42 protein-coding genes and 2 pseudogenes are annotated in these 49,432 nt (G+C 42.9%); 26 read left to right on the top strand and 18 right to left on the bottom strand.

The annotated features are described in order from the left end of the window. From ED652_RS14725 to ED652_RS14690, 8 genes are all read left to right on the top strand, one after another. Positions 1-200: hypothetical protein (locus ED652_RS14725; RefSeq protein ID WP_162929945.1), on the top strand; the 200-nt coding region annotated here is incomplete at its 5' end. A 758-nt stretch (positions 201-958) separates the two neighbouring features. Then, a complete protein-coding gene (locus ED652_RS14720; protein ID WP_122055303.1) occupies positions 959-2,164 on the top strand; it encodes an acetate/propionate family kinase in 1,206 nt (401 codons plus the stop codon). A 308-nt stretch (positions 2,165-2,472) separates the two neighbouring features. Then, positions 2,473-4,344 carry a recombinase family protein gene (locus tag ED652_RS14715; protein ID WP_122055302.1) on the top strand — a complete coding sequence of 624 codons (1,872 nt, stop codon included), beginning with the start codon at positions 2,473-2,475 and terminating at the stop codon, positions 4,342-4,344. A gap of 205 nt (positions 4,345-4,549) precedes the next feature. Further along, positions 4,550-4,753 (top strand): MbcA/ParS/Xre antitoxin family protein, encoded by a 204-nt coding sequence (locus ED652_RS14710; protein ID WP_122055301.1) that lies wholly within the window; start codon positions 4,550-4,552, stop codon positions 4,751-4,753. Between the two features lie 28 nt (positions 4,754-4,781). Further along, positions 4,782-5,264 carry a hypothetical protein gene (locus ED652_RS14705; protein ID WP_122055300.1) on the top strand — a complete coding sequence of 161 codons (483 nt, stop codon included), beginning with the start codon at positions 4,782-4,784 and terminating at the stop codon, positions 5,262-5,264. A 204-nt stretch (positions 5,265-5,468) separates the two neighbouring features. After that, the gene (locus tag ED652_RS14700) at positions 5,469-6,131 is read left to right on the top strand and encodes a hypothetical protein (RefSeq protein ID WP_016784237.1); all 663 of its coding nucleotides are present in this window, start codon (positions 5,469-5,471) and stop codon (positions 6,129-6,131) included. Then, on the top strand, positions 6,132-6,674 hold the full coding sequence (locus ED652_RS14695) for an ImmA/IrrE family metallo-endopeptidase (RefSeq protein WP_016784236.1): 543 nt from the start codon (positions 6,132-6,134) through the stop codon (positions 6,672-6,674). Continuing rightward, positions 6,671-7,747 carry a beta family protein gene (locus ED652_RS14690; protein WP_122055299.1) on the top strand — a complete coding sequence of 359 codons (1,077 nt, stop codon included), beginning with the start codon at positions 6,671-6,673 and terminating at the stop codon, positions 7,745-7,747. Before ED652_RS14695 ends, ED652_RS14690 begins: the two co-directional genes overlap by 4 nt. Here ED652_RS14690 and ED652_RS14685 read toward each other — a convergent pair. Continuing rightward, positions 7,724-8,347, bottom strand: a complete 624-nt coding sequence (locus ED652_RS14685) for a sce7726 family protein (RefSeq protein WP_122055298.1) — start codon at positions 8,345-8,347, stop codon at positions 7,724-7,726. The two genes, ED652_RS14690 and ED652_RS14685, sit on opposite strands and share 24 nt — an antisense overlap. 636 nt (positions 8,348-8,983) lie before the next feature. Here ED652_RS14685 and ED652_RS23995 point away from each other — a divergent pair. From ED652_RS23995 to ED652_RS14665, 4 genes are all read left to right on the top strand, one after another. Next, positions 8,984-9,757 carry a hypothetical protein gene (locus ED652_RS23995; protein ID WP_225998408.1) on the top strand — a complete coding sequence of 258 codons (774 nt, stop codon included), beginning with the start codon at positions 8,984-8,986 and terminating at the stop codon, positions 9,755-9,757. Positions 9,758-9,818: 61 nt separating this feature from the next. Beyond that, positions 9,819-10,658: a hypothetical protein gene (locus ED652_RS14675; RefSeq protein ID WP_122055297.1), complete on the top strand. Its 840-nt coding sequence runs from the start codon at positions 9,819-9,821 to the stop codon at positions 10,656-10,658. Positions 10,659-10,803: 145 nt separating this feature from the next. Continuing rightward, positions 10,804-11,391, top strand: coding sequence for a hypothetical protein (locus ED652_RS14670; RefSeq protein ID WP_122055296.1), 588 nt, complete (start codon positions 10,804-10,806; stop codon positions 11,389-11,391). Next, positions 11,382-13,184, top strand: a complete 1,803-nt coding sequence (locus ED652_RS14665; RefSeq protein ID WP_122055295.1) for a hypothetical protein — start codon at positions 11,382-11,384, stop codon at positions 13,182-13,184. Before ED652_RS14670 ends, ED652_RS14665 begins: the two co-directional genes overlap by 10 nt. A gap of 219 nt (positions 13,185-13,403) precedes the next feature. On the opposite strand, the gene ED652_RS14660 is transcribed toward ED652_RS14665, so the two are convergent. The 4 genes and pseudogenes from ED652_RS14660 to ED652_RS14645 form a co-directional block, all read right to left on the bottom strand. Beyond that, a complete protein-coding gene (locus ED652_RS14660) occupies positions 13,404-14,270 on the bottom strand; it encodes an HNH endonuclease (RefSeq protein ID WP_122055294.1) in 867 nt (288 codons plus the stop codon). Next, positions 14,267-15,874 (bottom strand): AAA family ATPase, encoded by a 1,608-nt coding sequence (locus tag ED652_RS14655; RefSeq protein ID WP_122055293.1) that lies wholly within the window; start codon positions 15,872-15,874, stop codon positions 14,267-14,269. Before ED652_RS14655 ends, ED652_RS14660 begins: the two co-directional genes overlap by 4 nt. 277 nt (positions 15,875-16,151) lie before the next feature. Beyond that, positions 16,152-16,817, bottom strand: coding sequence for a hypothetical protein (locus ED652_RS14650; protein WP_122055292.1), 666 nt, complete (start codon positions 16,815-16,817; stop codon positions 16,152-16,154). Positions 16,818-17,014: 197 nt separating this feature from the next. Beyond that, a pseudogene (locus tag ED652_RS14645) lies at positions 17,015-17,930 on the bottom strand (IS3 family transposase). Positions 17,931-18,354: 424 nt separating this feature from the next. Here ED652_RS14645 and ED652_RS14640 point away from each other — a divergent pair. Next, the gene (locus ED652_RS14640) at positions 18,355-19,323 is read left to right on the top strand and encodes a P63C domain-containing protein (protein WP_122055291.1); all 969 of its coding nucleotides are present in this window, start codon (positions 18,355-18,357) and stop codon (positions 19,321-19,323) included. A 654-nt stretch (positions 19,324-19,977) separates the two neighbouring features. Here ED652_RS14640 and ED652_RS14635 read toward each other — a convergent pair. Further along, entirely contained in the window at positions 19,978-20,193 is a 216-nt protein-coding gene (locus tag ED652_RS14635) for a hypothetical protein (RefSeq protein ID WP_004731730.1), read from the bottom strand. Positions 20,194-20,363: 170 nt separating this feature from the next. On the opposite strand from ED652_RS14635, the gene ED652_RS14630 reads away from it, so the two are divergent. Continuing rightward, on the top strand, positions 20,364-21,413 hold the full coding sequence (locus tag ED652_RS14630; protein ID WP_122055290.1) for a cysteine synthase A: 1,050 nt from the start codon (positions 20,364-20,366) through the stop codon (positions 21,411-21,413). 95 nt (positions 21,414-21,508) lie between these two features. Here the strand turns inward: ED652_RS14630 and ED652_RS14625 are convergent, their stop codons facing one another. Continuing rightward, the gene (locus tag ED652_RS14625) at positions 21,509-22,075 is read right to left on the bottom strand and encodes a helix-turn-helix domain-containing protein (RefSeq protein ID WP_122055289.1); all 567 of its coding nucleotides are present in this window, start codon (positions 22,073-22,075) and stop codon (positions 21,509-21,511) included. Positions 22,076-22,176: 101 nt separating this feature from the next. Between ED652_RS14625 and ED652_RS14620 the strand changes: the two genes are divergently transcribed. Then, complete coding sequence (locus ED652_RS14620; protein ID WP_122055288.1) at positions 22,177-23,370, top strand: benzoate/H(+) symporter BenE family transporter; 1,194 nt, start codon at positions 22,177-22,179, stop codon at positions 23,368-23,370. A 170-nt stretch (positions 23,371-23,540) separates the two neighbouring features. Next, positions 23,541-23,930, top strand: a complete 390-nt coding sequence (locus tag ED652_RS14615; protein WP_017107843.1) for a hypothetical protein — start codon at positions 23,541-23,543, stop codon at positions 23,928-23,930. A 156-nt stretch (positions 23,931-24,086) separates the two neighbouring features. Here ED652_RS14615 and ED652_RS14610 read toward each other — a convergent pair whose 3' ends face one another. Beyond that, positions 24,087-25,019, bottom strand: coding sequence for a LysR family transcriptional regulator (locus ED652_RS14610; protein ID WP_122055287.1), 933 nt, complete (start codon positions 25,017-25,019; stop codon positions 24,087-24,089). Between the two features lie 269 nt (positions 25,020-25,288). Here ED652_RS14610 and ED652_RS14605 point away from each other — a divergent pair, with 269 nt between their 5' ends. Together ED652_RS14605 and ED652_RS14600 are read left to right on the top strand one after the other, a co-directional pair. Continuing rightward, positions 25,289-26,056, top strand: a complete 768-nt coding sequence (locus ED652_RS14605) for a glycine betaine ABC transporter substrate-binding protein (RefSeq protein WP_122055286.1) — start codon at positions 25,289-25,291, stop codon at positions 26,054-26,056. A gap of 156 nt (positions 26,057-26,212) precedes the next feature. After that, complete coding sequence (locus tag ED652_RS14600; protein WP_122055285.1) at positions 26,213-27,238, top strand: zinc-binding alcohol dehydrogenase family protein; 1,026 nt, start codon at positions 26,213-26,215, stop codon at positions 27,236-27,238. 121 nt (positions 27,239-27,359) lie between these two features. Here ED652_RS14600 and ED652_RS14595 read toward each other — a convergent pair whose 3' ends face one another. From ED652_RS14595 to ED652_RS14565, 7 genes are all read right to left on the bottom strand, one after another. Further along, a complete protein-coding gene (locus tag ED652_RS14595; protein ID WP_122055284.1) occupies positions 27,360-27,995 on the bottom strand; it encodes a CIA30 family protein in 636 nt (211 codons plus the stop codon). 46 nt (positions 27,996-28,041) lie between these two features. Next, positions 28,042-28,308 carry a DUF3081 domain-containing protein gene (locus tag ED652_RS14590; protein ID WP_122055283.1) on the bottom strand — a complete coding sequence of 89 codons (267 nt, stop codon included), beginning with the start codon at positions 28,306-28,308 and terminating at the stop codon, positions 28,042-28,044. Positions 28,309-28,599: 291 nt separating this feature from the next. After that, positions 28,600-29,802 (bottom strand): type III PLP-dependent enzyme, encoded by a 1,203-nt coding sequence (locus tag ED652_RS14585; RefSeq protein WP_122055282.1) that lies wholly within the window; start codon positions 29,800-29,802, stop codon positions 28,600-28,602. Further along, positions 29,795-31,660, bottom strand: coding sequence for an IucA/IucC family siderophore biosynthesis protein (locus ED652_RS14580; RefSeq protein WP_122055281.1), 1,866 nt, complete (start codon positions 31,658-31,660; stop codon positions 29,795-29,797). Before ED652_RS14580 ends, ED652_RS14585 begins: the two co-directional genes overlap by 8 nt. After that, positions 31,632-32,849, bottom strand: coding sequence for an MFS transporter (locus ED652_RS14575; RefSeq protein ID WP_122055280.1), 1,218 nt, complete (start codon positions 32,847-32,849; stop codon positions 31,632-31,634). The genes ED652_RS14580 and ED652_RS14575 overlap by 29 nt, the downstream gene beginning before the upstream one ends. A gap of 6 nt (positions 32,850-32,855) precedes the next feature. Continuing rightward, entirely contained in the window at positions 32,856-34,667 is a 1,812-nt protein-coding gene (locus ED652_RS14570) for an IucA/IucC family protein (protein WP_122055279.1), read from the bottom strand. Continuing rightward, entirely contained in the window at positions 34,664-35,875 is a 1,212-nt protein-coding gene (locus tag ED652_RS14565) for an acetyl-CoA carboxylase biotin carboxylase subunit family protein (protein ID WP_122055278.1), read from the bottom strand. The genes ED652_RS14570 and ED652_RS14565 overlap by 4 nt, the downstream gene beginning before the upstream one ends. A 240-nt stretch (positions 35,876-36,115) precedes the next feature. Between ED652_RS14565 and ED652_RS14560 the strand changes: the two genes are divergently transcribed. The 6 genes from ED652_RS14560 (at position 36,116) to fecE (ending at position 44,309) form a co-directional block, all read left to right on the top strand. Then, positions 36,116-38,158, top strand: coding sequence for a TonB-dependent siderophore receptor (locus ED652_RS14560; protein WP_122055277.1), 2,043 nt, complete (start codon positions 36,116-36,118; stop codon positions 38,156-38,158). A 184-nt stretch (positions 38,159-38,342) separates the two neighbouring features. After that, the gene (locus ED652_RS14555) at positions 38,343-40,475 is read left to right on the top strand and encodes a TonB-dependent siderophore receptor (RefSeq protein ID WP_122055276.1); all 2,133 of its coding nucleotides are present in this window, start codon (positions 38,343-38,345) and stop codon (positions 40,473-40,475) included. Positions 40,476-40,562: 87 nt separating this feature from the next. Further along, positions 40,563-41,540, top strand: a complete 978-nt coding sequence (locus ED652_RS14550) for a Fe(3+) dicitrate ABC transporter substrate-binding protein FecB (RefSeq protein ID WP_122055275.1) — start codon at positions 40,563-40,565, stop codon at positions 41,538-41,540. Beyond that, complete coding sequence (locus tag ED652_RS14545) at positions 41,537-42,571, top strand: iron ABC transporter permease (protein WP_122055274.1); 1,035 nt, start codon at positions 41,537-41,539, stop codon at positions 42,569-42,571. The genes ED652_RS14550 and ED652_RS14545 overlap by 4 nt, the downstream gene beginning before the upstream one ends. Further along, positions 42,571-43,542: an iron ABC transporter permease gene (locus ED652_RS14540; RefSeq protein ID WP_122055273.1), complete on the top strand. Its 972-nt coding sequence runs from the start codon at positions 42,571-42,573 to the stop codon at positions 43,540-43,542. Before ED652_RS14545 ends, ED652_RS14540 begins: the two co-directional genes overlap by 1 nt. A 2-nt stretch (positions 43,543-43,544) precedes the next feature. Next, positions 43,545-44,309 carry a Fe(3+) dicitrate ABC transporter ATP-binding protein FecE gene (gene fecE, locus ED652_RS14535; protein ID WP_102277062.1) on the top strand — a complete coding sequence of 255 codons (765 nt, stop codon included), beginning with the start codon at positions 43,545-43,547 and terminating at the stop codon, positions 44,307-44,309. 120 nt (positions 44,310-44,429) lie between these two features. Here fecE and ED652_RS14530 read toward each other — a convergent pair whose 3' ends face one another. Further along, positions 44,430-45,050 carry a heme-binding beta-barrel domain-containing protein gene (locus ED652_RS14530; RefSeq protein WP_122055272.1) on the bottom strand — a complete coding sequence of 207 codons (621 nt, stop codon included), beginning with the start codon at positions 45,048-45,050 and terminating at the stop codon, positions 44,430-44,432. A gap of 401 nt (positions 45,051-45,451) precedes the next feature. Here ED652_RS14530 and ED652_RS14525 point away from each other — a divergent pair, with 401 nt between their 5' ends. Then, positions 45,452-45,868, top strand: a complete 417-nt coding sequence (locus tag ED652_RS14525) for a VOC family protein (protein ID WP_017109090.1) — start codon at positions 45,452-45,454, stop codon at positions 45,866-45,868. Positions 45,869-46,036: 168 nt separating this feature from the next. Here the strand turns inward: ED652_RS14525 and ED652_RS14520 are convergent, their stop codons facing one another. Beyond that, positions 46,037-46,936: a DMT family transporter gene (locus tag ED652_RS14520; RefSeq protein WP_065111370.1), complete on the bottom strand. Its 900-nt coding sequence runs from the start codon at positions 46,934-46,936 to the stop codon at positions 46,037-46,039. A gap of 267 nt (positions 46,937-47,203) precedes the next feature. Here ED652_RS14520 and ED652_RS14515 point away from each other — a divergent pair. Continuing rightward, positions 47,204-47,782, top strand: a pseudogene (locus ED652_RS14515) (alpha-amylase family glycosyl hydrolase); the annotation flags it as partial. 53 nt (positions 47,783-47,835) lie between these two features. On the opposite strand, the gene ED652_RS14510 reads toward ED652_RS14515, so the two are convergent. After that, positions 47,836-49,385 (bottom strand): IS3 family transposase gene (locus tag ED652_RS14510; protein ID WP_254051703.1). Its coding sequence is split into 2 segments (ribosomal slippage): positions 47,836-48,905 and positions 48,905-49,385, totalling 1,551 coding nucleotides; the frame shifts between segments, so codons are not numbered across the junction. Positions 49,386-49,432 lie beyond the last annotated feature (47 nt).

The following is a 49,432-nucleotide window of genomic DNA, read 5'->3' as shown; positions in this document are numbered from 1 at the left end:
GTGGTAATGGCGGTCGTGGTGGCTACCGTGGCAACCGTGACGGCGCACGTGATGGTAACTCAGCTGGCGGCCGTGATGGCGAACGTCGTTTCGACCGTAACCGTGGTGGCGATCACCGTGGTAACCACCGTGGCGAACGTGGCCATGGCAACGCAGCAGGCGGCAACCGTGGTCGTCGTCCAGAGCGCAGCGAAGGTTAATCAACCTTTAGTTTTAAGCTGAAGCTTACAAGCCAAGTGCTTATAGACGAATAGCTTAAACAGTGAATTTAAAAGCCGAGCATAATGCTCGGCTTTTTTGTGCCTGTTATTTTATTTTTCGCGCCTGTAGCACGTTTTAAGCCCAGGTTTAGCTAATGCCTCGTATCACATGGCAATCACACTCACATGCGCTTAAGGCTTTGTTTAGGATACTTAGTTAGGGGATACGGGAGTCGTTCGCTGTCTAGCAAAAGAAATGCACAGCTATAATGAAAAATGAATTTTGAAGTAAGAGCAGCTCAACCTTTCGAGCTGAATAAGTGATCTCTTTAAATTATGAGGCAAAGAGAAACGCCTTAATGTCTATTCGCGGGTATTGGTAACCAACCGCTCTATATCTAAGTGTCGTACTGTATTTTTTAAGTCGTAGCGTAGAACGCTAGCTTGTTTTGGGCTTTATGGGCTTAGTTTATGAATTGGATTTATGGATAAGATTTCAATACAAGATGACTTTGCTCTCAATGTAGTTTGTATGAACCTATCAGTTTCATAAGTGCATTTACTTCATCTAATTCAACTATTTTTTAATTTTCGTTCTCGAAAGAAATGAATTGATGACTAAGATCAACTTAATTGTGTTCATTTGGTGGTTTTTGCAAAACAAAAGTTGAAAGATTCAAAAATTATTGAATAATAGACTTAACTAAAATTGAAGCGCAAACTTCACTAAATTCGTACTGAAACAGGATCCATATCCAATGTCTAATTCGTTTGTTCTGGTTATTAACTCGGGTAGTTCTTCCCTTAAATTTGCTGTCATCGATTCTGTTTCTGGTGACGCAGTATTAAGTGGCTTAGGGGAGTGTTTTGGTCTTGAAGATGCTCGCATGAGCTGGAAGTATCAAGGTCAGAAAACAGAAATTGCTATTCAAGGTGAGGGTAACCACCACAAAATTGCCATTGGCAAGTTGGTAGGCTTGATGGAAGACCTAGGCTTTACGGCAGATATCGTAGCTATCGGTCACCGTATCGTTCATGGTGGCGAAAAGTTCACTCAGACTGTTCGTATTACTGAAGAAGTAACGAATGAAATTGAAAGCCTGTCTGATCTCGCTCCACTTCATAACCCAGCTGGTGCTATTGGTATCCGTGCTGCGATTGAAGCGTTCCCTTCTCTACCTCAGTTCGCTGTGTTTGATACTGCTTTCCACCAAACAATGCCACAACGTGCATTTACGGGTGCAATCGCAAAAGAGCTATACACAGACTTTGGCGTTCGTCGTTACGGTTTCCACGGTACTAGCCACTACTTCGTTAGCCGTGAAGCAGCGAAAATGGTCAACAAGCCAGTTGAAGAATCTAGCTTCATCTCTGTTCACCTAGGTAACGGCGCTTCAGTATGTGCTATCAAAGATGGTAACAGTGTTGATACCTCAATGGGCTTCACACCGCTTTCTGGCCTTATGATGGGCACACGTTGTGGTGACTTAGACCCAGGTATCATCGAGTACCTACTTAAGAAAGGTTGGTCACAAGAGCAAGTATTCAACTCTCTAAACAAGGAGTCTGGCTTCCTAGGCGTGTCTGGTCTTACGAGCGATGCTCGTGGCATTTTAGAAGCAATGGAAGAGGGCCACGAAGGCGCGAAACTGGCTTTCGAGGTGTTTACTTACCGTGTAGCGAAATACGTTGCTTCTTACCTAGCTACACTAGACTCTCTAGACGGCATCATCTTCACTGGTGGAATTGGTGAGAACTCACTACCAATTCGCCGTGAGATCCTAAGCAACCTTAAGATTCTTGGTTTTGTTGAAGATGTAGCTGGCAACGAAGCAGCTCGCTTTGGCGCTGAAGGCATCATCGCTAAGTCTGAAATGCTTGGTGCGGTAGCAATGGTTATTCCAACCAATGAAGAATTCGTTATCGTACAGCAATCAGTAGCTTTGCTAAACAGTACTAAATAGTTCTTATTAAATTGTAGATTAAGCCGCTGATTTTCAGCGGCTTTTTTTTATCTAAAAGAAAGTGAGGTAAGTGATATTTATAGAGTTAAAGGGTAGTTATCTCTTCTTAGTAGGTTTTCGTTTGCATGAATATTCACTTTTAAAATATTCAAAGATTCATGCCTTATAATATTCTATTTTATTATATATATGATTTTATTGGACTTTTTCTTAATTTTTTTACGATTTTCACTTGTTTGTTTATTGACGGTGCATGTGTTAATTGTTGAAATGTATTCAAATTGACGCAGAGCAATGTGAGGAATGAAATGGATAATATAAATCAACGTATACATAAATCAGCCAGACTAGCTTATATCTACTCACGAGTAAGTAAGTTAACCCAAGCTCAGCAGGGTGGTGGGATTGGTCGACAGATAGATCGAGGCATGAAGTTTGTTGAAGACTTGAACACAAAAGCTGGCCAACAAGAAAAATTTCATAGGTATGAAATTGCTAACGAAATGATAGTAGACAAAGGCTTGTCTGCATATTTGGGTCGAAACACATGTGAAAATGCAGGGTTAGGAGCATTTTTACAAGCTGCACGTGAGGGAAAAATCCCACCTCATTCGCTTTTAGTTGTTGAAGCTGTGGACAGAATTAGCCGTCTAGATCCTAGTCAGGCTCGTATGATTTTCCTCGAGTTAGCACGGTATAAAATCGATATTGCGATACAAAAATTCAATCTTGTTGTTTATCATGATGAAAAAACAGACATGGGAAGTGACTTACTGCTTACTGCTGCATTCCATCTAGCTCACATGGAAAGTCAGCAAAAATCAGATCGAATATGTGCGACTTTTGACAAAAAGAGAGAGCTGGAACGTCAAGGTGGTGTAAAACGAACTACTATTTGTCCCGCCTGGATGAAGATTTCTCCATGTAAAACAAAGTTTGAACTAATTCCTGAGAGTGTAGGTGTATTGAAACGTATTTTTAAGATGCGAATAGATCACGGCATGGGAGCAATATCTGTTGCTAAGAAACTCAATAGTGAGGGTGTTTCGAACTTCAATGGTCGGCCGTGGAGCACTAAACTAATTGAAAAGTACTGGAAAATGCCGCAATGCATTGGTGCTTTTCAGCCAAAGACTGATGATTATAAATCAGGAAAACGCAGAAAAGTCCCACTTGGCGATTTGATTTCAGATTACTATCCAGCGGCTATAAGCAAGACAGATTTTGCTATTGTCCAGGATAGTTTCTCAAAATATGAGAAAGGAGCTAAATCTCATAACTGTAAAAACTTGTATGCAGGACTACTAAAGTGTGCCACGTGCGGCGGAACATTGAGTTTTGCAAAGCCAAATAGAGGTCAGCCAAAACTACGTTGTAGAAACTATTTGGACAATAGAGGGTGTACTCAAGGTCGCAATGGTTCACTAAACTACCTTCCAGTCGAAAAACTGCTTGTTGATAGCCTTTCATCTATAGAGTACTCGCAGTTGCATCGGCGTACTAACTTAACAACTGACACGAATCAGCTATCAGATATAGAGCTTGAGCTGAATAATGAGCATATGAAAGTAGCTGAGTTAAAAAACGAGCTAGAAAATGTAAGTAGCTCTAGTGCGATATCGACTCTAGCTAGAGAGCTAGATAGGGCGTGTATTAGAGTAGAAAAGCTTAAGCAGCAGCAAGCTATGTTATTAAGAACACAATCAACCCCAGATCTAAGCATCTTTGAAGAAGCAGACTTTACTAAAATGGAAGAAAGGTGTCGGTATAATAATTTTATCAGCAGCTTTGTTGACTATGTTGTCGTGTCAGGTAGCGATTGTATTGTGTGCTTCAAAGGTGACCTAGGTTTCGTGCAGTTGTTATTAGGTAACTGCTCAGAGAGGCTTAGAGAGCGTGGTTATATGCTTGGTAAAGATGTAATCGAAGGTAAATTTAAAAATGATAAAATTCTTGATGACGACAAGGTGATTCAAATTGATCTTGGTAAGTATGTGGAGAAGCAAAATCAATTTTTCGCAAAGCTCACAGATTTACCGATCCCTAGCTCTAGTGATTACTTAATGAGCATCAAATTTGCTTTTAATATTCAGATCAAGCTAGGTTTGTGTCCAAGCTTGAAGAGCGTGACGACAAACATATTAAACAGCAATGATATTCAAAATAATCTATTGAAATAGGTCTCTCCTATTGTGATGAATAACGAAAAGCTTAGAGGATCATCTGTGAGTTTTTTTTACGTTAGTAGGGTATGTGTTATCGACGATATAACATCCAAATAGGAATACTTAAATTACGCGATTTCGATCTTCTGCAAGATTTATCAGTTAATTAAGGATTATTGAATTGGCGAGGCTAGCCTCGCCTAAACCAAAGGAGCAACACATGAAAATTGAACATATTGATGAGAACATAAGAGTAAGGTTGCTCAAGCTATTTGATGGTAACAGACAAATGGTAGAAGAATGGCTCACAACATCGAAAGTTGTCTTCAATAATGAAACACCGCTATATGTTCTAGACACACCGCAGGGATACCACAAAGTACTGGAAGTCATTAATAGAATTGAGCTTGGTGATTTATCTTAACTAATGTTATAGAAATTAGGGCAATTCAATGCAAGCACCAACCTTAGATAGCATAGAGTTCAACTTCAATGATTACGATCTAGGCTTAGAGCGTTACGTCAGAGGTATCTGGGAGCTACAGATACTAAGGCTTCATGTTCTTGATGAACAACTCGATTCTTCCGTAGTCGATGAAATCAATCGAATTAACGAGTCACTTGGTATTACGGTTATCAGTATTGATTTAGTTGAACTTACCGACTTATATGCTGAGTCTGAAGATCTTAAAGAAGCGATAGAGCAAAGTGAACACCCTAAATGGCTTTGGCTTCATGGCGTCGATGCTTTGAAAGATACTCATTTTGCAGGATGGTTACGGTCATTGTTGACCGTTCGCTCGGTAGAGAATGTGCGAGTTGTCTTTGTTGCACGGTCTCAAGAGGAGCTGAGGGTAGTGTTTAGAGACATAAAGACTCCATTATATCAATCGACAATTGCACTTGATGCTAGCTTTGAACAGTCTAAGCAATAAAATGCCCAGAGAGACACTCAGTTGGGGCGGTTATTAACCGAGTTCTATTTAATGATATCTTTAGCAATATAACTATTTGTGATGCAAGGCATATTTCTTTCATAAAAAGCATACTGGATTCTATAATGCCAAACCACGGCTAATTATTCCTTATTAAACAGTTATATAGTATGATAAACCTACTTTAACTAATGAATTTGAAGCATGCCAGACGCGCCTTCCTCAAGCCCTAACATCTATAAAACAATATTTTTTGTAAGCCTGATCACGTGCTTACTTTTTTGCATTGTGCTTTTAGCACTGCTTGTATGTTTGCCGTCACCATCATTGCTCTCTTATCTTGGGTATGCAGACTCTGTTGCACTTGCTAATGCCAACAATATCAACGACCCGTTCACATCTCACATTGTTGGTGAGCTAGTAAAAAACGGAACATTGATAAGCCTCAAGGATGTGTGGTCATTTCAAACGGGCTTTTATCAAACGATTATCACTTTCCTTATAGCCATTAACGGTTTGATTGCTGCAATATCAGTAATTTACATCAAAAGTACATCTGAAGAAAAAGCCGAAGAAATCACAAAAAAATATATGCATAGTGATACATTTAATCACGTACTTAACACAAAGGTTGAGAATGAAGCGGAATCACGCCTTCGAGTCGTGCAAAGCGATCTGAATGCTACTGCTGGTGATTTTGAGAGGTCATTAGGAACTGTGGATGAAGCTCTAGAACGATTACAACTTTTAGAAACAGAAAACCAAACCCTACGCCAACAAATAAAGGTCATTTCGGAACGTGTTGCTAAATTAGACACAGCCGAATCAGAAGGCAAAGAAACTCTACTTGTCAAAAAGGAACAATAGATGGCATTCGTTAGAAAATCTGGTAGAAAAACTCAGGCGACTACAGAATTTGAAGATTTGTCTACACCTGAACATCTAATAGCACTTGCTGAAGATAAAGGGTTGGAGACTGATCCTGTCAATGTATCTGAATTGGCCAGACATCTAGGGATTGCCGTTAGATATGAACCAATGCAAGATGAAGAATCAGGTTCACTTAAGAAAGAGAAAAAGTCAGGTAGTTGGGTAATGACCGTTAATTCACTACACCATCCGCATAGACAAAGATTTACGATAGCTCACGAAATTGCACACCGCATACGGCATGCCGCTAACAGTGACTGTTTCGAAGATACAACTTTTTTTAGAAATGGGGAAACAAACTGGATGGAAGCCGAGGCAAATGATTTTGCAGCGTCACTATTGATGCCTAAAGATGCTTTCAATAAATTCATAGCCAACGTATCGTCAAAGGTTGAAGATGTTGCTATGCACTTCCAAGTGTCTTCTCATGCTGTTCGAATTAGAGCCAAAGTTCTTGGTTATGATGGACATAATCTATGAGTGAATTTGTCTATTTCCCTATCATAAAGACTAGAGATGGCGAACTTCGCTGTTTTGAGCACATCAATGATGATGACTTTTCGAAGATTTTGCCAATTTACGAACTAACTAAATCGAGAAAAACGAAAAAAGCACCTGATGGCGATATCTATCGTCGTATGAAGCAAATTGCAGAAATTCAAAACAAGCGGCCATTTATACTTGACTTGAGTACAAATGAAAAATATATCAATCCTCAAATTGAGCAATTGTTATCAGAACACAATGGTTTTAAAGAGTGGCAGTATTTTCTTTTTGACCTTCATTGTGACTTGAACATCGTCCCTATGGTTCACTTGTATGAAGATGATGATGGCAGGTTCGAAGACGTTGAAGAGTTCGTAAGAAGTGCTTCTGCTAGGACTGACTTCCTTGCAGTTAGATTGCCATATGATTTAAGTGACGAAGAAGTTGAATATTACCTAACTCCTATAGCAAGTAACCTAAACGAAAGCTGTAAACTCTATGTAATCCTAGATGCTGAATTCGTACGAAAGAAAGACATTAATGATGTTGTTGATACTTTCATTGAAGCGTGCTCAGGTACGGAGTTATTTGCAGACAAAATAGAGGCCGTTGTGATGCTCTGCACTAGTTTCCCATCGAATGTTGCACAAACTGGTGGCGAAGATATTGCTGGTGAATTTAGGGTCTGGGAAGAAGATATCTATCAGGGTATCAGTGAAGAGTTCCCAATCAAATATGGGGACTACGTTTCAATTAACACCGAGCAAATTGAAATGAAAGGCGGCACTTTTGTACCTAGAGTTGATATTGCTTCTCTAGACGGAAAATCATTCACTTATAAAAGATACCGTCGAAACAATGGTGGATATGTAAGAGCCGCAAAGCATACCGTTAGAGACTCTGCATCATATAAGCCACTTGGTGTTTGGGCTGATGAAGAGATCCAAGCAGCAGCAAGCGATAATCCATCAGGTATCAGCCCTGCATTTTGGATATCGGTTCGCATGAACTATTATATTAAAAGTCGAATTTTACTTAGAGAATTAGATGATTCTCCGCTTCAGTAAAGATGGGGCTTTCTTCGTAATCGTATATATATCATCCGAAGTCAAATGCAAAGTGGTTTCTTGTTTCAACAATCTTGAGACCACTCCATATCTTTCATTAAACTCGTTTCTTGATAACAGTCTTAATGACTTCAATGAATTGTTTTTCGATACGTACTCACATAATTCATGCTTCGATCTTAAATTGCTTCCTTTCGATAGAGTACTCAACTTTTGAACACTTAGCGCACTGGATAACACCATTTTATCGTGTCTTTTGAAATGTTTTGATTGACGAATATGTGTAATACCATCACTTACGGCCAGTAGGATACCTACATCTCTTGAAATTGTTGCTCGTACTTCAGCCAAATTACTTGGTTCACACACGACAAAACAAAAATCAAAAAATTTTTTATAACTTTCAATTTGATAACTTAATCTAGATACAGTGTCACGAGCCCCTTTTATTTCAAAGGCAGTTAAATAGCCAGCATTCAACAATGCTAAATCCGCTCGTCTTTCGCCAAATTGAAATGAAAATTCAGAACCAGCTACAAAATTTTCATACTTTTCTAGAAAGTACCGTACTAACAATTTTTTAATTTCTAGTTCTGTCATTCGCTCAACTTTGGGCTGTATGTATATACAGCATTATCATGTATTAATTGCTTATCAGCAAGAAGATTAATGCTTCCTTAACTTGTATATCTTCCAAAGGCAACAAGGTACTTGTCTAAAGTCGTTTATGCAAATAATATCAATTGATACAGTTTCCAAATGGGCTTTGCTACATTTCTAATGGGTAAAGTCATTAAGTACGGTTTTCATGAAGAGCTCCTGGGATAAAAATTTGATTAATGCGAAATAGGGCTTAGTCTGCTCACCAAAACTTCCTCTCTTACCGTAATCATCTCATAAGTCCCATCCCGCCTACGATTAGCATTTCTTACAGCCAAAATATTCACAAGTTGAATATTTAAATCGTTATATTTCAGTTGCTTAAAGTCATGTTTAGGTGAAATTATTTTCAATTTTTTTTTGCCTCTTTTAGAAAGTCGATTATGAGAAAAAAGCCTGTGAAAACATCAAGATAGCCATTTGAATTATATTCCACTTTCGAATATTTATCCTTATTATACAATAACTTAAGTTAAGTCAATTTTGACAGGTCGTAAAAGGCGTGGTTAGATATATGAACATTCATTATCCATTGAAAAAACACAGAGAAATTGCTCCACAAGAAGAGCACCATTTTTGAAATGGCCAAAAACACTGGTCAGAAAAATGACAATAAAAACTAAAGTGCGCGGCACTAAAAAACTGCTAAAAATAAAAATACAAAAGAAACGCGTTCTCAAACGTAACCCTTCAATATCACTAGTTAAGCGTGACTACCCACTGAATTCTGTAGCTCAAAGTGTCTGCCACTTCATCCGTACGCGCACTGTGGCGGAAACCACTCTTCTTGCAAAGAAATCTCATGCCCGACACGTCATCAGGCATATAGGGGATATCGACATTTCTAAACTCACAAAACAACGGATTGAGGAGTTTAAAATGGAATTGTTAGAACCTGGCGTCAAAGGCAAAGATGAGACTGGTCAGGTCTGGCTACACCCTAAGCAGTTTTTCGATGATTTTTTAGGCTCAGATGGAGTCGAGCATCGAGGGCCGAGTCATACCTGTGCAAGCCTCCACTATAACAACGGTGTTGCGGTTGCATGGATTGCAAAACTTCTAGGGCATAGAAATGTCAGCATTGTTGAAAAGCACTATGCAAAGTTCAACACGAAGAGTTTAAAACGAGAGCAAATCAAAGCTGATAACAACATTAAGCAGCTTTTTACTCAGACTGATGAAAACAGCATCGTCGTAGAAAGAGAAAAACTAAAGCCCAAGCCAAAGTCTACCTCTACCCCGTCATTAGAAAGCTTGATGTCGCTGCTTAAGATGGCCAAAACAGACGAACAACGTGAAACCATCTTCGCTGTTATAGATATTGCTATCGCTGAAGGAGGGTATCAATAATGGTTCACTTATTACTGGCTTCCTTCCTGCCTTTCTTTTCCAGTAAGAAAGGAAGGTAAGTATGGATATGAACAAACTTGAAATCGAATTTTCTGCGCGGTTAACCGAGCGCGGTCTTTCTGTCGACAAAGGCACTCCTCTTCACAAATATGCGGCATATTTTCCACCGCATTCTGAGGGGGTTCCATCAAGTGCTAAGAATTTGCAAAATCTGGCTAAAGGCTCGTTTCCACGGTCAAGAGTCGCTTTTGAGCTGTTGATTGAGGCGCTCAAACCAGCGCCTGCCATTAGACAAAAAGCAACTTGGTTTAGTGATATCGAGCAGATGTTTGTAAAGCAGCTTCATGACCGTTTTGACTCCGTTTGGGATAGGTTTGATTTAGAAGTTCAGCAACTAGCTCAATCAAGAGCTAGCATTGCAGAAGCCAAAACAGACAAGCTGATGACTGAGTTATTTGAAATAGATAGCTACGTTGATGAGTTGCATTCAACCAATGCACAGCAGTTGGAAACGATATCAAATCTAAGCGCAGAAGTTGAGTTAGTACGACAGCATGAAGGAACGATTACTCAGTTAAATGAGCGTCTAGATGAAAAGGTAGCTCAACTCAAAGAGCTTACTAGCCAACTCGATAAGAACCATCTTCTTGCTCGTGACCTAGCAGCTAAAACAGCAGATACCAACCGTCTTGAGGCGCAAATACAAGCCCTAAAAGATTCAAACCAATCGATTCAAAATGCTTACGAAGTTGAGCTTAAAAAGAACGGCATGCTTGAAGGTCAGATCCAAGAGCTAAAGCCCCCTCTTCCCACAGAGAGCCAAGCCGCCATTGATATGGTTGATGGCATGAATCAACAGAGTAAACCCAGTAACGGCATTAAGCCTTTGCAGCCAAAATAAAAAGAGCAAGGTTACTCCAACCCCGTATGCCCATTTCTTCGAAATGACGGGGTGGAACTTGCCAAAGCGGCTGCTTTGGAATCGCTTGGGCTGCGCCCAAACCCCTAACTAACTTATGAGACCTATCTGAAATAGGCGAAATATCATGACTAAAAAAAACATAAAACAGCAAATACAGAATGCGTATTTGCAAGACCAAGACGTCAAAAATCTGTTTGAATTCGAAATAGATAAGCTAATTAAAAATAATAAAACGGTATCCAAGTCAGCGTTAAAACAACATCCTGATTTGACGCATTCCATGGTGGAATCTGTCTACCCTTACTATGCCACTTCAAAGAATGCTCGTATCGAATTGAACTGTAGCATCGTTGATAAAAAGACATGGCAACACAAAGCGAAACAAGCTGATAAGACAGTATCTCAGCTAGCGATTGAATCGCTTAATAAAGTACAGATTAGAATCCCGTTTACGCAAAAACTACAATCTGAATTGAATGCTGTGGCGCTTGAGCGAGTTAGGTTCAACTCTTTACTTAACCAGCTTGCAAGATGGTGCAACACGCACAAGAGCGGCATCGAAACCGTTCAAGTACTCGCTGAGCTTAACTACCTTCAAAAGCAGTTTGATGACCATGATTTGCGGATGATGCAAATATTTGCTCAACCTTATGACCACTATCTTTATCAGTATCCGACTGAAGATGGTTGGAGGGTCTACAAATGTCACTAATCGCCGTATTCTCACAAAGTGGTGTCGGTCAGTCTGATCCTAAAGCTGCCAGCAATTATCTGTATGGAGCGTACTGCTCATTGTCCGATGAACAAAAAGCAGAGTACTCTGATGGAACAAAGCTGATAAAGCTGGCACATGAAAGTGGAGATATTCAACTAGCATACGAGGCTAACCACACACGCTCACAAGTCCGAGGGATAAAACGAAACCCTCCACCAGAGTCAATCAACGGTAATCGAGTTGCGGTTGACTATGCGATTGCTAACAACCCTCACAAGCACAAGTATGTGAGCGGTGTCATCTCACATGCTTCAAATGATACTGCCAAGCTCATTGCCAATCCAAACATTGAAGCTGAGTGGAGAGAGCTGTTTGAAAACCTGTGTTTTGCTGGGCTTCCTAAAGATGAGCGGTTGATAGACTGGGTGCGACACACTCACCAGCCAATTATCGAAAACCACTATCTAATCCCTCGCATACATTTGCGTACAGGCAAGTCATTTAATCCTGCATATCCAGGTCATGAGCGTGATTTCAACTTGCTTAGGGATTATCTCAATTTGAAACACGACCTAGCTGACCCGAATGATCCACTGCGTAAACGCTTAACGCAGCCATCTAATAGGAATGATAAAACGTCACAAATCGTCAGGCAGCTAAACGCTATCGTTAATACATTTATTCAGCGAGAAAAAATCCGAAACCGAGGAGGTGTAGTCGCCCTACTTAATCGTGATGAAATCAAAAAATCATTTGGTATTAATAACGTTGAAACCTCACTCAACTTCGTTCGCATTCACATTGATGGTAGAGAGAAAGCGATACGTCTTAAGGGTTTTGCGTTCACAGAACAATTCACGTCATTAGCGACTATCAAACAAGGCGAACCGACGCTGTTAACCAAGCAAGAACGTTTAGATGAACTTGAAACAAAACTGACAGCAGCCATAGAAAAGCGTGCGGCGTTTAACTTAAAACGCTATGGCGAATCCCCGTCTCAGAAAAATGATGACAATACGATAGGAAAAGAAGCGAATAAAGCGTTTACACAACGAATGAATGATTCTTTCCCCATTCCATCAAGCAGCAACGACTTTCTTCCTCTACCAGCTATTGATGACAACCTGACAGGCTGGGACAAGCTCGTAGCTATAGAAAGTAGAAAGACTGCCGCTCATATCAATGCGATAGCGGCAATGTTGCAGCGAGCAAAAATACAGTCAGAAAAATTAACAAAAATATTAGACGAAATGAGAAGGAAGCCACGTTATGAATCACTTAGAAAGCCAGTTGAGCAATTGTTTACTCACAACGAACAAGCAGCAAGAAACATCATTGATGATGCTAAGAGCAGAGCTACAAGAACAATCCGCGCTATTCAAAGCGACTATCGAGCAACTCATGACGGAGTATCAGAACGAACGTCGAACACTTTTGAACAAGGTCGAGACAACCCACGACAAGATTATGGTCGAGTACAAAGCCTCAGTGAAAGAGTTGGTGAAGCTATCGAAACAATCAGAGAGTCAATCGACTTCAGCGAAAGCTGCAATGAAGCGGCTAGAGACTCGTCTCAGCGCATTGGAGAGCTTACAGCAGCAACAGAGCGCGACATTGGCCAATTTCAAAGAGGTTTTGCGGATATCGTGACCCAGCCTGCGCTTCTTGACCGACTCAAAGCGCGAGTAAAACGAAATGAGTTAGAGAAAAGCAAGCCGTCACCTCAAGGTAAATCAAACAAGAAGACCAAGCGTAGAACTCAGAACTACAACAAAACGAATGAAATATAATTAAAGTAAGGAAGAAATGATGAAGAACCGTCGTTCAGACCATTGATTTCCAATTGATTTGTATTACTGGGGCGTAAACGAGACTTTGTATCTCGGTTATGCCCTTTTCCTTTTTAGTTAGACTTATTAGTCATGTAATGCAGGTTAGTGGATGGGATACATTTCATCATAAGGCTGTCGTTCAAGTTAAGTCTAAAATAGACCACTACCAGTGGATGTTTATTCTAATCTAAATCCACTATTGCAATACCAATTACTATCTCTCAAGGCTTGATACATTGCAGTTTTCCACGAATTTTTATGTTGTCGCTCTGCCGCAAAAACTCTCTTGCTGAGTTCGTGTTGAACCCCAGTGATACCACTGAAGTCAAAATCATATTGCAGTTCATATTTCAGTGTACTTAGCTCGTTTGCAGCCTGAACAGAAAACCTTTTAGCTAAATCAAAGTCAGAAAAATGAGCTAGTACTCTTTGTTTATCTATAGGGTTCCAAGCGCTTGGAGGGGCTACAAAAAAGACAATTGTAACTGGTTCTGTTTCAATAACATTCGCATAAAGCCATTGTTCGTTAATGAAATGCCCGTGATCAAAGTACGGGTGCATGCATAGCTTCCCCGCATTGGATGCAGTATTAGCGCTCTTCCCTTTATTACAATCACTACACGATGGGACTAAATTAATAGGTAATATAGATATGAGTGGATATTTTGCCTTGGGTAAATAGTGATCCAATGTGTATACATGACCGAAGCCACAAAAAGGACAGATACCGAGAGGGGCTGCAAGCTTAAGTTCATCGTAGTATTTACGACTGGGCTTTGAACTGGGGACCATTTGAGCACTGTATAGATCTTTGAGTTCTTTCTTTGTAACATTAGCAACAACGTAATCTTCATTTCCGCCTACAAACGTTGGTATCGTGAACAGGGCTGTTGTTGGAGCTAAGCTCAAGTACTGGTGGCCAGCATTTAGTAAATCTGCGCTGACAGGTTCTAGTCGATCGCGTATTTCTTGTGATGATATGCTATTAATACAGGTGTTTACAACATCCGTATAGCGCATTAAAGGGAGGTTTAAAGCTCTCAAATCGCCCCCCCGTTCTCAGTGTTCGCACAAATAGCCCTTAAAATAGCTTTCCCTTCAAATCCTAATTGATGTTGATATTCAGACAGAATTTGGGCGTAGCTTTTCCCTTCACGGACACTATCTGCGAGCAAACTATAAAACCCAGATTTGTTTACTTCTAATCCAAAGATTTCTCTAGTTAAGACTCCAACATTCTCACCAAAAGTCTCGATTGTCGGCCTTTCTACACACCCAACTAAACGAGTCCTGCGAAGAATTGAAACACAAGTCTGAGGGACCTCTTGTAAGACTACGGGGGAGTGTGTTGCGATAATGGCTACTCCATTTCGATTTAGCAATAAATCTGATAATGCTCGTGTGAATGCAGAAAGAAGTGGCGGGTGTAAATGGCTTTCAGGTTCATCTATTAGAACTAGAGTTTTATCATCAACTGTTTCAACTAATTTAGTTAGAGTTAATAATACGATAGCATGCCCTGAGCTTAGTCTTGAAAAAACAGACTGTGCTATAGAGCCTAGGTGACTTCTATCTTCTGTGTTGTCTTGGTCGGCAATAGCAACTAAAGAACACAGATTCATGTCGGCAAAATTCGTGTCAGACTCTAGTTTGCGGACTGCATTAATCCATCTTTCACGTTTGCCGCTCAAAGCTAAGCATACTTTTAGACTGGCAATCAATTCATTACAAAGCTCTGGTGTGGACTTTAATCTGTCCTCATTATTGTATATAGGCTGGTTGATAGTCTTTAGCCCTATATAGTAATAGCAAGTACCTTGATTTGGATTGGTCTGTGGCGCAGGTGGAGTGAAAGGATCAAAAGCACTGAACGATACAGATACAACGCTACTGAAGTAGTTATCGTCAAGAGCTTGCTTGCCCATAAGTCCATTCTTTAAAAACAAGCCTGTTTCGGCAGGTTCTCCCCTATTAGGCAGAAGTGCATCGACCATATTGTTTAATAAAGTAGTTTTACCTACACCGTTACGCCCAATTAAAACGTGAATGTTCGTAGACGGTTTGACATTAGGGTCGACACTAAAATCAGCTTTAATACCTGAGTATTTAGCATTGGCTTTTTTCTCGTATGAAAATTCAAAATCTGTAAGAGGGCGTCCACCTGCAAGAATTCGAGGGAACTGATCTTTTATTACTGAAGACGATATTGATCTTAAGATAGATTTGTTGAATACGGAGTCATTACCCACTGATGTTTGTGAAATTACGTCTTGCTCCGCAATAGATAGGCAAGTAGGGTTTTCAACCACATCCTTTATGGCTAAGAGGAATTGATTTGCAAAGTCTTTCGAAAAGTCTTCGGCAACTTTTAGGTAGTAATCTGGTTCTTGGCCAAGCGAGAAGAAGCCTTCACTTAGGCTGCTAAATTGGTTTGGTAGTTGTGCAGAAGTCCAACCTTCATTTTGCCCCCGATATCCAATTTTTACTGTACCTAGGTCATGAAAAGTACCATTCTCATCGAAGACCTTGATAAAGAAAATGGTTTTAAATCCGAAATCGTCCCAATTGTCTTCTATTAGAAATACAGTATTTTGACCTTGTGAAGGTACAACTAAACTTCGTGGTAATTTTTGGAAAAGAAGAGCCATTCGATACCTTGGATAGTAAGTTGGAATGTTATCCATGTATCATATGTGGTTTTGAGGCTCTTAACTAGAAATAATGAAACAAGGTCAGAGGATACCAGGACTCGATAATACCATCTTCAAAGGCGAGGCTATACACCACATTAGAAACAAGTGATGTCTTGATATTCTGATATAAACGAGCTTAATAGAAAAGACTTGCTATGCGATCTAGTGATCCAATCGAGTTGATTGGATCTATTAGAATGATTCCTTTCAGGCTGCTATCAAAGAGCTAAAATTATTGATTCTCTAAGCTTTTAAACTTGTGGAATTTAATTTTTTCATTAGACAGAGTGATCGCTTTGGAACTTGCAGCAATCAATACAAAGACTAAACTCCAGATAAACGCGTAAGTTGACTGGTTGAGACCAACTGAACTGCAGACAAATTCAAATTGTTTTATAAATTTGAACATGTAAACACCTGCAATAACTTGCAAGAAACCAACAAAAGTATGGTTTATAGTTAAGATGGCATACCTCAATAGCTCTAACGTTGATTTCTCGACACACTTTTGCGCCATAGCCCCGCGTATTACAAGAGCATTCTGGAAGGTGTCATGAGTTAGCCTTCTTCGTATTTTTCGTTTAATCCATCGCTTACTTTGCATTAGGAATGAGATGGGATACAAAAGAAGAGGTGTGATGCCGAAGACTAAGCAAAATAGCACTGCTAACCTAAAGTCGACCACTTGAGATAGAAACACTTCAGATAGATTTGGTATAGGTGCTACCTGATGTTCCACTGATGTGAACCATGACTTCACACTTAACGTCCATCTCTCAATGGAACGGTTAGACAAAAAAAGAAATGGAAGAGCTGCAATCAAAAAACCATCAAGACTACACTTGGGTATATGAATGATGGCTTCTTTTAAGTGTGAGCAAATTCTTTTTACAAACATGAATGATTTACTTTAGCTTATTGGTTTATAGAGGGCGATACTAGGTGGTTTAACTCAAAAGCAAAGTGATTAACATGTAAAATTTTGTAAATTTACTTATTAGATTGAGTAAGTTATCAAACCTAGTGGAATAGTTATCGAACAAAAGCTCTATGGTTGCTAACGACTGTACTGATTTTGAGGTCAGTGTGTAGTGGTCAACTGATATTGGCCACGCTCTTAGAGTTTAACCAGAACAACTGTTCTGATTCATTGGGAGTCAAACCACCATTGTATTGGTGCGGGCGGAGTTGGCAATAATGTATCGAGTAATTTCTTGTTGTGCCTCTGCAAAGATCCGATAACCTACTGTAGGTATCCATTCCGTCTTCTAGCTTCTATAGAAGCGCTCCATTGATCAATTTCCTCGTCGAGATAAGCTTTGCTTGATCTGAAAGCGCCACAGTAATTGCCGATAACTTCGGCTTGTATAATGACTACCTTGAACGCTGTGGAACATGACGCCTTGTGGTTTACCACGAGACTCATAAGTCATGGCTAGAGCCTTACTCGTTAATTGACCATCGAGCGAAAATGACATCGCCCAACCAATCGTTTTTCTAGCAAACAGATCTATAACAACGGCTAAGTACATCCAACGATTACCTGTCCAAACATATGTAACATCACCAACCCAAACTTTGTTTGGCTCCGTAACAGCAAACTGGCGACCTAAGTGGTTTAGGATCTCAATATGTTCTTGTGATGCTCTACGATATCTGTGTTTTGGTACTTGGCAGCTCACTAGGCCAAGAGCTTTCATGAACTTCGTTGCTCTGTAACGACTCTGGTTAGTTCCCTGAGTCGTTATTATGTCAGCAATGGTTATAGCTCCCGCAGAGCCGTTGCTTTTATTAATATTTCATTATGCTCTTCAAGGCGAGCTAGCTTCTTCTTTAATTCTCGTATTTCAATTTGCTCAGGGGTCATTGGTGATGCTTTAGGTGTTTTCCCTTGACGTTCATCTTTGAGTTGGCAAACCCACTTATCCATCGTGGACTTCCCAACATTCATGGCTTGAGCAGCCTTTGTCACTGAGTAGTTTTGATCTAGGACTAGTTGTGCAGCTTCTATTTTGAATTCAGCGAACCACTACAGTTTATACCGACATAAGTGCTTAGGTTCATATTCTGAGAAGAGATTTATTTATTTAAAATAAAAATAGAAAAAAAAGACAAACTTTTTCTTTAACAAAAGAAAATAGAATAAACAGCAAGTTACACAAGCTTGAAATAAAAACGTAACTTGGTCTTTGAATAGGCAGCCTTTATGGTTCCATAAAGGCTGGTAAATGTCAAATGTTGCATTTTGGTGTAACTTCATAACATTGCAAGTATTTGTTTATGCGTGTAATTTTCAGGCCTTCGGCGCTATTGACAGATTTATTTGTTAATTTCATGTCGGTGTTTTTTATTAAGATTTTTTCTTTCAAAACGTCTTAATTAAAAAATAAAAAAACCAGTAAGTTTAGCAATTAACAGATTTGTAGAGTTTAAAAATGCAGCGATTACAGTTATGCACCCCTTTCATCATTGACAATCATCACCCTCAAACATTGAGTTCGAATATAGACGGTATTCGCCATATTCACTCAAGAAAGAAAGGCCAAAATCGTATGATCTTAGGAGATACCCGTATTGACAGTTACCTGATCGAATATTGGTCAGGCCAAACGGAACGCTTTATGACGTTGAGAGGAGTTCAATCATTATTGGGGTTAACAAAAAAAGATTCGGGGCAAACACTTCAGCGCTTGGTCAGAGGCAGTCTTAATCCTTATTTATCAGAGAAAACACTAGAGTTTTTTGCTAAGCCAATAAAACTCAATGTTGGGCCCAAAAACAAAGCATGGGTAATAACTACAACTCATATGAATGATGTTTTTAAGGCTCTGGTTCTTGCAAGTATGGATAATGCTCTTGATGCTTCATTATCTCAGCTAGCAAAAGCTGCATATAAATTCCAAAGCGCATTTGCACTATCTCGCTTAAATTTGTTGATCGATCGATATCATGGTGTAGAAACCGATATGGAACAAAATGAGTTAGAACTATGGCAAGAATTAGTGTTAGAAGAACCTAGACCATTGAGTCAAACGGTATCAAAGTTTCCCGAAAGTTTTTACCTACAACAACGTCGAATTTATGAAAAAGAGGAGCTTTCATTAAGCGTTTTCCGCCAGTTAAGTTTTTTAGGACATAACACGAATTCACTAGTGTGGAGGCAAATAGACCCTGAGCTATTAGCTCACATTGAACGCAAAAATCCTATTGGTGAAAGTGGCTACCGAAAACAAAAGTTCCGTCAGTTTATTAGTGTTTACGGAGAGTATCTGGTTCAAAAATTTATTGATAATGCAGTAATCGCATTGGAAGAGTCTTCCACAATGGAGGAGGCGAAAAAACTAGTTACGATCCTTAATAAACAACTAAAACTTACTTTTTCTAGAAATCGGATTGCGCATTAATGTTTGTATACAATCAATATTTTTGAATGGATAAAAACTTATTACCACTGATTGATTTCGGACTGAGCCATGGCATCGATATCTGAGATCTATTTACGGCGCTAATATTGGTGTTCACTGTGATCACTCTCTACCAGCTAGCTCGAAAATGGCCAAAACTATGTTAGGCATTTCAGGATACTGAAAAGTTTCAGGTAAACTCTGCTACTTCATAGATTTCGATTAACTACAAAGTAGTGTCTAGCTGAAGTCATTTACCATAGTCTAGTCTTGGTGGTGGAGATCAGTTTGATAGTCCTTCGTTACCGATTACTAATACTTCTTCACTGAGATGTTGCTCACAATTACTACAGTTAGCCTGTGTTTTCTAGGTTACGTAGTCAGCGAACTAATTATGCATGTCATACGAATGCCAATCCAACCAATGAAGAATTCGTGATTGCTCAACAGTCGGTTGAACTTCTGTAATAGAGTTAAAGCCTAAGCAAGACAAATATTAAAAAGCGAGCCCAAGTGGCTCGCTTTTTTGTGTCTAGTAAAGATGCGTCTGAACGCTTTAACAGGGGGCCAAATTAACTATGCCATTACATAGTCCACATGGCTATCGTCAAACGCTGTAAAACAGAGTGTTATAGTGTTCCGGCATCGGTAAAGTTATTTAACCTCTGAGCGGTAGTTTGGATCTGTCCAACATCGAGGTAACTCTTCACCTGACATAAACACCAGTTCGGACTTTTTAAACATCTCAGGGTCTTGCTGTTCCTCGCCAGCTTGAAACCGACCTTCGATGCTATCCTGAAACAAGTTGGTCAATTTGGTCATTTCAGTAACATCTACGAGGTCACCGCTCTTTTTCTCTTTTAGAAACATTTTGCTACCCTCAGTTTAATCGATCACCCCTAATTATAATTGCTATTTAGAAAATGAGAGTCTTTTAAAATCCGGCACTCCTTGACTAAGCAGGGCTCAGAGCTAGGCTTATGATCATCCACAACTCAATCGATGAACAAACTTATTCTCAACAAATAAATGGAGTCGCGATGTCATCTGCCCATATTGCAAACAATCTCAGTGAACTGATTGGCGATACCGATCTTGTTAGAATTAACAGTCTTTCAGAGATATCAGGTTGTGAGATTCTTATTAAGTGCGAACACCAGAACCCAGGTGGTTCGATTAAAGATAGAGCGGCACTTCAGCTTGTGATGGATGCAGTAGAAGCCGGTAAGCTTAAGCCGGGAATGACAATCGTTGAAGGTACCGCAGGAAATACGGGGATTGGCCTTGCTCTAGTGGCTAAATCTCTCGGTTATAAAATGTTGGTGGTGATGCCAAAAGGGCAGGCACAAGAGAAAGAGCGTATGGTCTCGCTTTATAACGCAGAGCTGTTATTGGTCGACCCTTGTCCTTTTGCAAATCCTGAACACTTTTACCACACGGCAAAGCGGATCGGTGTCGAAAATGAAAATTATTGGTGGGCAGATCAGTTCGAAAATCTCAGTAATTATCGAGCGCACTATTTAAATACTGGACCGGAAATATGGCAGCAAACTCAAGGGCATATTGATGCTCTAGTTTCAGTTGTGGGGACTGGTGGAACCATTGCCGGAAACTCACACTACCTATCTGAGCAGCAACCGAATCTCGAAACTTGGTTGGTTGACCCAAATGGGTCGGGCATTTATTCGTTTCTCCGTAATGGACAGTATCAATCCACAGGAAGCTCGTTCACGGAAGGCATAGGGATCATGCGAACGGTTGAAAATTTCAGGCAGGCAAAAATCAATCGTGCAATCACGCTGCCCGATCAGGATTTGGTTACGATATCCCGCCTTGTTGCGGAACATGACGGTATTCTTTTAGGAAGCAGCTCGTCGTTGAACGTAGCAGGAGCGCTATACGCTGCGGCTAGAATGGGGAAGGGGAAAACCATCGTTACATTTAGCTGTGACCTTGCTGAGCGCTCGTATTCGAAGCTGCACAACGAAACGTTTCTGAAAGAAAAAGAGATACAGCTTAATAAAGAAAACCTTTCTCAACTATGGTCTCGTTATCAAGAAGAAGATGGCAGCATGGTCGTCAACGTATAGTCGTTCTAAGTTAATACTAGCAAGTGGTTTGCCACTAATCCGTTAGAGCTAAGCATCCGGTTAGCTCTAAACATCCGTTATCGACAAATTCGGCACTATTGCTTGCTGTAAGGGTAGTGAATTACATTGTGGAATACAGCATTTCCTTCCCCAACATTTTTGTAGCCATGATTCTGGTTGGCATTGAAGCGAACGGCTTGCCCTGCTCGTAACGTTTGCCACTCACCATCAAACAGCACAGCCATCTCTCCCGAAATACATAAAATGTGCTCAGTGACGCCTGCGTTATGTGGTTCGGATTCATGGTGGTAATCGGGTGCTAGAGTGAGTTCGAATATTTCAAACCCTAGAGCTTCCTCAAAGGGAAACAACAAACTGACGAAGAAACCAATGTTGTATTCCTCATGCCTTAGTTCGTTTGCATCTCTGAATAAGCTCGTCAGTTCACTGTTTGAGCTAGCAGCGATAAAACTCGAAAGTGACACCTCGAACCCAGAAGCTATCTGCCAGAGCTTAGCGACTGTTGGGCTTGATTCTCCACGTTCAATTTGTCCTAGCATTGCTTTACTCACGCCTGTTGCTTTTGCCGTTTTGTCTAAGCTCCAGCCTTTCTCTTGTCGAAGGCGTTTCAAGTTAACGCCGACTTTAATTTCTGTTTGCATCTTTTCTCTACAAATTTTTTAAAAAAACCAGTTGTGCGTTATAGCGCACAGGTGCTAAGTTCAATCTATGGACGTTATAACGCACACAGGAACAAATTAACATGACTAAGCTAAAGTTTTCTCACGTCAGTACCGGCTTTATTGCTGTTTTCATCGGTTATGCGAGTGCTGCTGCGATCATTTTCCAAGCGGCAATGAGTGCAGGAGCAACTGAAGAGCAAGTCGCGTCATGGTTTTGGGCGTTGGGAATTGGCATGGGCGCCACTACGATATTGCTCTCGCTCTATTACAAGAGACCTGTGGTTACAGCTTGGTCGACCCCCGGAGCAGCGTTGTTAATTACTTCTTTGGAAGGGTTAACAATGAATCAGGCGGTTGCGGTGTTCTTTTTTAGCTCTTTGTTGATCACGCTGGTTGGCTTAGCGGGAATCTTTGAGAAGGTACTTAAACAGATCCCAACATCAATCGCATCTGCCATGCTGGCGGGGATTTTGTTGCAGTTTGGTTTGGGTTTATTTACGTCGTTAATGGAAGAAGTTCAGATAGTTGCGGTCATGCTTGCTGTTTTTATTTTGGCCAAAGCAAGGCTAGGAAACTTACTGATCCCAAGCATTTTCGTTATTGCTTTGGTGATGTGTGTCGGTTTTGGCAAACTTGATGTCAGTCAGGTCACAGTCGGTTTAACTGTACCGGTTTTCATTATGCCTGATTTTGAGTTCTTCTCGTTGGTTAGCGTCGGTATCCCACTGTTTATTGTGACTATGGCTTCGCAGAACTTGCCAGGTTTTGCTGTGCTTAAAGCGAACGGATACCAAGTTGATTCATCTAAGATCATCACCACCACTGGTGTGACCGGGCTATTATTCGCCCCGCTTGGAGGCTTTGCGTATAACCTTGCAGCAATTACAGGGGCGATCTGCATGGGTCCCAATGCCGATGATAATCCAAAAACACGTTATATGGCAGGGGTCTCGATGGGGGTATTTTACCTGTTAGCTGGTGTGATGGGGATGTCATTCGTGTCGTTGTTTAGCGCGGTTCCTTCAGCGGTTGTGATAGCTGTCGCGGGTTTAGCCGTGATGCCTACATTGATGAATTGTTTAGCCGTTTCGATGGCAGACAACCACTATCGAGAGCCCGCACTTTTTACTTTCCTATTCACGGCTTCTGGCACCAATTTACTAGGGATCGGCAGTGCATTTTGGGGTCTGTGCATCGGGTTATTTTGTTGCTGGTTACACAATTACAAGGCTAAGTCGCGTGGAGTAGACAAGACTTCGCAAACTTCGTCGTAATGAGATGATCTCCCAAGTGAGCGAAGCCTTTAATTTATCAGTCGTCATTATGGCGCTCTGTACTTGGTAAAAATATTCTGATCGAAACAGCCTTAGGTTGTGATTGAGATAGTATTTTGCTACAAAACGCGCATAATCTCGCTATATAACATTTAAAGAAGAAATTACTTATGACTAGCTTTCAATACTACTTTCACCAACTGCCTTGCTTCGACTGTAAAAAAACAACGGTAAGTACTGATCTTGGTTGGTTAACGCCTGCGATGAAAGAGGATGCTATCGCTCAACTGACAGCGACTCTTGCGCAAGGTGAGATTACACCTGATCTTTCAGCAAACGTGGTTTGTACTAAAGATGAAGCTCGTGAGTACCTACTACTAAACTTCTTCGGTTATTCAGAAGAAGAGCTAGCAAGCGATATCGAAGCGGATGATGAGAAAGAAGTCGCGGATGAAATCGCAGAGCTACTGGAAGAAGGCAAAGACACCATCACTTTCGAGCATGAAATCGCTCTCCAGTGCTGTGCAGATTGTGATGTTGTTGAAGACGAGTCAAACTAAGCTCTTGTATTAAGGGTATTAAACCAAGTACTTGTAATACAGTCAGTATGTTCATCATACCCATATGATGTTCAAATGATTAAAGGCGTTAGCGAATTGAAGTTCGCTAACGCCTTTTTTGTATCTCCACGTCTTATCTCTAAGCTGCATTAGATCCTATGATGTTTTATTTTCTAGAATACCTTGGTCACCCAATTGAGAAAGGATCGTTGCGGTTTTCTCTCTGAATAAGTCTCTTAATAAGCGAACGGTCGGTGTAATGGATTGACGGCTTGGACACACTAACCACAGCTCGGTAGGGGTCGGTTTAAATTCAGGCATAACTTTAATAACTTCACCTGAAAGCAGATGAGGTGACATGTCTAAACAAGACTTTATTGCGATACCTTTCCCTGCAATACACCAACGTCTCACAAGGTCAGCATCGTTCGATGCACGATTCCCTTTAAGCTTCACTTTATGATCTTGATTGCCATCGTGAAACACCCATTCGTCTTGCAACATGTCATGGAGTTGGTAAAGCAAACCGTTGTGCTGAGCTAAGTCACTAGGCTGTTTTGGTGTTCCCATTTCAGCCAAATATTCAGGAGCAGCACACAATACCCTCGGCACATCGCATATCTTAAAACCATACATGTTGGCGTCAGTCGGGGAACCGTAACGCAGCGCCATATCGACGGAATCTCGGTAGAAGTCGATATTGCTATCGCTGATGCTAGTGCGAAGCGTCGCCTTTGGGTATTCAAGCAAGAACTCATCAAGCCAAGGTATGATTAGGTTACGCCCTAGATCCGATGAAAGCGCAATACGAATTTCACCGTCAAGAATACCGAGCTCTTCGCGCATGTTGAGTTTCGCTTGCTCCAGCATTTTCAACGCTTGTTCACATTCAGGCAGATAACGCTCACCCGCGGTAGACAATCTAAGGTGGCGCGTGGTCCTGACAAACAATTCAGCACCTAACGAGGCTTCAACACGTTTAACGGCAGCACTGGCAGTGGCCGTTCGCATGTCTAGGTTGGTGGCTGCTGCAGTAATACTGCGAAATTCTGCCACTTTCAAAATGACCTGTAAGTCTTCAAGAAGCATGTTATCTACCTGTATTGAATTATGTTCTAAGCATGGAGTCGGAATGTTTCCCAATCACACTCTGCAAATGGATTATCCCTACTTATCGCTTCTAAGTTAGCTTCAAACACTTAATTGTCAAAATTAATTTGATAATTATTCAAATGTGAGGCTGTTTTTCATTAGTAATTTTCTCACTATCATTTTCCTATATCGACAACGTAGCGCAGTACGCGCTGTATGGACGAAGCCTACGATCTAGGGGAAGTAAGATGACTAAGAAAATCACAATGGGTGTAACGGATTTGTCGTTCCATCGTACGACCGCATCACTGGTTACCAATGTATTACAAGCCATGGGGTTTGAGGTAGAGCGTATTTTCTCTCCACATCAAGAGAACTTTGAAAAGCTGAAAGTAGGCCAAGTGGATATGCTTTCTTCTGCGTGGTTGCCATCTAGTCACAGTATCTACAAAGCGGGCGTTGAAGACGTTGAGCCGCTTATCGAGCTTGGGCTCCATTATGAACCTTACGCGTTGTGGGGCGCACCGGACTATGTGCCTGAAGAGACGGTTTCTGAAGTCTCTGATTTATTAAAAGCCGAAGTGACCGAGAAAATGAACTTGACCATCCAAGGTATTAACCCCGGCGCTGGTATCACACGTTTCTCTATCCAGATGATGAAAGACTATGGCCTGAGCGATGTCGGCTACGAATTCTTCTCTGGAAGTGAAGCGGATTGTTTTGATGCATTTGAAAGTGCGGTCGCAAACAAAGAGTGGGTCATCGTGCCCCTATGGAAACCGCAGTTTCTGCATTATCGCTACGATATTCGCGAACTCAAAGAGCCTAAAGGCTTGCTCGGAATTGTTGATAGAGCAGTACTGCTTTTAAGAGATGACAAGAAACTCTTGTTCAGTGAAGAACAGATTCAGAAGTTGGATTCACTGCGTTTCTCGAACGATATTATTGCAGAACTGGATTACAAAGTTTGCCGTGAAGGTAAATCACAAGATCAAGTCACACATGATTGGTTGATTGAGCATGGCCTGATTTAACCTCTAAGTCGTTGGCAATGCAGTTAGATGTCTGCATTACCCAGATAGCGGCAATACTATTATCAAAAATTATTTGAGAATCATTCAAATATTAGGCGGTTTATCTCGGGTGGGAATTAACTAAGATTAACTCGTCTAATTCAAGGAGAAAGCACCATGTCACTACCATTAAAAATGAAAGCGATCGGATTTACTCAATCACTTGCGATTACAGAACAAGACAGTTTGTTTGAGTTTGAAACGAGTCTGCCAGAACTAAAAAATAATGACTTGCTGGTAAAAGTGAGCGCGACTTCTATCAACCCTGCTGACGCAAAAATTCGTATTCGTAATGCCAAAGACAAAACTCTTGAGCAGCCAAAAGTGCTAGGCTATGACGCAGTCGGTGAAGTTGTTGGCAAAGGTGCTGACGTTGAAGGCTTCGAAGTCTGTGACCGTGTGTACTATGCGGGTGACGTAACACGTATGGGTGCTAACGCAGAATTCCAAGCTGTGGACTACCGTATTACCGCTAAAGCGCCGAAGAGCCTTTCTGATGAAGCTGCAGCCGTTATGCCACTAGCAACGCTTACGGCTTGGGAAGCATTGTTTGACCGCTTACGTGTTCGTCCTGAAGAGAAAAAGTCTATCCTGATCATTGGTGGAGCAGGCGGTGTTGGTTCAATTACAATTCAACTGGCTAAGCAGCTGACCAACTTAAATGTTATCGCAACAGCTTCAAGACCTGAAACTGAACAGTGGGTAAGGGATATGGGGGCGGACTATGTGGTGAACCACCGTAACCTTGTCGAGTCAGTACGAGAGCAAGGCATTCAACATGTCGACTACATCTTCAATGTTGCTGATACAAAAGGGCACTGGGATGCGATGATTGAGTTGATCGCACCGCAAGGCATGATCAGTTCGATTGTAGAATTCGATGGCGGAATTGACTTATCAGCACTGCAAGGCAAATCAGCAGGCTTTGTTTGGGAGCTGATGTTTACACGTTCGTTGTTTAACACCGAAGATATCCAGAAGCAGCAAGACATCCTATTCCAGGCCGCGAATCTGATTGATGCGTGCCGTATTAAAACGACGCTTACCGCGACCCTAAATGGCTTTAGTGTGGATACAATCAAAGATGCACACCAACGTATTGAAAGCAGTGCCTCGATTGGTAAAACAGCTATCAAATACTAATTGCTGATGTTTTAATCCGCCGTTGTTTGAATTGTTGACGGTTTAAATAGAAGAAGCCCCTGATATCTTATTGCTAGTCAAAAGGTATCGGGGGCTTTTGTTTGTTTTCAGTTTAGTCAGTTTAGTTAGCTTCTGGTGACCTGATAGGTTGCGATGTTTTGAAGTGAAGCTGTATTAGGTCTAGCTCAAAAAGCGAGGGCTGTTTGTCCGCAATCAAAAAGCCGATTTGTTTGATGTCTCGTGACTTAAGTTCCGGCGCATCGCTCAGTAGCCGACCTCTGAACACCGCTTGAAAATCATTAAAGTGGAACACCTTGTTAAGCTGCTCTCCCTTTGTGGTATCGAAATCGTGTTTGTATTGAACTCGATTGCCGTCCTTCGATGTTGTGAGTCTCAGTTGATAGCTGCGACCATCACCAATGAAGACTAGCTCTGCGCTATCTATTTCATGGGCAGGTGATTCAATGGAGCGCTTTACAGAACTGAAACCCCCATTGTTTTCTAACGATAGCTCGCCCCTAAATCGACTCATATTATCAAGATAAATGAGCCCGCCCGTTGAGATGCCACCCATTACATCGTCGTTGGTTACTGTCCAGTTTTGATGCTCACTAGCTTGTGTAAAGTCGATCATGTTTGTCCCTATTGCTTCAGCCTTAAGACTTAACGAATGTAGGCTGAGTAGAAGGAGTAAAGGTGTGGTTAACCTAAGGGGTAACAGCGTTTTACATTTGGTTCCGTTCATGATTTTCTCCACTGCTTCTCCATAGCGATGCGTTATTTACTCGCTAGTTATGGGTAGTTTACGGTGAAGGTTCAGTTTCAAGCATAGCTAAACAATGCTTGATGAAGTCTTCATAGTTCGATGTTTTGTCGTATTCGATCTTCAATGAGCCATGGAACATTAGTGTCACCGTAACGTCTCTGTAGCTTAACCAACAGGTATAACCGTCGTAATCGTGCCACGCTACCATCTCGCCCAATTGATATTTGCTGTCCAATTGCTCGCCAGATGATCGAATGCAATCGAACACTCTGAGAAATTCAATAATGGTGATTCTGTTGTCCATGTACCACTCCCGTTGCGCAGTCGATGAAATATGCTAAGTGCTTGTATTTGAATTAACTACGGTTTGGTTCTGCATTACGATCACTGTGGGGAGTCGGTTGCTCAATCACTGCAGCTGTTTTGCAAAAGGGCTAAGTTAAACAGAAGAAAGGCGTTAGTAGACTTGAGTTTACTAACGCCTTTTTATTTGGTGTCTTTTTATTGAGTGCCTTTTATATTTAGTGTCTTTAGCTGGCTCTATGGAGTTTCAACTCAAACTATCAGTTAGAAATCATCGAGCACAGCGGGACGCTTAGAAATAATGAAACACTGGAGGTTCATGCATTAAGAAGTTTTGATGCGAGATGTTCCAAGCATAAGCGCCTGCTAGAGTGAACACCATATAGTCACCGATATCGACTTGCTCGATATGTTGATTTCGTGCCAGAACATCTTTTGGCGTACAAAGCTGTCCAACCAACGTGGCTGTGGCATGGTTTATCGGATGTGAAATCGTGGGTTGCTGATTACTTTTCACGATTGCAAAAGGGTGGTCATGGCTTTGCGCTGCCGGAGTACGGAAATGATGCGTGCCACCACGGGCAATCACAAAATGCTCGCCAAGATTTTGTTTAATATCCAAGACCTCCATTACGTAATAGCCACAAGGTGCAGAGATGTAGCGGCCACATTCAAAACGCAGCTTCCAATCTTGTAAATGTTCCTTGGAAATCAGGAACTCCAATTTGTCGCAGAACTCCATCCAAGGAAAATGTTGTTTAGGGTTTTGGTAATTGATCCCCATACCTCCACCGAGGTTGATGATCAACTCATCGAGTGAGAACGTTTTTTTCCACTCTTTGACCACTTGGAAATAGCGTTGCATCAAGGCGAGGTGGCGATCAACGTCGAGTTGATGTGACATCAAATGGAAGTGAAAGCCTTTCAGCTTTATTAAGGGGAAATCGCGTAGGTACATCAAGGCATTACTTAACTCACTCTTATCTAGGCCAAACGGGGTTGGCTTTCCGCCCATGGCTAACTTGCTAAGTGTGATGTCACCAATGTCAATGTTCATACGCAAGAAGATCGAAGCAGGTCGATTCAACCTCTGAGTTAAAGCACCAATGCGTTGTAACTCAGTGAGGCTTTCGACATGAATCGCATCAACATCGAGTATAATCGCTTGCTCTAACTCACAGGGCATTTTCCCTGGGCCACCAAAGATCAGTGGTTTGTCGAGTTGTTGCTGGTGGAGGTGTGTAAGCTCTCCGCCTGATGCCGCTTCAAAACCATCAACATAAGGGGCTAAAGTGCGTAATATCGGCTCTGAAGGATTCGCTTTCGCCGCGTAAAATAGCTCTACGTTTTTAGGCAATACATGGCGCATCTGTTTAATGTGCTGCTCCAATGCATCGAGATCATAAAGATAAGCACATAATGGTTGCGTTTGTTGCTTGGCCAATTGCTGGATTTCTTGATGGATAGAGGCTGAAAGTTGAGGAGAATTAAGCATGGTGAACTCCTTTTGAATGAGTTGGCCACGGTGCTGCAACTTGGGTGTAACCGGACTCTTTATCGGCATTTTGCATCAAACGTGTTGTGAAGTTATTTTTGCTTGGGAAATGACCATCGTTAAGCAATGCCATTAGTTCGGGTTGCTGGCCATTGATAGACTGCCAGCGGACGATAGCGTCTTTTAAAGTTCCCCATAACGTATTCTCAAGTGCCGAGTTACCCTCAGCGATAAAGAAAATGGCCTCGCTGATATTGTTAATGAAGGTGCAATAGCCAATACGGTTCCAACCTTGCTCTCGGCTGTAGTACACCGATTGACGAGCACGCTCTGAAAGTTGCTGAAGTGTGTCTGATGGCCAAAACTCGCGTAGTAGTTTGGTACCTTCTAAGTCTCGAATCCATACACAGCATGGCATGCCTTTTTCAAATCCAATCAACGTATTTTGTAAATGAGGTTCAAACGCAACCCCATGTTTGAAGTAGTAGTTAAAGACGCCCGGAATCAAACAATGCAGATAGCGCTCAAACCACAGCGTGGCGACATTTTCATATTGGGAATGTGTTGTTTGCGCTTTTTGTTTGAGTTGAGTGGCGATGCAACTGTTCCCGTCTGTATCGTAAGCAAAGAGGGCACCCGCTAACGTTGGTTGCAAAATATCGGTTTCGCTTAAGGTGAAATTCTCTCGATACAAAATACCAAACGACTCTCGAGCCTTAATAACATCAACATGTTCTTGTTCAGCCATAGATTCTAGATTCAATGTGGTTGCGTAAGGTTCAGTCATTACCTTGAATACAGGATTACGTAACTGTTCACTCTCTTTGATGGGATGCAGAATCGAGGTTAATTGAATGGCACTATCGAGCTCATACCATGCGTTTTTACGTACGCAGTTAGTTAAACGTACATTGATAGAGAACTTAGCAAACCAATCCATATCTGGGTGGTACAGAGTGCGCACGGATGAGGTGGGTAAGAGTTTTTCACCACCTAATCCAAGCGGGATGATTTTGCCTTGTTCAATGGCCGTTTTGACCACTGGGTTTTGCAAAAGTGTGTAACTTTCCCAAGGGTGGCAAGGGTAAAGCATGGTACCTGCTGAATTGTTTTCATCAGGTGCAAGTTGTTCAAGCATGGTCGTTGGTGAGGTTCGGTCATCTGAACTCAAGACGTCGAGCAACACGGTGTCGACCTTAAACCAATACAGGGGAACCTTAGCGCCAACCTCAGGGGAGCACGCGAGCAGATCATCGATACTGACACCTGATCGACTCTTTGGCGTTGGATGAAAAGTATGTCCCCAAAGTAACGATTGCTCTGATGCGATAAACGCATTGTGATGCTGAGGTGAGTTGTCTGAGTTTAGGAACTGCTCGGTAATCAACAAACTGTTTTCCATTTGCTCAACCAACTCGTGATTGAATGGAATCGTCAGCACTTGATTTAGGTAACTGAGTAGAAGCGTCAGGGTTTGAGTTGCGTCCAATTTGCACCAAGCTGCACCGGGCATTTTAGCCCAAGGTGTATCACTGAGCTTCACTTTCCCCAGTTTACTGGTGTACTCAACGGGTAAAACCATCAGACCATTTTTCTGAGGTTGATCTTGGTGAGGTAGGTGAATGGCCACGCGTTGGTGAGCGTTGTAGTTTCTTTTCAAAGTTTGAGGAAGAGAGGCAGAACTGTAGCGCCAATTAACCTGTTTCTTTGGTATCGCGTATTCACGTAGGTAACAGTTCACCACGCCCATGATGGTATTGAGTTGGGCTTTTTCTCGGTTTAGCAGTACTTTTTTACGATTTTGAAGAACTTGGTCTTCATCGGAATATTCACTTGGAGATAATTGAGTCTGTAACATGTTGATGTCCAAATTTTGAATGGATGATCAGCGCGATAGCCGCAATGCCACTGACCAACATAGAAAGTATGAAAGGAACCTCAAGCCAGCCCAGGCTTGATATGAAAGACGCGCTCAACCCAGCCGCAACGCCACCCCATTTCGACATGGCATCAAAGCGCGAAAATACTTTGCCGCTTTGTCGTCGATCAATTTGGTTTGCCAACACTTGATGCAAGCCGTGATAACAGCAAACCATGCCAAGTCCGAAAACAATACGAGCAATAATCAACACTTCTTGATAAGGAGTGAGATGCATTGCTGCACTGAGTGAAAGCAAACCAAAGCCTAGCCATAAAGTACGCTGCGTTTGATTGCGTTCAAGCTGGTGGCGATCAACCCATTCTGAGAACAGATGAACTTTTCCTGCAAAGATCAGATAAATACCATGTGGGAGGGCATATAAAAAACCAATCCACGCTTGGCTTGTCACGCCATATTGCTGCACATAAGGCGAGAAATAGGGGAACGTGACGACCATGGCGAAAGCAAAGCTGAACTGCGCGCCAAACACCCAATAAAGCGTATTTAACGAATTGGTTTGGCTGCTTTGAGCTTTATTCGACGACTGATTTTTTACAATCCCCTTCGATTTCGCTAAGTCATCGATGGGTAATGTTAAGGTGATCAATAGCGCAAATAGCGGCAAAGCGGACAGCCACAGATACGCGTTCAGCGGGTTTGTTTCTGATAAGCTCCAGCCAAGCCCTATCGGAGCAATAATTAGCGCCAGACGAGCAGAAAGCTGAGTTTTATTGAGTGACTTACCGAGTGATTTTGCATCGTTGATTTGGCTGGATAAGTAGCTGTTTGAGGCGGCCATGGTGCCACCAAAGGTTCCTTGAACGATAAGACCAAACACAAACATTGAGAGATTATCGGCTAAGCCACACAGCGCGAAGCCTGCTGCAAGCCCGAGTTGAGCACGTAATAGAGAGCGACGTCTGCCATATTTATCAGCAAACTGCCCCCAAAAGCGCGCCGCAACGGCAGTGCAAAAGGTCGGCAAAATGAACAGTACCCCCGCCCAATCCGAAGTAATGTTTGCATCCAGTGTTGGCAATACCATTGGTAAAAACAGCGGCATGCCTAAGGCTGCAAACGCGGCGATAAAGTGGCTTAAAAGCACGCAATAGATGAGTTTGGTCATGATGGGTTAACTCACGCTCTGCTTGATGTCTTCAAGGTAAGCGTATTGTGCTTCTTCGCTGGTTAGCAATAAAAAGTTCGGTGCCGACAAGCCATAGAACTTATTGATATCGCTTGCGCCAGACGCCTCTTTAGACAATAAGCTACCCGAGCTCAATAGATACTTAGCGTATAGGTTAGGTGATTCAAACAACATCTCGTTTGCGAGCTTGGTGTTGTGTCCTTGTTCATCCAACTGGTTAAGTTGTTGGGAGAGGCTATTGGCGACCACTTCATACAAATAAGCTGACGTGGCGATTCCTTTCGTCGCCATTGCTTCGACAATCGCGGCAATGTCTAACTGCAAAGTAATCGTGGTAAACATCTGACCAAGAGCAAGCTCGTTATCTACAGTGATACGTTGATCTAAAAGCTGCGCACATTTTACAGGCGATTGTTGTTCAACGGTTTGGAAACGTTCTGGCCAAATACGCGCTGCATCGTTGTCTTTCATGGCTAAGGTCATCTTACCTTGCTCATCGAATGCAATGATGGCGTTTTGTTGGTTGGACTCCAAAGCGATACCGTAACGAATCCACAATGTAAGGTGCACTTTGCAAAGTAGTTCAACGTAATCTTTAAACCAAGTCAGTGTATCTTGTTGATAATACTGTTCGGCGAGGTGTTCCAAGAACAAGCGTCCATCAGGCATTGGGCTGGCAAGGGCAGCAACAGGTACTAGTGCTTTGTCTTGGAAGTAACTCTGCGGGTATTCGCGCACAATGTAAGCAAAGGTTTTATCGTCTCCAACATGGCCGCCATGTTTCTCATAACAATGAAAAAACGTGCCATGTAAGTCTTTATCTGTTTGCTCTAAGTGCGTCAACAAACGTTCAAACCAATGCCCATCATAGAGCGTAGATGGTTTGATTAGGCGAATGTTTTTAGTACCCAAAGATCGCATGATCAGCGGCACTTTGATATGGACCTGTGTTGCTGTGTTCACGACCACAGTGCGCACTGACAGGGTTGGAGTTACCTCAAGATACGCAATCGGCGCTTCAATGGTACCGTTAGGAAGTCCATCAAGACTTCTTAGTGTTAATGGGTGTGCGGGGAATAGCTCATGGCTAAGAGCAAAATCGGCGGGCAGACCCACTTGCTCCATCGTTGGCCAACATTCTGGTTGTGGACTGGTCAATGTAACGAGTGACTTCTCGATTGCGAGCCAACGAAGTTCAAAGCTTTGTGCAAATTCTGGCGCGAATTGCTCTAGGTCGTGATCGCTTAAACCGAACTTAGCACGTGCTGTCGGGTAGTAAGGGTGGTCAAGATAGGATGCGATTTGATCGGCACGTAATAGCTTTTTCTCCCAACGTTCTAGTTGAGAAATCGGCTGCATGAGTGATTCGGATTGCTGACTGAAGGCGCTGTCACACAATCCTTTGTGTTTTTCTGCGCATTTGAGTTCTTGCAAATAACCATCTAATAACGAATGCGAGCTTTCGTGAGCACTTGCTTTCAATAATTCAATCCAATCTTGATAGTACTGCTGGCTTTCAACGACACCATTTCTCTCGATGAACCAACCATCACCTTCCGAGCCATCTGGTTGGCCGTATACCCAACGCTGCATGTAATAGCTGGGAGTAACGGGCAGGTAGAGTGTAAAGTCTGAACCCGCAAAAATAGCCCAAATTTGATTACGAGGATAAGAAGATAACTTGAGTGCACTCGGGAGCTGAGACTCAAATCGGCTTTGAGAAACTAATCCGAACAAATCTTCACGCAAGCAAGTATCGATTAGTCGCTGAGTGAGGTATAACGCGTTTTCATTCATGCTGTTACCTCGTTTGTTGCTGTTAGATTGAAGCGAGAGATTGCCTGTTGTAGCGCGGGTTCTAGTGTTCGACCAGAAGGAGAAACGACCGAAATTCTCGCTAAGTAATCCTTGTTGGAATAGCTTTGTTGGAACGTATCACCAACCTTTTTAAGCACTTGCTGCTGAATGACAATATCGCCCTCTTGGTGAATGAAAGAGGTTGATGACCCTTCAATTAAACCGCTTTGTTTGGCCACTACATAGTGCACAAGGGCACTGCCATCAATACGAAATGTAGGATCAAGCTTGTGACCCAAGTGAAGGCTTAAGATGGTATTGAACCAATTCCCACCACTAAGGTTATCAAGTAAAAACTCTCGTCCATCACCAATACTTCGATAGTTGATTTCGACAAGTACAGGCCCCGAATCTGTGATGATGAATTCGCTATGACAGACACCAAACCCCACCCCGAATTCTTGAAGCTGACGTATACATTCATCACGGTAGTGAACGCTGTTAACACCATTCCAACTCGCCGCTGTTTCGATGAAGTAGGGTGGTGCTGAGAGCTCTACATCAAACCCACCAAGCGCGACCAAATGATCCCCGTCGCCAATGGTTTCGACAGTAATCAATGGGCCTTGCAAAAACGCCTCAACCAAGATGGGAGTAGTGGGGTGCCTTTGCCAAAAGGTATCGCAATAGTTATCCAGCTCAGCCGCAGAATCGCAGCGCTGCACGTCTAAACTAGCCACGCCTTCCTTGGGCTTCGCAACGACAGGAAAATCGAAATCGAATACAGGAGCGCTCTCTCGACTTAACAAAACACTTCGAGTATTAGGTAACGATTTTTCGTTGAGAACCTGACGAGTTAAGAATTTGTTTTTCGCCTTAATCGTCACGTTCCAATCTTTAGCGGGTAAACCAAAGAACTGTGCACAGATTGCAGTGGAAGTTTGTAGGTGGTCGCTATTACTGAAAACAGCATGAGGTGCTAGATTTTTCTCGGTGATGATTTCGATGAGTTCAAGAGGGTTGAAGACATCGCATTCTAAAATTTCATCGGGATTAAAGCGTTCATCATCACTGCTCAATTTCAGGTGATTGAGCTTGTGATCTGTGATCAAAACGACGTGAAGACCCATCGCCTTTGCGGTAGGTACGAAGCCGTGAGTGACTGCATCATTCACGACGTGACTTACGATAATAATCGTAGATTTCATGGGGCTTTCCTAATTTTAAAACGTTGTTGTCGCCTGCTCACAACTCGCTTTCAAGTGCTCTCTTTCGGGGTTAAAAGAAAGAGGATTTGTCTATCTTATTGTTTTTATTGATCCTTCTGTCATTAGTAGTGTTGCATATTGCAAAGCAAATATAGATCAAAAAATATATATTGCAAATATAAATGATATTTGTTCTTATTCGCAATGTTGTTATTTTATAAACTAAAACGGAATTAGAAAATGAACATGAGATTGACCTTGTCCCCTCTTGCTTTGGCAATTGGCGGAGCCTTGGCGGCGGTGGCTGGTGTGTCAACTGCAGTGGCGGAAGAACAAGCCACTGTAGATGAAACAGTGCAAGTTATTGGTCATCAGTACGAAGGTTACGCGGAGCACATGCCTCAGTCGGGTACCAAAACGGATGTCGAATGGTTGGATGTACCGCAGGCAGTATCGGTGGTCACAAAGACGGAAATGGAAGACCGCGGTGCTGTACGTTTGGTGGATGCACTTGATGGTGTCGCAGGGGTTAACAATACCTTGGGTGAGGGAAGCCGAGACCAATTTGTGATTCGTGGTTTTGATGCGCTTAACGACATGTACCGTGATGGTATGCGTGATGACGGGACTCTGCAATCGTACCGAAGCCTAGCGAATATCGAACGTGTCGAAGTGGTAAAGGGCCCTGCAGGCGCACTTTACGGCCGAGGTTCAGCCGGCGGTATCATCAATTTGGTCACCAAGCGTGCTAACGGTGATAATTTCACACACGTCAACGGCAGTGTTGGCAGCAATAATCTGTTTGTTGGTCAGGTTGACAGCTCGATGGCACTTAGTGACAAAGTCAGTGGTCGTATCAACGTGGAAAGTCGACAATCGGATTCCTATGTAGACCACGTCGACTCTAATGATTTCTTTATCGCACCAACAATTCGTGTATTACCAGCGGATGGTCACACGATTGATCTCGATGTCGAATATGCTCACCAAGAGTTAGTGCCATATCGTGGTGTTCCATCAAAGAATGGTAAGCCTGTCGACGTCTCTGAAAGCACGTTTTACGGTGGCACGAACGATTATCAAGAGTCGGACAGCATTCGTGTTGGCGTTAATTATGAATGGCTTTTGAATAGCGAATGGGCATGGACAAACCGCGCAGCATACAACCATATCGAACTTGAGCAAAAGGGTACACGCCAAGGGACGGTAACTGGGAATGGAGTATCTCAGAGTGTAAATAACCTCGGTTACGACCCTCGTACCACGACGACTCTTCAATCTGAGCTAGTTTGGGAAACGGATTCGAACCAAATGATGATTGGTGCCGACTACAATCAAATCAATATCGCTCTCACTTCTGCTTTAGTAAGCGACAAAGAGTTACCCCAAAAAGATATCTATGACCCCGTTACTGGTCCTACGCCTGATCCGGGTTTTAAACCTTCCCGTGACAACACCACAACGACCGCTGGCGTCTACATTCAAGACGTTTACACCTTTGGTGATCTTTCAGTGATCGGCAATGTGCGTTACGACTCGATGGAGCTTGAGCAGCAAAAAGCGGGCTCAGCAAAAGAGAACCTCGACGATAACAAAGTGAGCTACCGCGGTGGTTTGGTCTACCGAATCAACAACGATATGTCCGTGTACGCAAGCTTAGCTCGTTCATGGCAACTTCCTTACTCAGGTATCTACATCAACCCTAAATTAGCTGAATTCTTTCACACCGATCTAAAAGAAATTGGCGCAAAAGCTTACCTATTAGATAACGCTTTGATGCTGAATGCAGCGATCTTCCAAATCGATCAAGAGCAACCAGAAACCAATACAGACGGAGACGTGGTCAACAAGATTGAAGCGCGTCACCAAGGTATTGAACTGGAAGCTCGCGGTCAGATAACAGAGCAATGGGACATTTCGGTTGGATATAGCTATCTCGATGCGGAAGACAAAGAGACAGGCAAAAAGCCAAATGATGTGTCTGACCACCTGTTCTCACTTTGGAGTACTTACCAGCTAGACGACAACTGGCGTTTAGGTGGTGGTGTGAAATACGTTGGCGACCGTTATGCGGGTAATGACGAAGCCGTTGCACTAGGCGATTACACCACCGTTGACTTGATGGCAGCGTACACCACGGGTCGTCACAAAGTTCAAGCGAATGCTTACAACGTGCTTAATGAGAAATACATTTTGGGCGCAACCAACGGCACGTCTGGTACTAACCAGATTGGTTACGGAGCGCCAGCCGAATTTATGCTCAGCTACGGCTATCAGTTTTAAAAGCTAATTCAGTTCTAAGAGTTCGTTCATTTCTAAGAGCTAGTTCGACTCTAAAAACGATTGATTTGTTCGCTACGAATGAGTGAACAGTTGGCTTCATTTTGAGGCCGTTTAGCCCATAGGATCAAAGCGCCGAATCGTAAACATGGCCTTTGATCCTAACTTGCCTATTTAGGAGATTTTCATGCCTTACCAGAATTTGGATGGTAAACCCTGTACTCAATTACATCAAAAGTTGCGTCTAAGTGCCCTTGCAATGGCCATCGCTTCAGTGACTTCCATGGGCGCATTTGCCGCGTCAGATCCACAAACGACGACCATGGAAACGGTTGTCGTGACGGGCAGCTTGATCGGTAATTCAGAACTTGAGGATGTGAAAGAGTATCCGGGAGCGCGTACCGTTCTAACTAACGAACAAATTAAAAAGACTGGCGCACTTTCGATTGATTCGGCCTTCCAAAGTGTACCGGGCATTAAGGTTCAAGACGAAACGGGCACCGGTGTTTTGCCTAACATCTCAGTGCGTGGTTTGAAAGCGAGTCGCAGTGGGCACGCTCAATTCCTCATGGATGGTGTTCCTCTGACACTGGCGCCGTATGGTCACACAGGACAATCAATTTTCCCTGCAACGCTGTCGATGCTTGATCGTATTGATATTGTGCGAGGCGGTGCGGCGGTTCAGTACGGACCAAACAACGTCGGTGGTGTGATCAACTTGGTGACCAAGCCTATTCCACATGAGTGGCAAACGGAAATCAGTAATCGCTTTACTGTATTCGAGGATGGCGATACGCCGCTCAACGACTTTTACCTGCGAACAGGTGGCTGGTTAACCGAGACGTTGGCACTTCAAGTCGAGGGGAACTTCTTAAAAGGTGAAAGCTTCCGTGAACACTCCGACACAGATGTCAAAAACTTCCAAGCGAAACTGCAATGGTTACTGAGTGATACTCAAGAGCTACAAGCTTTCGTTCAACGCTATGATGCCGACACGCAAATGCCGGGCGCTTTATCGCCAGAAGATTACGAGAATGACCGTACCCAATCTAAGCGCCCTTATGATGAGTACCAAGGTAAATCGACACGTTGGAGCTTAAAGTACTTACATGATTTGAATATTGCTGATAGTGCAGAGCTAGAAGTACTGACCTTTGGCCATCGTTCTGAGCGTTTCTTCCAGTGGGGTTACAACAGTACTAAAGGTGTGGAGTGGTCTGATCCGTCGCAGCCATCTACTGATATTCGTACGTCACCACGTGAATTTAAGGTGTATGGGGTAGAGCCGAAACTCGCGATGTATTTTGACGGTAATACCGTGACGCAAAATGTGATTGTGGGTGCGCGCTATGTTAATGAAGATATCGATTACAAGCTCACTCAAACATCAATTTCTAGTGGAGTAACCACAACGCCACGCGATTGGCATTTGGATACTGACGCTTTTGCTGGTTACATCAGTAACGAAATCGGCCTGTTTAATGATGTATTAAAGGTGACGCCGGGTATTCGCTATGAATCGATTGATATGGCATATAGTGATCTAGGCCAAGGACAGAATAGAAACAATAAGGTGACTGAGTGGTTGCCGGGCTTGACGGTGGCATACCATCTGACTGAACAATGGGTTGGGTACACAAATGCACAGAAATCTTTACGTGCACCACAAATATCTAACATTAAGGTTAATGGTAAAGAGGGCAGTGAGCTCGCATGGAACTACGAGTTAGGTGCTCGCTACAACCAAGATTCAACAAGCTTCAATGTGGCGCTTTACCGAATCGATTTTGAAGATCAGCTTCAATGGCAAAAAGCGACTGAAACTTTCGACAATATTGGTAAAACCCTCCATCAAGGTGTTGAACTTTCAGGTCGTTACGTGCCTCAAGCGATGCAAGCTTTGAGCCTCGGCGCTGGTTATAACTATTTGGATGCGACGATCGAGGAAGAGGGTGCAAACAAAGGTAATCAACTTCCTTATACGTCTAAACATCAATTCAGTTGGGATGCGACTTACGCCTTTAACAAGGTAGATACGACTTTGTCTGGTTATTACTTTAGCGAATCTTATTCTGACAATGCGAATACAAGTGCCGAAGATTCAACGGGCGCGACAGGTAAAGTGCCTGCCTACATGGTCTGGAACTTCAACCTAGGTTCGGATTTGTACAAAGATGAAAACAGTAAGCTGCGCATGAACTTTGCGGTGAACAACCTGTTTGATGAGGACTATTACTTCCGCGGTATTGATACCAGCCCGGTTGGTCGTTATCCAGCACCGGGACGTTCTTACACTTTGGATCTGAATTATCAGTTCTAATACGTAATTTATTGAAAGTAATAACGAATAAAAGTCGCCAATACTCTTGGCGGCTTTCACGGTTCTAGCGTTTAAGGAAAATTAAATATGGAAAACAGCTCTCGCCTTTTGTTTTCGAATCTATTGCAGCTGTCGAACGGACTGCTGTCATTCAATAGGCCGCTTTTATTCAGCAGGATAGCAATAACCTTAGCTTTGGTGATTTTAAGCTTGTTCTCATTCTCCGGTTCAGCACAAATAAGGGTCATACAAGACGAGCAGGGTCAGTTTGAGATAGCGACTACCCCGCAACGTATTGTGGTGTTGGAGTTTTCATTTGTAGATGCACTCGCTGCGGTGGGTGTTTCTCCTGTTGGTGTTGCTGATGACAATGATGCTTCGCGAGTGATTCCGGCGGTACGTGAATTGGTTCAACCATGGGAATCGGTTGGCATGCGTTCTCAGCCTAGCCTAGAAGCCATTGCGGTATTAAAGCCTGACCTGATCATTGCAGATGCAGAGCGTCATCGTACGGTCTATCAAGATCTACAACGCATCGCACCAACTCTGCTCCTCAAAAGCCGTGGTGAGACTTATCAAGAAAATTTGGAGTCTGCGCTCAAGATTGGCATCGCTCTCGACAAGCAATCGTCAATGGAACAACGAATTCAACAACATCAACACGCCATGGCTGAATTTAAAAGTCATTTCTCGCTCAAACAAACTGTCCAATTCGCTGTCGTGTCGGATAAAGGTATGTGGTTACATAGCCCTGCATCTTACGCAGGGGGCGTGCTAACCACATTAGGCATTGCGAGCCCTATTGTGAAACCAACAGAGAAGGCATATTTACCAACCAGCTTTGAGTTGTTGTTGAAAACCAATCCGGATTGGTTGCTCCTTGGCGCTTATTCTCATCCTAATATTGTTGATGATTGGCAGAAAAATCCGTTATTCAATGTACTAACCTCTGCAAAAAGTCAGCAAGTTGTAGAAGTGTCACCAGCACTTTGGTCACTGAATCGAGGCATGTTAGCGGCAGAACAAATGGCGAAAAATCTTGAGCAGATCTTGGATCCATCATGAGTACGATGTTGTTCTCTAAAAGTAAGCGATTCTGGCCAATACTGTCGTGGCGAGCCACGTTATTTACGGCAGTAGTGTCGTTTTTGGCACTATCTGGTTACGCGGCCTCTATGACCGGGTGGTCTAATTTTTCTTTAACATTGAGTGACTTAATTCATTACTGGTTTGCGTTTGATGAAAGCAACATGACTCATCAAATATTGTCGACGCTAAGAGCGCCAAGAGCTTATGCGGGGCTATTGATTGGTGCGAGTTTGTCTGTCGCTGGGTTATTGATGCAGGGATTAACGCGTAACCCACTCGCGTCTCCATCGATTCTTGGAATTAACGCTGGCGCAGCCTGTTTTATGGCGTTAGCTGCAATAGGTATACCTGTGGTTAGCGAGCTAAATCCAATCCTCAATGCAGTTCTTGGCGCGTTGCTAAGCGGTGGCGCAGTGATGCTTCTGGGCGGCTTTTTCTCCGCACGTTCTCATCCGTTACGTTTGGTTCTCGCGGGGATCGCCATTACGGCGTTATTGCTCGGACTGACACGAGCAGCGCTGATTCTTGCTGACGATATGGCTTATAGCGTCTTGCATTGGCTTACTGGTTCATTGTCTAGTGTGGATGATGGACAGTGGCAACAGCTTTGGCCGCCTGTAGTGATTGGTTTGGTGTTAGCAATGAGTCTTGCTCGCAACCTCAACTTGCTGGCACTTGGCGAAGAGGTTGCAGTGGGGCTGGGCAGTAACATCAGGTTTACTCGCCTGATTAGTGGATTGACGATTGTGTTGCTTGCCGGAGCAAGCGTCGCTATCGCAGGGCCAATTGGCTTTGTTGGTTTGTTAGTGCCTCATTTAGTCCGACCTATGGTTGGGCACAATTACCATTTACTGATTCCTATTTCCGCATTGGCTGGCGCAGCATTAGTGTCTTGGTCAGATGCGCTGTCGCGAGCGATTGCTTTTCCGACTGAAACACCCGTTGGTGTTATTACTGCTCTGCTCGGGACACCTTGTTTTATTTTGATTGCGACGAGGAGATCTTAATGCACCATCACACTAAGATAGTTTTGTTATCTGGGATTCTCATATTAGTGGCATCTGCGGGTTTGTTTGTCGGTGCAGCGTCACTTTCTATTCCTCAAGTCATCGAACATTTGGTCGCGTTTTCCAGTGACGACTTTGTTATCCATCAGTATCGGCTACCACGTATGTTGCTCGCGATAAGCGTGGGTGCAGGGTTAGGGCTTTCGGGGGTATTAGTGCAAGGCGTGATACGTAATCCGTTAGCGTCGCCTGATCTTATGGGTATTAGCGCTGGGGCAGGCCTTGCTGCGACAACGAGTTTAGTTTGGTTCCCCAATGCACCAGTCAGTGTGCTTCCGGTTGTGGCGATGTTCGGTGGGGTATTCGCAGCTGGGCTGATTGCTGTATTGGCGTGGTGGTCAAGGCCTACACCCGCCAAGTTGGCACTGATTGGTATTGCGGTGAGTGCGTTTCTGGCCAGTTGTATCGACTTTTTGCTGGTCACCAATCCGATCGAGATCAACACGGCCATGGTGTGGCTTACTGGCAGCCTTTGGGGGCGAAACTGGCAGCAAGTTCCCTTTATTTGGAGCGTACTGCTCTTGTTGTTACCTATGGCATTATGGCTTGCTTGGCGATTAGATGTTATGGGGCTTGGCGAGGAAAGTTCGACCACATTGGGTACTAAGCCAAAACAGATTCAGGCTCTTGCGTTATTGGCCGCTGTATTGCTTGCCAGTGTTAGTGTTTCTGTTGCTGGAACGATCAGTTTTGTGGGTTTATTGGCACCTCACTTAGCACGCTTGTTGTTTGGGCATAATCATAAGTTGTTAATCCCAGCCTCTGCACTGGTGGGGGCAATTCTGGTTACCAGCGCTGATGGGTTAGCCAGAGGTCTACAACCACCCATTGAATTGCCAGCAGGCGTTCTCACGTCTGTGATTGGTGCGCCCTATTTCATCTTTCTTCTCTATCGTTATCGAGGTTGGTAACCATGCTTAAAACGCAGAATCTTTCCGTCGCGTACGGCAAACAAACGATCATACCGAACCTGTCGGTTTCTATCCCTAAGGGAAAAATTACCGCGTTGATAGGGCCTAACGGGTGTGGTAAATCCACCTTGTTAAAGACGTTAGTAAGAATTAACAAGCCGGTGGCTGGAGAGGTGTTGTTTGAAGACAAGCCGCTATCAAGCTATGGCGATAAAGCGCTTGCTCGTTCGTTGTCACTTCTTCCGCAAATCTTGGTCAGTCCTGAGGGGATCACGGTAAGAAAATTGGTCGAATATGGCCGCTCGCCCTATGTATCCCATTGGGGAAGGCTAGGGTTGGACGATCAAAAGATTGTCGAACAAGCAATGCGTGATACAGGTGTACTTGAGTTTGCTGATAAGCCGGTTGAGTCACTGTCTGGTGGCCAGCGTCAAAGAGCATGGATTGCGATGGTAATTGCACAAGATACGGACGTAGTGATGTTGGATGAACCGACCACATACCTTGATATGTCTCACCAAGTGGAATTAATGAACCTGATGCAACAGATGAATGCGAAAGGAAAAACGGTTGTTGTTGTGTTGCATGACCTGAACCAAGCCAGTCGTTACTGCGACCATTTAGTGGTTTTGGAAAAGGGATGCGTAATAGCAGAAGGCTCGCCTGATGAGGTGATGACTGAAACGATGCTCAGTAACGTATTTGATCTTAAAGCGAGTGTGTTTCGTGACCCTATTTCAAATACGCCAATGTGTGTCGCGATTTAGGAAAAGCTCAGGAGATTCAAGTTATCGTTATGTGATTAATACCAATCGTAGTCATTAACGGGTCACCTTAGCTTGTAGTAACGCCTTTCACAGATCTGCGAAAGGCGTTTGTTTTTAGTTTTACTTCACTTTAACTAGAGTGCTTGAATCTGTATGAACGAAAGCGTTGTCGTAGATCTCTAAGCCTGTTGTTTGAGAGTAAGTCAGCGTGTCATCTGAAATACTAATGTTCATTGTGAAGCCCGTGGTGGTTGCGTTGTCTGTCATGTATTCAGACTCAGCGATACCACGTTTAGAGGCGACTAGCGTCATTGTATCGCCAGCAGGACCTTCTGCGGTGACACATGTGGTGCGTGGCACACAGTAAGAGTTGTACACGATCTGATTCTTTTGGTCGTAGATGAAGTAACCACGTTGATCGTGGAATTTAGAATCGTCGGCCTTTCTGAATACTTCCTGCTTGTAGTACAGAGCAACAAGATATTGGTCGCTGGCATTGGTTGCATCTGCTGCAACCTCAAACGTCATCACTTCATAAAACGGTGTGACTGCTGGACCGCCTGCACCCACTTTTGTGCCTTCTTGACCCGGTGAAATATCAACGCCGCCAGTTTCGACCGATTTCCATGTGCCGACTAGCTTTGCGAGTGGACCGAAATCCATACCATTGATTGTATTGTGGTCGGCTACTGCTGGAACCGAGATTGCTGCTGCAATACCAAGTGCTAATAATTTTTTCACTGTAACTTCCTTTTCTTGTAATTATCTGACCTCAATAAAAATAAGGTTATTGTGAAACAAGTTTATTAACCCAGATCAGTATTCTTGGTTGCTATGAAAGTGATTTGTAACTTGATGTATCAGTCAATAAGGGAGTATTAATGTGTGTACATATTGAGCGAAAAGGAGTGATTGGCTCGTCTAATCTCTGTCATACATCATGGGTTTACTGACTCTTGAGGTTGAGTTAAGTCATATTGGCAGAGGTCGTCTAAACTTAGATTTGTATGGCATCAAAAGCCGAACAATTTGGGCTCTAAAAACGTTCTCGAAAATAAACGTAAATTAATCCTTTACCTCAACTTAACTTGAAGTATTAGCATGAACTCCGTTGCTTACGAGAATACTTTAAGGAGAGAAGAATGATCCAACTTGAACATGTGAATTTAGTCGTTAAGGACATCCCTGAAATGCTGACTTTCTATAAAGCGGCATTCCCTCATTGGTACGTCCGTGATGAAGGAAAAGGCGAATGGTCAGGTAAGCCACGTAACTGGCTGCATTTTGGCGACGAATACCAATATATCGCGATGAGTGATCATGGAGAGGGTGAAAATAGGGACTTAGCAGGGCATTCGGTTGGCCTCGCGCACTTCGCTTATGTGACCAATAACATTGAGAGCGTCATTCAACGCCTTATCGATGCGGGCTTCCCAATAGCCAAACCCGGTGCCGAAGAACCTTATCGAAAAAACGTCTACTTTGTAGATCCGGCTGGTTTTGAAATTGAGTTCGTTGAATACCTGAGCGATGATCCCAAGCTACGCAATGCCACGTAATAACATTCGTTAATCGAGTTGGTTTGCTAGAGCGAGTTTGTTCGAAATAAAACGTCTAAGAAAGGGCGCTAGGAAGACTTACAGAAAAGGGCATTGTGGAATATTCCGCAATGCCCTTTTTAGATCTATTGATTAGCTGATTGGCTAACTGATCTTTCGTTCGGTTATCTACTTAGTTTTAAACGGCACCAATAGTTGTTTGCCAAACACATTGATTAGCGCGCCAGTCACGATCAGGCCACCGCCTAGATAAGTCCAAACTGATGGAATCTCATTAAAGATCCACACGCCTAACAGTGCCGAGAAGACAATCTGAACGTATGAGTAAGCCGAAGCTTTGCCCGCGGCTTGTGTCTGCATCGCTTTGGTCAAGCCATATTGGCCGATTTGAGTAAAAATCCCGACCAGCACCAGCATCACGGTTAGGAATAAGCTCGGCCACACAAAGTCGTTCCAGATAAGAGCTGTGGAGATCGGTAGGGCAACCAGTGGGAAGTAGAAGATGATAACAGAGCTGTCTTCGGTTTGGCTCAGCTTTCTCACAATCACGTAAGCAATTGAGCTACCAAACGCGCCACATAACGCCACCATAATGCTGAATAGAGGTAATTCGCTGCTCGCGCCACTGTTCATGCTTGGTTGCACCATCACCAATAATCCCGCTAGGCAAAATGCAATGCAGATCATGGTCGATTTCTGGACGCGCTCTTTGAGGAATAACACACCGAGCAACGCAGTAAACACAGGATGTACGTATTGCAGGATAGTCGCTTCTGCTAACGGAAGAGTGGTGACAGCGTAGTAAACACACATCAGTGCTACGGTACCTACCGCGCCACGAACAAACAACAAAGGTTTGTTATTACCCCAGATCGAAATGCCTTTTCGTTTTACGTCGATGTAACTGATGATCAAAGACACCAAAGCCCTTGCTGCAACGATTTCAAATACAGGTATGCCATAGTTGCTGATGTATTTCACACAAGCTGACATCAGTGCGAATCCAAAAGCGGAGAGGATCATGAATCGAACCCCAACAGGGATTTGTGAAAAAGAGAAAGAAGACATAAAAAGATCAATAGGCTGAGGGAAAAGGAATCATAGCCTAGTTTAGGATCTTCGACCAAAGTCTTTGTCCGTTTATTGTTCTGAAAATACTAATCAAAAGTCAGGATTGTTATCATTCAATCGGCCTCTACGTAATATCTACCATGACTCAGTTTTATAAAATCAACCCCAACAGAGAGTGACCTTAATTCAACTCTGACTTATTTTGGTTTCAATTGGATTTTGTCTTCTTATTATTTCGATGAATAGATAATAAGAGACATTTTTATGAAACCAATAAATACCCTACTCATATCCGCCCTTGCTGTTTGTTCTTTCAGTTCCGCGACTTACGCCGATACTATTTTGCACGCGTTCAACTGGAAGTATTCAGATGTGACGGCTAACGCGAATCAAATTGCTCAAGCTGGTTATAAGAAAGTACTTGTTGCGCCTGCAATGAAATCGAGCGGCAGTCAATGGTGGGCTCGCTATCAACCTCAAGATCTACGCACTATCGATTCTCCTTTGGGCAATAAACAAGATTTAGCCGCAATGATTGCCGCACTCAAAGGTGTGGGCGTCGATGTGTATGCCGATGTGGTACTCAACCATATGGCGAATGAAAGCTGGAAGCGAAGTGACTTGAATTACCCTGGTACAGAAGTGCTAAACGATTATGCTAGTCGTTCAAGCTACTATGCTGACCAGACTCTGTTTGGCAACCTAGCACAAGGTTATGTGTCAGCGAACGACTTTCATCCAGCGGGCTGTATTTCCAATTGGGAAGATCCTGGTCATGTTCAATATTGGCGTTTGTGTGGTGCCGATGGTGATGTGGGTTTGCCTGATCTCGATCCAAATAACCGCTGTTTTTCAAGCAAGTTGTCGCTATTTTTACAATTCAGCAACGTGAATGATTACGCCGCACACTTTTCAGGGTTCAAATACACCTCATCGATATAACTCCAGTCTCTCGTCTGCCGACTCCATCTGCCTGGATTCGTCAATTGAGCACGTCGATAGACTTGTATACGCTGTCGGAGAATTTCATTATCCTCGCCGCAATGCCTCTGCTGAGGTGTTACATACTTTATGCCACTGTGTTTATGCTCATTGTTATACCAATCAACAAAATTACCAACCCAACACCGAGCATCTTCAATGGAAGAGAACCCATCCATTGGCCATGACGGACAATACTTTATTGTTTTGAACAACGACTCAGAGTATGGGTTGTCATTGCTTACTCTTGGCCTAGAATAAGAGCTTACGATCCCAAGGTCATACATCTTTGCAAGCATGGTGTAACTTCTCATAGGAGCACCGTTGTCAGAGTGCAAAGTAATGTTGCCTTGCACACACTTTTCCCGCCATGCTGTTCTTTGGAGTAACTCCGCTGCATATTCACCTAGCTCCTGATCATACACTTCTGCACCTACTACTTTTCTACTAAAGATATCCATTATCAAATAGAGGTAATAGTGCTTCCCTCGTATTTTCGATGGCAGATAACTGATATCCCAGCTCCATACCTGATTCGGTTTGCAGGCTTTTTGAACCTTTGGTCGAGAAGGGCTTGTGCCAGCTTTGTTACGAGTTCGCTTACCTAGCTGGTTGTTTGCTTTTAATACACGATAAAATGTGGACTCTGAGGCAATGTAAATACCTTCATCAGCCAACATTGGAACGATAATATTCGGCGGCAAATCTGCATACTCTGGTGTATTGCAGATATCTAATATCTGCTGCCTTTCAGCTTCTGATAGCTTATTATGAGGCTCGTGCTGCCGAGGATGCTGACGCATATCACTTGTGACTTCAGCAGAGTTCTCTGTCCAACGCTGAAACGTTCGTATTGATAACCCAACGGTGGAACAAGCCTTTGTCTTTGTTGCCCCTTTACGTACAGCTTCATCAACAAGTGTGACTATTTTAAGCCGCTCTGAGATAGGAATCAGTCTTCCTCGCTGGTTTCCCAGAGGGCATTGAACTTTTCCCGCAAAACCAGTAGCGCAGCCGTTTCAGCAAGTGCTTTCTCTTTACGTGCCAACTCCTTCTCCAGCGCTTTTACCTTTCTGCGTTCCTCACGTAGTTGCTTATTTTCTTTGTGTGATATTGAAGTCGATGTTGCGCTCTGCGCCTTGATAGATAGTGCTCGCCAGGCTTTAACGTCATCGACAAATAACCCTTTAGACCTACAGTATTCAGCTAACTCACGTTCAGACATTGTTGCAGTTTCAATCACTATGAAAAATCTCTGCTCCGCTGAATAATCAGTAGTAGTATTTTCTAACGGCGGCTCTGTAGACAATAGGCCGCTTTCAACAAGTTCATTTCTCCACTTAGATACCACGGAAGGACTCACATCTAATTCTTTAGCAATTCTTCGATGAGACCAATTATATGGTGGTAACAACCAAGTTTGACCTTTCGTTTTCACATCAATTGGAACTGGATTAGCTGGCATAGTTATCTCCTTAAAAATCTAGACGACAACTATGCTGACACAGGGGG

It is taken from the genome of Vibrio sp. Evd11, assembly GCF_900382755.1.
GTDB lineage: Bacteria > Pseudomonadota > Gammaproteobacteria > Enterobacterales > Vibrionaceae > Vibrio > Vibrio lentus.
This window is presented reverse-complemented; position numbering and strand designations above follow the sequence as displayed.

Coding starts and splice junctions, on each gene's coding strand:
- fecE (WP_102277062.1), top strand. CDS start 43,545: ATGCTTAAAACGCAGAATCTTTCCGTCGCGTACGGCAAACAAACGATC.
- ED652_RS14605 (WP_122055286.1), top strand. CDS start 25,289: ATGGGTGTAACGGATTTGTCGTTCCATCGTACGACCGCATCACTGGTT.
- ED652_RS14640 (WP_122055291.1), top strand. CDS start 18,355: ATGCAGCGATTACAGTTATGCACCCCTTTCATCATTGACAATCATCAC.
- ED652_RS14525 (WP_017109090.1), top strand. CDS start 45,452: ATGATCCAACTTGAACATGTGAATTTAGTCGTTAAGGACATCCCTGAA.
- ED652_RS14540 (WP_122055273.1), top strand. CDS start 42,571: ATGCACCATCACACTAAGATAGTTTTGTTATCTGGGATTCTCATATTA.
- ED652_RS14705 (WP_122055300.1), top strand. CDS start 4,782: ATGCAAGCACCAACCTTAGATAGCATAGAGTTCAACTTCAATGATTAC.
- ED652_RS14620 (WP_122055288.1), top strand. CDS start 22,177: ATGACTAAGCTAAAGTTTTCTCACGTCAGTACCGGCTTTATTGCTGTT.
- ED652_RS14560 (WP_122055277.1), top strand. CDS start 36,116: ATGAACATGAGATTGACCTTGTCCCCTCTTGCTTTGGCAATTGGCGGA.
- ED652_RS14685 (WP_122055298.1), bottom strand. CDS start 8,347: ATGACAGAACTAGAAATTAAAAAATTGTTAGTACGGTACTTTCTAGAA.
- ED652_RS14610 (WP_122055287.1), bottom strand. CDS start 25,019: ATGCTTCTTGAAGACTTACAGGTCATTTTGAAAGTGGCAGAATTTCGC.
- ED652_RS14635 (WP_004731730.1), bottom strand. CDS start 20,193: ATGTTTCTAAAAGAGAAAAAGAGCGGTGACCTCGTAGATGTTACTGAA.
- ED652_RS14630 (WP_122055290.1), top strand. CDS start 20,364: ATGTCATCTGCCCATATTGCAAACAATCTCAGTGAACTGATTGGCGAT.
- ED652_RS14570 (WP_122055279.1), bottom strand. CDS start 34,667: ATGAATGAAAACGCGTTATACCTCACTCAGCGACTAATCGATACTTGC.
- ED652_RS14710 (WP_122055301.1), top strand. CDS start 4,550: ATGAAAATTGAACATATTGATGAGAACATAAGAGTAAGGTTGCTCAAG.
- ED652_RS14625 (WP_122055289.1), bottom strand. CDS start 22,075: ATGCAAACAGAAATTAAAGTCGGCGTTAACTTGAAACGCCTTCGACAA.
- ED652_RS14585 (WP_122055282.1), bottom strand. CDS start 29,802: ATGCTTAATTCTCCTCAACTTTCAGCCTCTATCCATCAAGAAATCCAG.
- ED652_RS14715 (WP_122055302.1), top strand. CDS start 2,473: ATGGATAATATAAATCAACGTATACATAAATCAGCCAGACTAGCTTAT.
- ED652_RS14590 (WP_122055283.1), bottom strand. CDS start 28,308: ATGGACAACAGAATCACCATTATTGAATTTCTCAGAGTGTTCGATTGC.
- ED652_RS14615 (WP_017107843.1), top strand. CDS start 23,541: ATGACTAGCTTTCAATACTACTTTCACCAACTGCCTTGCTTCGACTGT.
- ED652_RS14520 (WP_065111370.1), bottom strand. CDS start 46,936: ATGTCTTCTTTCTCTTTTTCACAAATCCCTGTTGGGGTTCGATTCATG.
- ED652_RS14555 (WP_122055276.1), top strand. CDS start 38,343: ATGCCTTACCAGAATTTGGATGGTAAACCCTGTACTCAATTACATCAA.
- ED652_RS14565 (WP_122055278.1), bottom strand. CDS start 35,875: ATGAAATCTACGATTATTATCGTAAGTCACGTCGTGAATGATGCAGTC.
- ED652_RS14655 (WP_122055293.1), bottom strand. CDS start 15,874: ATGGCTCTTCTTTTCCAAAAATTACCACGAAGTTTAGTTGTACCTTCA.
- ED652_RS14665 (WP_122055295.1), top strand. CDS start 11,382: ATGTCACTAATCGCCGTATTCTCACAAAGTGGTGTCGGTCAGTCTGAT.
- ED652_RS14550 (WP_122055275.1), top strand. CDS start 40,563: ATGGAAAACAGCTCTCGCCTTTTGTTTTCGAATCTATTGCAGCTGTCG.
- ED652_RS14575 (WP_122055280.1), bottom strand. CDS start 32,849: ATGACCAAACTCATCTATTGCGTGCTTTTAAGCCACTTTATCGCCGCG.
- ED652_RS14695 (WP_016784236.1), top strand. CDS start 6,132: ATGGCATTCGTTAGAAAATCTGGTAGAAAAACTCAGGCGACTACAGAA.
- ED652_RS14650 (WP_122055292.1), bottom strand. CDS start 16,817: ATGTTTGTAAAAAGAATTTGCTCACACTTAAAAGAAGCCATCATTCAT.
- ED652_RS14720 (WP_122055303.1), top strand. CDS start 959: ATGTCTAATTCGTTTGTTCTGGTTATTAACTCGGGTAGTTCTTCCCTT.
- ED652_RS14690 (WP_122055299.1), top strand. CDS start 6,671: ATGAGTGAATTTGTCTATTTCCCTATCATAAAGACTAGAGATGGCGAA.
- ED652_RS14700 (WP_016784237.1), top strand. CDS start 5,469: ATGCCAGACGCGCCTTCCTCAAGCCCTAACATCTATAAAACAATATTT.
- ED652_RS14670 (WP_122055296.1), top strand. CDS start 10,804: ATGACTAAAAAAAACATAAAACAGCAAATACAGAATGCGTATTTGCAA.
- ED652_RS14600 (WP_122055285.1), top strand. CDS start 26,213: ATGTCACTACCATTAAAAATGAAAGCGATCGGATTTACTCAATCACTT.
- ED652_RS14580 (WP_122055281.1), bottom strand. CDS start 31,660: ATGTTACAGACTCAATTATCTCCAAGTGAATATTCCGATGAAGACCAA.
- ED652_RS14675 (WP_122055297.1), top strand. CDS start 9,819: ATGGATATGAACAAACTTGAAATCGAATTTTCTGCGCGGTTAACCGAG.
- ED652_RS14545 (WP_122055274.1), top strand. CDS start 41,537: ATGAGTACGATGTTGTTCTCTAAAAGTAAGCGATTCTGGCCAATACTG.